The organism is Affinirhizobium lemnae, from assembly GCF_022968395.1.
In the GTDB taxonomy this organism is placed as follows: Bacteria; Pseudomonadota; Alphaproteobacteria; order Rhizobiales; family Rhizobiaceae; genus Neorhizobium; species Neorhizobium lemnae.
This window is the reverse complement of record NZ_JALJQZ010000005.1, coordinates 57,672-114,412: the sequence shown is the minus strand read 5'-3', so window position 1 is coordinate 114,412 and position 56,741 is coordinate 57,672. Positions and strand designations below refer to the sequence as shown.

The window sequence follows — 56,741 nt, the reverse complement described above, 5'->3', positions numbered from 1 at the left end:
ATGCTTGCCGCCCTCGACAGTCGAGCGCTTGTCGCCGAGCTTCGGATCAGGGTTTGTCCAATTCAGGTTGATACGCTCGACCTGCGTTCCGAACGCCGTCACCAGTGTGCCCTTGCCAGCCTTCAGCATGGTCGCCAGGACTTCCGGCTCAACCTGCATGTTCCAGGCGTAGTCATATTCGCCGGTTTCCAGAACCGCGCGGGCCGCAGATGCCGCATCGCCGCCGCCCTTCAGGGTGACAGACGCAAAGGCAGGCTTGGCTGCATCGCGATAGTTGGCGTTGGCGGTGAAGGTGATGACGTCGTTCGGCTTGAATTCCTTGACGACGAAGGGGCCGGTGCCGATGGGGCCGAAGTTGGCGGATGTGCAGCCCGGAGCCTTTGCGCCGACGCAATCCTTGAACTGAGCCTTCTGGATAATCGGCTGCTGCGCGCCAACAAAAGCACCATAGGGATAGTATTTCGGTTCTGCAAAAGACACCTTGACCGTCAGAGGATCCACCGCCTCGACGTTGGTAATGCCTTCGAACTGTGCTTTCTGTGCGCAACCGCCATCAGGGGCCGTGCAGTACTGCCAGGTGAAGACCACATCCTCTGCCGTGAAGGCGGAGCCATCCGACCACTTCACGCCTGGCTTCAGCTTCCAGGTGATGCTCTTCATATCCTTGGCGACGCCGCCATTGTCGACTGTCGGAATTTCGGTGACCAGCCACGGCGTCAGCTTGCCGGTTTCATCGTAGCGCGCCAGAGGCTCAATCGTGAGCGAGGCGCTGTAAATTTCCTTCGTGCCACCGGAAAGATATGGATTGAGGGTGGAAACAGCCTGCCAGAACAGGATCTTCAAGTCCCCGTCCGTCCCGCGCTGGGCATGTGCGACATTGGCAAAGGCCAATGCGGCCACCGTACCTGCCAACAGGATCTTTGTTCTCTTCATTGTTTTCCCCTTGAAGATTAAAATGATTTTGGCTGAAATAGCCTCGGCGCGAGCCTCATCGGCTGCGCGCATTCCCATCCTGCTGTTTCCTCCCAGCCGAATGATGAATCCTCGTGTTTCTCCCGTCGCCTTGACCTTTATCCGGTCGACGTTTTCGTCATCCCGAATATCTATATGACCAAAATTTGAGCCATCTAAACATAGGCACATTTTTCGTTCAAGATAGAATTTTCGAACATACAGGACATGCGTTGAAAACTTACCGAAGCTGCATTCGGCTTCGGTAAGTTACTGATAAAGATAATTTTATATGTCTTGAGCCTGCACGTCTACCGGCCACGTTTCCAGTTCTCGACGTTCCACAGCTGCGTATCCCAAGGGTTTATTTTCGCGTCGACTAAGGTGTTGGCAATGGTCGAAGGTTCACCGCGGTTGACGATTGGCAAGACGTAGCCGCTATTAACAAGCATGTCGTTGAGTTTCTTGATGATCACTGCGCGCTCGGCGCGACCAGATGCATTATTCAGATCGCCGATCAATGTATCGTACGCGGGATCGCAGAAACGAGCGACGTTTCCGCCTTGCCAGCCGTCATTTGGCGATGGAATTTTGTCGCAGCGGAAATCGGCCAGGAATTTGGCCGGATCGGTTGTCTCGAAGCCCGATGCATACATCTCGATGTCTGCATAGAACTTCTTGTAGGTGTCGGGGCTAGCGGGGTCACTTCCGAAATAAACTGTTGCGGGTACATTCCGCAGCTCAGTCTCTACACCTATTTCCTTCCACCAATCCTTCACCAATTGCTGTGTGCCCTGACGGACAGAGTTCGTGGATGTCTGGAAAAGATAGGCAAGTCGGACGCCATTTTTGGCGCGAATGCCATCACCACCCATTTCCCAGCCTGCCTCGTCCAGTAGCTTGTTTGCTCCCGGGATATCCTGCTTAAGGCACCAGTCGACGCCGTTTGATGCAAAATCATCTGGTGAGGGGATCACGTTGCAGGTCGCCTTGCCGCCGGCGCCATATCCGGCCTCGACCAGGATATCGCGATCAATTGCCAACGATAGGGCACGCCGCACAGCAGGGTCGGAAAGCGAAGGATGCGGGCCTGCTTCCCTCGTTGAGCGCTTTGCGCCCAGTGACGGATCAACTGCGAATGGATTGAGGTGAATGCGCTCGACTGTCGTACTGAAAGCGCTGGCGACGCGTCCCTTTCCGGCCTTGAGCATTAAATCCATGACTTCCGGCTCGATAACCGTATTCCAGGCAAAATCAAATTCGCCGGTTTCCAGCACGGCACGCGCTGCGGCTGCCGCATCGCCTCCGCCCTTCAACGTCAGCGTTGCGAAGGCAGGTTTCGCAGGATCGCGATAATGCTGGTTCGCTATAAAGCTAACCACGTCGTTAGCTTTAAAATCTTTCACCACGAATGGCCCGGTACCAATGGGCGCAAAGTTGGCTGCCGTGCACTGTTGTGCCTTCTCGCCAATGCAATCCTTGAATTGTGCCATCTGAATGATCGGCGAGAGTGCGCCGACGAAAGGACCGTATACATAGGACGTTGGCTTATCGAACGTGATCTTGACTGTTAGCCGGTCGACTGCCTCGACCTTTGCCACCCCGTCGAATTTTGCCCTCTGGGCGCAGCCGCCGCCGGGGGCCGTGCAATAGCGCCAGGTGAAAGCAACATCCTCTGCGGTTACATCGCTTCCATCCGACCACTTCAAGCCATCTTTGACCTTCCATGTCACCGACAGCCTGTCCGCCGACACCCCGCCATTTTCGAGCGTCGGAATGTCTGCCGCTAGGCGAGGAAACATCTTCCCGTTCTCATCGAAACCGGCCAAAGGCTCGATGACGATTGAGGCCGCATAAACCTCCTTGCTGCCGCCAGACAGGTAGGGATTCATGCTGGAAACGGCCTGCCAGAAGAGAATTTTGGCCTCACCGTCAGTCGCGCGGGCAGCCCATGCAGGGGCTGTCGAAAGGCTCAAAATGGTCAGGGCCGTTGCTAGAACTGATCTCATTGACATACTCTTTATGTGAGGGAGGGCTTACATTTGTAAGGGCCGGGCAAGTCTTTGAGTCCGGATAAATGCTCAATGCCCAAGATGGCGAATGGACTGATGCGTTGATGTCGTTTCCTTAGCCCGTGATGGATGAAGCTGGAACTTTGTCTATATATTCACACGATAAAATGCAGTTCAAGAATGAAATTTGAAGCTTGCATTTATTATCAGTTACATCGCAATATCCCCGGCAACAATAAGGGAAACAGCTGAAATTATATAAGGTTGCACTTATGCCAGTTCTCAATCGCGCCGCTGAAATGCAGGAAGAAGTCGCCGGCTGGCGTCGTCATCTTCATGAAAATCCGGAGCTTTTATATGATGTTTTCAAGACGTCCGCCTTCGTTGCGGAGAAGCTGAAGGCCTTCGGTTGCGACCTTGTGGAAACCGGTATCGGCAAGACCGGGGTCGTGGGCATCATCAAGGGAACGCTCGGCGACGGGCCGACCATCGGCATGCGTGCGGACATGGATGCACTGCCCATTCTGGAAAGTTCCGGCAAGCCATGGGCCTCCAAGGTCCCCGGCAAGGCGCATTCCTGCGGACATGACGGTCATACGGCAATGCTTCTCGGAGCGGCGCAGTATCTGTGCGAGACACGCCGATTTGCCGGTTCCGTCGCTGTGATCTTCCAGCCGGCGGAAGAAGGTGGCGGCGGCGGTCTTGCTATGGTGCAGGATGGTATGATGGAGAAATTCGGCATCAAGGAAGTCTATGGCCTGCACAATACGCCGGGTATTCCGCTGGGTGATTTCGCCATTCGCAAGGGCGGCGTGATGGCGGCCGCCGATACCTTCGAGATCACCATCAAGGGCAAGGGAAGCCACGCGGCACAGCCGCATTTCTCCATCGATCCAGTGCTGACCTCGGCCTATGTCATCGTTGCACTTCAATCGATCGCATCGCGCGAAACGGATCCGCTGAAGTCCGTTGTCGTGTCCGTCACGACCGTCCACGGCGGAGACGCCTATAACGTGATCCCGATGGATGTGAAGCTGACGGGAACCGTGCGTACGCTTGATCCAGAGGTTCGCGAACTTGCGGCCAAGCGCGTGGTCGAGGTGGCGCAGGGAACCGCACTCGCCCATGGCGCGGTTGCAGAGGTCAACTATGTGCGGGGCTATCCGGTCACCGTCAATCATGCGGAAGAAACGGATTTTGCCGCATCTGTCGCGGCCAATGTTTCGGGCGAAAAGAGCGTCGAAACAGAAATGGCGCCAAAGATGGGCGCCGAGGATTTTTCCTACATGCTGGAGGCCCGACCGGGCGCCTTCATTTTCCTTGGAATAGGCGAGGGAGCCAATCTTCATCACCCGGCCTACGACTTCAATGACGAGGCCATTCCCTATGGCATAAGCTATTGGGTGACGCTGGCCGAAACCAAGCTCGCTGCCTGATCTGCGGTAGACCACAAGGAAAACTCCATGGCTTATTCTACCGAAAGTTCCCAGCAGAACGGCGTGGCAAAGCCGGTCCTGACTGTCGAAAACCTGACCACATCCTTTCGCGTCAATGGCGAATGGAAGTCGGTTGTGCGCAATATGAGCTTTTCGATTGCGCCGCGCGAAACGGTCGCGATCGTTGGTGAGTCCGGCTCCGGCAAGAGCGTGACGTCTCTTTCCATCATGCGCCTGCTGCCCAAGGTTTCCAGCAAGATCGAGGGCCGCGTCGTGCTCGGTGGCAAGGAATTGCTGTCGCTGCCGGAAGAGGAGATACGTCAGGTTCGCGGCAATGACATCTCGATGATCTTTCAGGAGCCGATGACGAGCCTCAATCCGATCTTTCCAATCGGAAAGCAGATCGCCGAAGCCCTGACGGTGCATCAGGATATCTCGGCGGCGGATGCAAAGGCGGAGGTCATCCGGCTTCTGGAAAAGGTCCGAATTCCGAATGCGAAAGGCCGCTTCGACGAATATCCGCATCAGTTTTCCGGCGGCATGCGCCAACGCGTGATGATTGCCATGGCGCTCGCCTCGAAGCCGAAGCTTCTGATCGCCGACGAACCGACGACCGCACTCGACGTGACGATCCAGGGTCAGATTCTGGATCTGATCAAGGAATTGCAGGATGAGGAGGGCATGTCCGTTCTCTTCATCACGCATGACATGGGGGTCGTTGCAGAAATCGCTGACCGCACCATTGTCATGTTCCGCGGCGAACAAGTGGAAACCGGCGCCACGGACGACATCTTCCATCGTGGCCAGCATCCCTACACCCGCGCGCTTCTGGCAGCTGTTCCACGTCTCGGCTCGATGAAGGATCGGCAGTTGCCGCTGCGTTTCCCCATCATCGACGTGAAGTCCGGCGAGGCCCAGCCACTGGCCGAAGTGACGGATACTGTCGCCAAGACGAAGACCCCGATCCTCGAAGTTCGGGATCTGACCACCCGCTTTGCCATCCGCTCCGGGATCTTCGGCCGTCAGACCGGTGCGGTCCACGCGGTTGAGAAGGTTTCGTTCCAGTTGTTCGAGGGCGAGACACTCTCGCTAGTGGGCGAATCGGGCTGCGGCAAGTCCACAACAGGTCGGTCGGTCACCCGTCTCGTCGAGCCGACAGCCGGACAGGTGATGGTCGATGGCTACAATGTCATGGGCCTCGACCGCACGACGCTTCGCACCATGCGCCGCTCGATCCAGATGGTTTTCCAGGATCCGTTCGCCAGCCTCAATCCGCGCATGAGCATTGGTTCGGCGGTCATGGAGCCGTATATCGAGCATAGCCTTGGCACAACCGCGCAGGCACGCGACAAGGCTGCTGATCTTCTTGCCAAGGTCGGGCTTTCACCGGACATGATGCGGCGTTATCCGCACGAGTTTTCCGGTGGCCAGCGGCAGCGCATCGCGATTGCTCGTGCGCTGATGCTCGATCCGAAGGTCATCGTTGCCGATGAAGCGGTGTCGGCGCTCGATGTCTCGATCAAGGCGCAGGTCTGCAACCTGTTGCTTGATCTTCAGCAAAGCCTCAATCTGGCCTATCTGTTCATCAGCCACGACATGGCAGTCGTGGAGCGGGTCAGCCACCGGGTGGCGGTGATGTATCTGGGTGAAATCGTCGAGATCGGGCCGCGCGCGGCAGTCTTTGAAAATCCCCAGCACCCCTACACGAAAAAGCTCATGGCGGCGGTTCCGGTTCCGGATCCGTCCCGCAGAAGAATCAAGCGCAACCTGTCCACGGATGAGATCAAGAGCCCCGTGCGTCCGGCCGGATATGTTCCGCCCGTGCGCCAGTATCGCGAGATTTCCGAGGGGCATCTGGTTCAAGTCGACTGATCCGTCTCGTTCAGAATGATGCAAGGCCGCGCCGTTATGGTGCGGCCTTGTTGCAATTCGATGCATGGCATTTGACATTCCATTGTCAAACATGCCAGCAGTGCCTGAGATCAGGGCGAGACCTCACACATGGCCAGGAAATCCGATACGCAAGGGCGGCTCGATGATGCAGCAAGAGCAGGTTGGCTCTACTACGTCGCGGGCAGAACGCAGGACGAGATTGCCGCCACCATGGGAATTTCCCGGCAATCGGCTCAGCGCCTTGTGTCTCTGGCGGTCGCTGAACGTCTCATCAAGGTTCGTGTCGACCATCCGATCGGTATATGCCTCGAATATGGCGCTGCCCTTCAAAAGCGATATGGTCTGCAGCACATCGAAGTCGTTCCAAGCGATCCGGCCGCTACGTCCACGACGGTCGGCATAGCCGAAGCTGCGGCAGCGGAAATCGAGCGATGGCTGAAGAAGGCAGATCCGATTGTTCTTGCGATCGGCACAGGACGGACCCTCAAAGCTGCCGTTGATCAACTCGAGCCGATGGAATGCCCGCAGCATCGCGTGGTCTCGCTGACCGGTAATATCGGACCTGATGGGTCTGCGGCCTATTACAACGTCATCTTCTCCATGGCGGATGCGATCAAGGCGCGTCATTTTCCAATGCCCTTGCCCGTTCTCTGCTCTTCCCCCGAGGAGCGTGATGCGCTCCATCAGCAGAGCATTATTCAATCTACAATCAATATCGGTGCGGAAGCCGATGTCACCTTTGTTGGCGTTGGCGAACTGGGTGTCGATGCGCCGCTGTGTGTCGATGGCTTTCTGGCGCCCGACGAAATGACTGCCTTGATGCAGTCCGGTGCTGTTGGCGAAATCTGTGGCTGGGTGTTCGGACACGACGGTTTGCTTCTCGATCATCCGCTCAACGAGCGTGTGGCCAGCGTTCCAATCCCACCAAGGGACCGGTCGATCGTCATTGGTGTCGGTCTCGGAAAGCGCAAGGAGCAGGCTATCGCTGCGGCGCTGAAGGGCGGAATGATCAACGGTCTCATTACAGATGAGCGAACTGCTGAGCATTTGCTCAAGCGTTGATCTAAAATTTTTCATTCGTAAAATCAGAGAGTTGAGGTGTCTTCGCTGCAATGCAGCGACGATAGCTGCTTGACATTTTTGCTCCAAAAGTGAGTAATTGCCCACGAGCAAAGCGAATGCTCGTTTTCGTTCTTCTGGGAGGAAGACATGACATTGAAGACCATTCTGCTTGGCGCGGTCTCTGCGCTGGCATTCTCCGGTGTTGCATCTGCAGAAACGCTGACGATCGCGACCGTCAACAACGGCGACATGATCCGCATGCAGAAGCTGACGGATGAGTTCACCAAGAAAAACCCCGGCATCGACGTCAAATGGGTAACCCTTGAGGAAAATATTCTGCGTCAGAAGGTGACGACGGATGTGGCGACCAAGGGTGGCCAGTATGACGTGATGACCATCGGCATCTATGAGGCCCCGATCTGGGGCAAGCAGGGCTGGCTTGCGCCGCTCGACAAGCTTTCCAAGGATGCCGCCTACGATGCGAACGATCTGCTGCCGCCGATCCGTTCCGGTCTCACCGTCGATGGCAAGCTCTATGCCGCGCCCTTCTACGGCGAAAGCTCGATGGTCATGTACCGCAAGGACCTGTTCGACAAGGCCGGGCTGAAGATGCCGGATGCCCCGACCTGGGACTTCATTGCCGATGCGGCCCGCAAGATCACCGACAAGGGATCCGAGACCTATGGTATCTGCCTTCGCGGCAAAGCCGGTTGGGGCGAGAACATGGCCTTCCTGACCGCCACCTCGAACGCTTTCGGTGCCCGCTGGTTCGACGAGAACTGGAAGCCGCAGTTCGATCAGCCTGAGTGGAAGAAGACACTCGACTTCTACGTCAAGCTCATGAAGGACGCTGGCCCTCCGGGCGCTTCTTCGAACGGCTTCAACGAAAACCTGGCGCTCTTCCAGACCGGCAAGTGCGGCATGTGGATTGATGCAACGGTTGCCGCCTCCTTCGTGACGAACCCGAAGGAAAGCAAGGTCGCCGACAAGGTTGGCTTCGCTTTGGCTCCAGATACGGGTCTTGGCAAGCGTGGCAACTGGTTGTGGTCCTGGAATCTCGCAATCCCTGCCGGCTCCAAGAAGGTTGAAGCGGCAGAGAAGTTCATCGCCTGGGCAACCAGCAAGGACTATCTCAACCTCGTGGCCGAGAAGGAAGGCTGGGCAAACGTTCCTCCGGGCACGCGCACATCGCTCTACCAGAACGCCGAGTACCAGAAGGCGGCTCCTTTCGCGAAGATGACGCTCGACAGCATCAACGCGGCCGACCCGAAGAAGCCGACCGTCAAGCCGGTTCCTTATGAAGGCGTTCAGTATGTGGCGATCCCCGAATTTCAGGCGATCGGAACCGCTGTTGGGCAGCAGTTCTCTGCGGCTCTTGCCGGTCAGGTGACGGTCGATCAGGCCCTAGCCAGCGCACAGCAGTTGACCGAGCGTGAAATGAAGAAGGCCGGTTATCCGAAGAAGTAATTTGCCCTGCAACTTCGGCGCTTGAATAACGATACCCCCTCTGCCCTGCCGGGCGGGGATCTGCAAGATCCTGGTGTTGCATTCAAAACCCCTCCCCAACCCCTCCCCACAAGGGGAGGGGCTTAAGCTGCCGCACCGATCTGCCTTTCTTTTCGAGCAGAACAGTGCCGCGAGGTTTCTCCCCCCTTGTGGGGGAGATGGCGGCAGCCAGAGGGGGCGGGATGCTAATGCGAACTTAAACCCTTTCCCGGAGGCGGCCAAAATGGCGACGACCCATACGCGTTCGGCTGCGCGGTTGATGATGGCTCCGTCCGTCATCCTGCTGTTTGCCTGGATGATCGTGCCCCTTGGCATGACGATCTATTTCTCCCTGCTGCGCTACAACCTGCTGATGCCCGGCACGGAAGAATTCACCGGTCTGCTGAACTACGAGTTCTTCCTGACCGATCCGGCTTTCTTCGATGCGTTGAAGAACACGCTTCTCCTGGTTGGCGGCGTGCTTGCCATATCGGTGATCGGCGGAATTCTGATGGCGCTTCTGCTCGACCAGCCGATGTTCGGCCAGGGCATTGTGCGCATCCTGGTCATTGCGCCCTTCTTCATCATGCCAACGGTTGCGGCGCTGGTGTGGAAGAACATGTTCATGAACCCGGTCAACGGACTGTTTGCATGGCTCTTCCGCCTGCTCGGCGCGGAACCGCTGGACTGGCTGGCTGTGGCACCGCTGACCTCCGTCGTCATCATCGTGGCGTGGCAGTGGCTGCCCTTTGCAACGCTGATCCTGCTGACGGCGCTTCAATCGCTTGACGAAGAGCAGAAAGAAGCCGCCGAAATGGACGGTGCCGGTCCCATTTCCAAATTCATCTACATCACGCTCCCACACATGGCCCGCGCCATTACGGTGGTGGTACTGATCGAGACGATTTTCCTTCTGTCGGTCTTTGCCGAAATCCTCGTCACCACCAATGGCGGGCCGGGCACGCAGAGCACGAATATCACCTATCTCGTCTACACCCAGGCGCTTCTGCAGTTCGATGTGGGCGGAGCCTCTGCCGGTGGCATTGTCGCGGTCGTGCTGGCCAATATCGTTGCGATCTTCCTGATCCGCATGATCGGCAAGAATCTGGAGGCTTGATCCATGGCACGCAAAGTCTCTACTCAACGAAAAGTCGCCTTCACGGTGATGGCCTGGACCATCGGGTTCCTGATGTTCTTTCCGATCCTGTGGACCTTCCTCACCAGCTTCAAGTCGGAAGGCGATGCCATCGCTTCCCCTCCCGTCTTCCTCTTCTTCAACTGGACGATGGAAAACTACCACGAGGTGCAGAGTCGGTCGGACTACTTCAGCCATTTCTGGAATTCGGTGGTTATCTCGTTCGGCTCGACGCTGCTGGGCCTCCTCATTGCCATTCCTGCGGCCTGGGCCATGGCGTTTTCGCCGACCAAGCGCACCAAGGATGTGCTGATGTGGATGCTCTCCACCAAGATGATGCCGCCGGTTGGCGCGCTGATCCCGATCTATCTGATCTTCCGGGATGGCGGTCTCTTGGATAGCCGCATCGGACTCGTGGTGGTGCTGACCTTGATCAACCTGCCGATCATCGTCTGGATGCTCTACACCTACTTCAAGGAAATCCCGGGCGAGATTCTGGAAGCTGCCCGCATGGATGGTGCCTCCCTCATGAAGGAAGTCATCTATGTCCTGACACCGATGGCGGTTCCCGGCATTGCCTCCACCTTGTTGCTCAACATCATTCTGGCCTGGAACGAAGCCTTCTGGACGTTGAACCTGACAACCTCGAACGCGGCTCCGCTCACCACATTCATCGCCTCCTATTCCAGCCCCGAAGGTCTTTTCTACGCAAAGCTCTCTGCTGCCTCGACCATGGCGATCGCACCGATCGTCATCCTCGGATGGTTCAGCCAGAAGCAGCTCGTGCGCGGCCTGACCTTCGGCGCCGTGAAGTAGTCGGCCGTTATTCAAGGAAAACGAAGATGGGTTCCATTACTCTTCGCAGCGTCTCCAAGGTCTTTGGCGAAGCCAAGGTTATTCCGTCCATCGATCTTCAGATCAACGAGGGCGAGTTCGTGGTGTTCGTCGGCCCTTCCGGCTGCGGCAAGTCCACCCTGTTGCGCCTGATTGCCGGTCTGGAAGATGTGTCCGGCGGCGAGATTGTCATCGATGGGCAGAACGCGACGGAACTGCCACCGGCAAAGCGCGGTCTTGCCATGGTATTCCAGTCCTATGCGCTTTACCCGCATATGAGCGTGCGTTCCAACATCGCCTTCCCGCTGAAGATGGCGGGCATGGACAAGGGCGAGATCGACCGCAAGGTGTCCGATGCGGCGCGTGTTCTGAACCTTACCGATTATCTGGAGCGCAAGCCGCGTCAGCTGTCTGGCGGGCAGCGCCAGCGTGTCGCGATCGGTCGCGCCATTGTGCGTCAGCCGAAGGCCTTCCTGTTCGATGAGCCGCTGTCGAACCTCGATGCGGCGCTGCGCGTCAACATGCGTCTCGAGATCAGTGAGCTGCACCAGCAGCTCAAGACCACGATGATCTACGTGACGCACGACCAGGTGGAAGCCATGACCATGGCCGACAAGATCGTCGTGCTCAATCGCGGCAATATCGAACAGGTCGGCTCTCCCCTGGAGCTCTACCGCAAGCCAGCCAATCTGTTCGTCGCAGGCTTCATCGGGTCTCCGCGCATGAACCTCATTGAAGGTAAGTTTGCTGAGGCTAATGGTGCGAAGACGGTTGGCATCCGCCCGGAGCATATAGGTCTCTCCCGTGACAGCGGTCTCTGGGAAGGCACGGTCACGATTGCCGAGCATCTGGGTTCGGACACGTTCATGCATATCGAGGTTCCCGACGTCGGAACCGTTACGGCCCGTGCCGGTGGCGAGTTTGGCGTTCGCCACGGCGACCGAGTCTACCTGACGCCGGATGAAACCAAGCTGCATCGCTTCAACGACAGGGGGCTTGCGCTATGACGGGTCGTCTTCAGGGGAAATCTGCCATCATCACCGGCTCGGCACGGGGCATCGGGCGTGCTTTCGCGGAAGCCTATGTGCGCGAGGGTGCAACGGTTGCGATCGCCGATATCAATCTGGAGCGCGCGACCGAGACGGCCAACGAAATCGGCGCTCAAGCCTATGCGGTGCATCTTGATGTCACGCGTCAGGACAGCATCGACGAAGCCGTAAAGGCGGTCGAGGCGAAAACGGGCGGCGTCGATATTCTCATCAACAATGCGGCGCTGTTTGATCTGGCGCCCATCGTCGAGATCACCCGGCAGAGCTACGAGACGCTGTTTTCGATCAATGTCGCCGGTTCGCTGTTCATGCTGCAGGCAGTTGCCAGAAGCATGGTCGCCCGCGGGCAGGGCGGCAAGATCATAAACATGGCCAGTCAGGCAGGCCGACGGGGCGAAGCGCTGGTCGGTGTCTATTGTGCCACCAAGGCGGCAATCATTTCTCTGACGCAATCGGCAGGGCTCGATCTGATCAAGCATGGCATCAATGTCAACGCGATTGCCCCGGGCGTGGTCGATGGCGAGCATTGGGACGGCGTCGACGCGCATTTCGCCAGATATGAAAACCGGCCCCTCGGCGAAAAGAAGCGGCTTGTGGGAGAGTCGGTGCCCTTCGGTCGCATGGGCCGCGCCGAAGACCTGACCGGCATGGCCATTTTCCTGGCTTCTCCCGAGGCAGATTACATCGTCGCCCAGACATACAATGTCGACGGCGGCAACTGGATGAGTTGAGACGGGGCCGGTCACCATGAGAACGCCCAAGGTTTCAATGCACCCCCCTCTGCCTTGCCAGGCATCTCCCCCTCAAGGGGGGAGATCAGCAAGAAGCACACGCTCGACAGATACTCTCACTGAATCTGCCGAAAGTGGTTGGCTCTCATCGGGGCTGGAGGTGCGCCACGGGTCGATCTCCCCCCTTGAGGGGGAGATGTCCGGCAGGACAGAGGGGGGTAGTGCAACCTGTCGAGATCTTGAGGCGAACGTTTCAATCATTTTTTCCCTTCCCAGGACGTGACGTCATGACCATCAAACTCTCTCTATCCACGCTTGCCGATGCCGGCAAAACCGCCACTGTTCCGGGCTATGATCCGGGTCATCTCTCTGCGGGTATTCTGCATTTCGGTGTCGGAAACTTCCATCGTGCCCATCAGGCGGTCTATCTGGACGATCTGTTCAATCTTGGCCGGGACCATGACTGGGCCATCCTTGGAGCAGGCGTCCTGCCGTCCGACCAAGCCATGCGTGAAAAGCTTGCGGTTCAGGATTTCCTGACCACCGTCGTCGAGCAGGACAATAACAAGACTGGTGCACGGATTACGGCGCCGATGGTCGATATCCTGCCGGTCGGAGATTCTGGCGCCATTGTCGCGGCCCTGGCCGATCCGAAAATCCGGATCGTTTCAATGACCATTACCGAAGGCGGATACTTCATTGATGCCGAGGGCCATTTCAATCCGGCCCATCCAGCCATTGTTGCGGACAGCCAGACCCCCGCTCAGCCGAAGACGGTGTTCGGGCTGATCATCGCCGGTTTGAAGCTGCGGCGGGAGAAGGGCATCGCTCCCTTCACGGTCATGTCTTGTGACAATATTCCCGGCAATGGCCACGTGACGGAAAATACCGTCTGCGGTCTGGCCCGTCTCTCCGATCCGGCCTTTGCTAACTGGATCCATGAGAACGTGGCGTTTCCAAACTCCATGGTAGACCGGATTACGCCTGCGACCGGCAAGCGCGAGATCGACCTGCTCAACCACGAATTCGGCATTGACGACAACTGGCCTGTCTTCTGCGAGGAATTCAAGCAGTGGGTGATGGAAGACAATTTTTCTGCTGGCCGTCCAGCGCTGGAAAAAGTGGGTGTGCAATTTGTGGCCGACGTTGCCCCCTACGAGCTGATGAAGATCCGTATCCTGAATGGTGGGCATGCGGCGATTGCCTATCCGGCAGCGCTTCTCGACATTCATTTCGTGCATGAGGCGATGGAGCATCCGCTGATCCGGGCCTTCCTTGCCAAGCTGGAACGCGAGGAGATCATTCCCATCGTGCCACCAGTGCCGGATACGGATCTCAACGACTATTACCAACTGATCGAGCGGCGTTTTCTCAACCCGAAGATCGGCGACACTATTCCGCGCCTCGCTCAGGATGGCTCCAACCGCCAGCCAAAATTCATCCTGCCCTCGACCGTAGACCGTTTGAGGCAGGGGCAGGATATCGTTGGGCTGTCATTGGTTTCAGCCCTCTGGTGCCGATATTTTGCCGGAACGACGGACAGTGGCAAGCCAATCGTCTTCAACGATGCGAGCGCGGAAAAACTTCAAGCTGCCGCTCTTCAGGCGAAAGACAATCCGGATGCCTTTCTGGTCTTCGCTGAAATATTTGGTGCCGTATCCGGTTCCGAGCATTTCCGCAGCCGTTTTGCGCATGCCTTGAAGACCCTGTGGACGAAGGGGACGTCTGAGACACTTCGGCTCTATCTTGATGATCGTCTGATCGGCTAAGTTTGCTCCATGTTGAACGTACGCGAACCCCTGTTGATCTTTGATTGCGACGGTGTGCTGGTGGATAGCGAACCGCTCTCCATCCGTGTGCTGCTGGATACGGTGGCTGCGCATGGTGGCCATCTGACCGAGGCCGAAGCCTATCAACGATTTCTGGGGCGCAGCATGGCAACGCTTGTCTCGGTACTGGACACGGACTTCGACATCCGTGCTGATGCCGCGTTCCTGGAGCGGATGCGGCGGGCTCTCTACAGCCGGTTCGAGCAGGAGTTACAGCCGATTGCAGGTATGGCGGAGATTCTGGCCCATTTTCCCTGGCGTAAATGCGTTGCATCCTCAAGTCAGCCCGAACGCATTCGTCTCTCGCTTGGCCTGACGGGATTGAGGGACTTTCTAGAGCCGTATATCTTCAGCGCCACGATGGTGAAAAACGGTAAGCCTGCGCCCGATCTTTTTCTTCATGCGGCAAAAGAAATGGGCGTAGACCCCCACTCTTGTATTGTGGTCGAGGATAGTCCGGCAGGTATTCTGGCGGCTCAACGAGCAGGTATGAAAGTCTTTGCCTTCACTGGCGGATCGCATGCGGACCGGGAAGACTATCGTACCGAGATTTCCGCACTTAAGCCGACCGTCACATTTGACGACATGGCTGATTTGATCCACCTTGTCGCAAAAGAGTGTGAGTCTCCAGCCTGAGATCGGCGTTGATGCAAGGGTGGGGGCCCAACGGGATGGAAAGCAGAGCCTAATGCGGGAGTATCTGGTCGCGGTCGATATAGGGACGACCAGTGCGCGCGCAGGCATTTTCAGTCGTGACGGTCGAATGTTGGCAAAGGCCCTTCACCCGATTGAAATGCGGCGGGGACCAGGCGATTTTGCCGAACACGATTCGGAAGACATATGGCGTGCGACTTGCCATGCCGTACGCCAGGCCCTGTCATTATCCGGACTGAAAGCCTCGCAGATCGCTGGCCTGGGGTTCGATGCGACCTGTTCTCTCGTCATCCGCGATAGCCAAGGCGCGCCGCTCTGCGTTTCAGAAACGGGCGATCCGCGTTTCGATACGATTGTCTGGCTCGATCACCGTGCCGTGGCTGAAGCCGAGGAAATGAACGCGACAGGCCATCCGGTTCTCGATCATGTCGGCGGCTCGCTTTCACCCGAGATGCAGATCCCGAAACTCATGTGGTTCAAGCGGTACATGCCGAAGCAGTGGCAAAAGTCTGGCTTCTTCTTCGATCTTGCCGATTTCATGACCTGGCGTGCGACAGGATCTCCCACTCGTTCGCGCAGCACGCTGACCGCCAAATGGAACTATCTTGCTCACGAGCAACAGGGTTGGAATCTCGATTTTCTTGCTCGGGCCGGGCTGGAGGATTTTCGCGAAAGAGGCGGCCTTACGGACCATAGTGCGGGGCCCGGAGCTGCCATCGGAAATCTCAACGCAAAGGCTGCGCAAGAGCTTGGCCTTGATGAAGCATGCGTTGTTTCGGCGGGATTGATCGATGCCTATGCCGGTGGGCTTGGCCTTCTCGCCGGTGTTCTGGACAATGATGAGGCACTTGAAAGGAACGCCGCACTGATTGGCGGAACATCCAGCTGTCTGGTCGCCTTTTCAAGGACGCAACGTCACGGTGCGTCGCTTTGGGGACCATTTTTCGAAGCGGCGCTCGATCACTTCTGGTTGATGGAGGGTAGTCAATCCGCCACAGGAGCGCTTCTCGATCATATTGTGCGAATGCATGCCAGTGGCGGCGAGCCTGACGCGGCGCGCCATCAGTCAATCATTGATCGAATCACCGTTCTGCGGGCCCAAGAAGGTGAGCGTTTTGGAGAAGGCCTGCATATTCTTCCGGACTTCCACGGAAATCGTTCTCCTCTTGCCAATCCGCGTGCAACTGGCGTGCTGAGCGGGCTGACGCTCGATACAAGTTTCGACGGTCTGTGCCGGATCTACTGGCGCACCTGTGTTGCGCTGGTTCTCGGCCTGCGGCATATTCTCGATGCGATGGAAGAGATCGGGTATCGTTTCGACATGCTGCATGCCGGGGGAGGTCACATTAATAACCCACTGCTTGTGGAGCTTTATGCGGATGTGACGGGGCGTGCCATCCGTATCCCCCATGCGCCAGATGCGGTGCTTCTGGGCTCCGCAATGGCGGCATCCGTGGCGGCCGGGATGAATGCAACGATGGCGGATGCCGGCAGAACGATGGATCAGGGTGGAACGATCCGTCGGTGCGATCCGGCGCGCAAGGAGCTTTACGACCGCGACTACAGGCGCTTCCTGGTCATGCATCGTCATCGGGCCGAACTGGAACGAATTTGAATCAGTCGGCCTCACCGCTTGTTTGAAAAATCTCCCCCTCCTACATGGGTGGTAACAAAAGGAGCCGCGACCCATGCTTTTCGATGCCGCGCGACTATCGCTGATCAACCTATTTGCGCAGGAAACACGCTCCGTGTTCTGGAAAGTCCTGGGCTTGACCATCCTGGTGCTGATCGGCCTGTGGTTTGCCCTGCGGGAGGTCTTCGCCCTTTATATCTGGCCGTATTTTGCGCAGTTGATGCCGACCGTGCCGGACTGGGCAGGCTGGCTGACTTTCCTATTCGCCATCCTGGCCGGGATCGGACTGGCACTCGGGCTAGCGCTTCTGATTGCGCCCATCACAGCGCTGATTGCCGGTCTGTTTCTGGATGATGTGGCGGAGGTGGTCGAGAAGCGGGACTATGCCTTAGATGCACCCGGTATGGCCCTACCGCTTGGCCGCGCCATTCTGGAATCCGTGCAATTTCTCGGAGTTGTCATCGTCGGCAATATCATCGCCCTGTTTCTGCTGTTCATTCCAGGCGTCAATCTTCTCGCCTTCTTCCTCGTGAACGGTTACCTGCTGGGGCGTGAATTCTTCGAATTCGCCGCCATGCGCTTTCGCACACCGCCGGAAGCCAAGGCCTTTCGCCAGAAACATAAGGGGACGGTGTTTCTGGCGGGCCTTCTGATCGCGGCATTCCTGGCTATCCCATTCGTCAATCTGCTGACGCCCCTGTTTGCGGCGGGGCTGATGGTGCACCTTCACAAGGCGATCAGCCGCCGCGATCCGTCATTCACTCTCGTCGGCCAGACTGGAAGCGCCAATCATCTGCGCGGGTAATTCCTCAAGGACAGCCGGAATATCGTTCGTCTTGGCGGGATAGCGGCAGAGATCGGCAATGACGCAAGTTTCGCATTCCGGCTTGCGCGCCTTGCAGGTGTAGCGTCCATGCAGGATCAGCCAGTGGTGCGCGTGTAAGAGATAATCCTTCGGGATCACCCGCAGCAGGTTTTCCTCCACTGCATCCGGGGTCGTGCCCGGAGCCAGCTTGATGCGGTTGGCTATACGGAAAACATGGGTATCGACGGCCAATGTTGGAATGCCGAAGGCCATCGACATAACGACGTTGGCCGTCTTGCGACCTACGCCCGGCAAACGCATCAGTTCTTCGCGCGTCTTTGGCACTTCACTGCCGAATTCATCAATCAGCATTCGACAGAGCGCGATGACGTTTTTTGCCTTGTTGCGATAAAGCCCAATGGTCTTGATGTGCTCTATGACTCCGTCTTCGCCGAGCGCCAGCATTTTTTCCGGCGTATCGGCAATCTGGAACAGTTTGCGCGTGGCGCGATTGACCCCGACATCGGTTGCCTGGGCGGATAGAGCCACCGCCACCACGAGTGTAAACGGGTTCACATGTTCCAGTTCGCCCTTCGGTTCCGGTCTCTGGATCGAGAACCTACGGAAGATTTCTTCCAGTTCTGCCTTGTTATAGGCGGTGCGGGCATGTCTGCGGCTTCTCGCCGCGCCATTTGACTTTTGTCTGGTTTGCATGTGGATTAGGTTTCAAGAGTTGCCATATGGCTTGTATCGCAAGGCAGAGGATGGAAGGCAACGTGCAGGCGACAGAAGAACAACCGGTTTTTTCCGCGGAACTCACTCCGTATCGCTCCCTTGGGTCACGCGGTTTCCGCATCATGCTGGCCATCAGCGGCGCCATTTGCATGCTGCATGCGATCTTCTTCCTCGCGACAGGGGCTTGGCCGATCGGGCTTTTCTTCGGCCTGGATTTCCTTTTGCTATGGGGTGCTTTCCTGCTGAACTATCGCTCAGGGCGGGCGCGCGAAGAGGTGACCGTCTCGCGGACCAGTGTTTCCGTCCGCAAATTTTCGCCTGCCGGGCGCGTGGTCGAGCACAGCTTCAACCCCTTCTGGGCGAGATTCAGAGTACGCCGTCACCACGAGTTCGGCATTACCTCCATGCATGTGACGGGAGAGGGGCGGCATACGGATATCGGATCCTTCCTGAACCCTGATGATCGGGAAAGCTTTGCAAAGGCCTTTCGTTCCGCACTGGCGACGGTGAAGCAGCGGATCTGATATTTACCTGTTTCTCGTTAAGCAAGAAACGGGTGGCGTGTCGCGCGCCGGCGTGATGAATTGCGCCGACGAATAGGAACTCTGCTATGAACGCATTCTCGCCCGCGCCCGAAACGGTTAACGACATTACGCCCTCTGGCGAAGACTATGCCATCGTCAAGCAGGTCATCGAGCTGATCACTCTTGATTATCGCGAGCAGCCATCGCTGGGCGCGATCGCAGCAGAACTCGGCCAATCGCCTACGCAATTGCAAAAGGTGTTCACGCGTTGGGCGGGGCTTTCACCGAAGGCCTTTCTGCAGGCGGTGACGCTGGACCACGCCAAACGGTTGCTGCATCAGGAGGAGCTTCCGCTTCTGGAAACCTCGCTGGAGGTTGGCCTGTCCGGCCCCAGCCGGTTGCATGATCTTTTCGTGACGCACGAAGCCATGAGCCCGGGAGAGTGGAAGGCAAAAGGCGGTGGACTGACCATGCGCTATGGTTTCCATCCGTCACCCTTCGGGCTGGCGCTGGTGATGGTTACAGATCGAGGGCTTGCGGGACTGGCCTTTACGGATGACGAGGGTGGACGCGATGCCTGTTTTCACGACATGGCACGGCGCTGGCCGAATGCCCTTTACGTCGAGGAGCCAGAGACGACCGCGCCCTATGTCTCCCGTGTTTTCGACGCTCGAAGGTGGGCCTGCGAAGAGCCGTTGCGCGTGGTTCTCATTGGGTCGGATTTCCAGATCCGGGTCTGGCAAAGTCTGTTGAAAATACCCTTCGGCAAGGCTGTGACCTATTCCGATGTGGCGCGCGATATAGGTCAGCCGACAGCCAGCCGCGCAGTGGGAGCTGCCATCGGGCGCAACCCGATCTCCTTCGTGGTTCCATGCCATCGGGCGCTCGGCAAAAGCGGCGCTCTGACCGGCTATCACTGGGGCCTTACGCGCAAGCGCGCCATTCTCGGCTGGGAAGCGGGGAAGGGGTGAGGGAACTTGATGCAGCGGTTCTCTTGTGAGATCATTCGACGATGAAAAGTAGTATTGAACTTTCTGACGATATCAGCCGCCGCATCGATCTCTTGGCGGAGCGCTCGCGGCTTACCAGAAGTCAAATCATTGAAGACGCTCTCGCCAATGGCCGGTCTCTTGCCTGGCAGGAGCGTTGGATCGCGGGAGTTCAATCTGGCCTTGACGAGGCGGACAGTGGAGAGTTCGCATCCGAGGATGAGATTTCTCGTGTACTGACCAAGTATGATCCGGTTTGAGCGTGAAAATCGTCTGGACGCGGCGTTACCTTCGCGAGCTTGAGGCGATCGGTGATTTTGTGGCTGAGCGCAATCCCCGTGCTGCCGCGCAGCTCGTTCGAGTGATCCACTCGCGGATCGAACAGCTGCTGTCCGACAATCCATTTGCTGGTCGTATCGGATAGATTCCGGGAACGAGGGAACTCGTCATAAGCGGAACGTCTTATATCGTCGCTTACCGTGTTAACGAGGAAGCGGTCGAAATATTGTTTGTTCAACATGGCGCCAAGGCGTGGCCAGATGAGGTTTAGCCTTTAGCGAGCAATGCCCGCGCGGCGCCCTCATCGGTAATCAGCGTATTGCAGCCGATGCGGCGGATGGTGGCGAGAATGGCATGGGCGCGGTGGGCCCCGCCCGAGGATAGCACGATGTGCTTTGCCTTCTTCAGAGTATCCAGATCGACGGACATGACCCGCTCGTTGATGGGATGATCGATCGTGCGGCCTTCGGCGTCCAGGAAATTGAACATGGTGTCGCAGACGCAGCCCGCCTCAATCAGATCCTGAAGCTCAGTCTTCGAGATGAAGCCCTCTGACAGCGAAGTCGAGTGCGGGCCGATATCGCCGCAGGAAACGATGGCAAGATCGAGATTTTCGGCAAGATCGTAGATGGTTTTCAGACCGCATTGTTCGATAAGCGCCCGTTTGGTCTGAACGGAATCCACCAGGAGCGGCGCAAGGAACATATAACACTCCGCCCCCAACTGGCTGGCAAGGCGCCAGGTGTAGTCGATAGGGTTGGTTTGGTGCACGGCAACAATGCCACCGAGCAGGGAAACCACCTTGCAGTTCTCCCGCCGCGGCGGGCGAAAGCCGGAAAGCGAGGCGGTCATGGTTCGGCCCCAGCCGACGCCGATTGTCATATCATCGGCCACCACTTCCGTCAGGAAATGGCCAAGCGCTAGACCGACCGCCTTTGCAATGCCACCCGCATTGGATCGATCCGGTGCCGGTACGACGATGGCCTCATCCAGCCCGTAGGCCTTTTCGAGCTTGACGGCGAGTTCGACGCAATCATCGATCCCCTCGCTAATCCAGATCTGAACCTCGGACCGCTTCAAGGCCTCGTCCAGCATGCGAATGACGGTGGAGCGGCTGATGCCGAGCTTTTCTGCGACATCCTTTTGCGTCAGGCCCTGATTGTAATAGAGCCATGCGGCGCGCAACCGAAGGGATGCGGCTTCCGAATAGGCCTGATGCGTTTCGCGTCTGAGCTTTGCCACTGCGCCTGCTGTTATCCGTTGATATGTTTCGTCGGAACTATCTGTTGAGATGAAACAAATGTCAAATCCATTCAGCAAATGTCTTGACTTCAGCGTGTGAGCGCGCACATAGTAGACTCATGGGAGAGCAGACTCTCCGACCGCAAATGAAAGCGTTAGGAACATCGGATGGCATCCAAACTTGAACAACTCCGCGCCATGACCACGGTGGTCGCCGATACGGGCGATATCGAGGCGGTTGCGCGTCTGAAGCCGGTGGATTGCACCACCAATCCCACGATCGTACTCAAGGCGCTGGGCACCCCGGCTTTCGCCGACAAGGTCAAGGAAGCGATTACCTGGGGAAAGAGCCAGAACGGATCGTCCGATGCTGTGGTGGCTGCCGTTGCCGATCGTCTGGCAATTTCTGTTGGTGCAGCTCTGGCAGAACTGGTGCCCGGTCGCGTTTCCACGGAAGTGGATGCAGACCTCTCCTTCGACACAGAGGCCTCGATTGCAAAGGCGCAGGGCATCATTGCCGCCTACAAGGAGCGCGGCATCGAGCGGGATCGTATCCTGATCAAGCTCGCCTCCACCTGGGAAGGCATCAAGGCGGCCGAAGTTCTGCAGACGGAAGGCATCGACTGCAACCTGACACTTCTGTTCTCCAAGGCTCAGGCCATCGCCTGTGCCGATGCGAAGGTGTTCCTCATTTCGCCGTTCGTCGGTCGTATTCTCGACTGGTACAAGAAATCGACAGGTCAGGATTACACGGCAGAGACCGATCCGGGCGTCGTTTCCGTGCGCCAGATCTACAATTACTACAAGGCCAATGATATTAAGACGATCGTCATGGGTGCGTCTTTCCGCAATGCTGGCGAAATCGAGGCGCTGGCAGGTTGCGACCGCCTGACGATCAGCCCTGCGCTGCTGGACGAGCTGGACAAGGCTGAAGGCACGCTTGAACGGAAGCTTTCGCCGGACAACATCACCGAAGATGCATTCCAGCCGATCGACGAGAAGAAGTTCCGCTGGATGCTGAACGAGGACGCGATGGCGACGGAAAAGCTGTCGGAAGGCATTCGCCTGTTTGCGAAGGATCTCGTGGCCCTGCGCGAGATGGTGAAGAAAGAACTGGCTGCCGCCTGATGCCCTCACGTTGAGACGAATAAAGCGGCCTGTTTCGAACGGGCCGTTTTTTATGCCTTGGAGAGCGTTCGTGCCTGAAAACTGTTGCGAAGGAAGGCCAGGATGAACACTACCGTCATCAATAGAACGATGGTGGGGGCTGGCGCACTATCGATGAAGAAGCTCGCATAGATGCCCACGAACGAGCAGCCGACTGCAACGGCAACGGACGTCAGAAGCATGGCGTGGAAGCGACGGGCCAGCAGATAGGCGATTGCACCCGGCGCCACCAGAAATGCGACCGCGAGAATGATGCCAACCGCTGTCAGCGCGCCCACAACTGTCAGAGACAGGACCGTTAGCAAGCCATAATGCAGTATTGTGACTGGAAGGCCGATCGCTTTGGCATGCTGGGCATCGAAGGCGTGCAGCAGCAGGTCTTTTCGCAAGATCACCAGAAAGAGTGTTGCGGCCAGAGCGATCAATCCAGACTGCAGCAGGTCGGCAGGCCCGATTCCCAGCATGTCGCCAAACAGGATGTGATCGAGATGCACGTCGCTTTTCACGGCAACAAACATCACGAGGCCGAGACCGAACATACCGGAAAAGACGATGCCGAGAACGGTATCTTCCTTGATGCGGCTGTTTTCCTTGATGAAGCCGGTGCCGATGGCGCAGACGAGCCCGGCAACGAAGGCGCCCAATGCCAATGGCAAAGAGAGCATGTAGGCCAGCACTACACCCGGAAGTACGGCGTGAGAGACCGCATCCCCCATCAGTGACCAGCCCTTCAACACCAGAAAGCAGGAGAGCATGGCCATGGGAATGCAGATCATCAGTGTCACCAGAAAGGCGTTCTGCATGAAAGGAAGCTGGAAGGGCAGGATGACCCATTCGAGGAACGCGCTCATGCCGTCTCCTGCAGTGTTAGTCTGCGGCGCCGACGGGCCGCCAGCACGCCATGTTTGGGCGCAAACACGAAGGCTGTGAGGAAGATCAGCGTTTGCAGCACGACGATGATGCCGCCGGTGGCACCGTTGAGGAAATAGCTCGCATAGGCGCCCACGAAGCTTGTGACGGCGCCGATCCCAGCGGCCATGGCGATGAGTTTCTCGAAGCGGTCGGTCAGCAGATAGGCGGTCGCACCGGGCGTTACCACCATGGCAACGACGAGAAAGGCGCCCACTGTTTGAAGCGCCGCAACTGTTGATGCGGCCAGCAGAGTGAAGAACAGAACCTTCAGCAGATCCGGCCTCAAACCGATGGTGCGGGCATGGTTCTCATCGAAGAAGGCCACCATCAGATCCTTCCACTTCAGGCTCAGAATCAAGAGGCTGATGCCGCCGATCAGCAGCAATTGCAGCTTGTCTTCCGGGGTGATGGCCAGAATATTGCCGAGCACGATGGTCTGGATGTTCACCGAGGTGGGCGAGAGCGACACCATGAACAGGCCAAGCCCGAAGAAGGATGTGAAGATCAGGCCGATGATCGCATCTTCCTTTAGGCGCGTGCGTTGGTTGAGAAACAGCATGGCCCCCGCCGCCAGTCCGCCGGACATAAAGGCGCCCAGCGCGAAGGGCAGGCCCAGCATATAGGCCCCTGCAACGCCCGGCACGATGGCATGGGACAGGGCATCGCCGATCAGCGACCAGCCTTTGAGCATGAGGTAGGCGGAGAGAAAGCCGCACACCCCGCCGACCAGCGCACTGACCCAGATGGCATCCAGCATGTAGCCGTAGGAGAAGGGCTCAAGAAGCGTCTGGAGCATCGGCCGCCTCCTGCTCTGCCTGATGATCCGGGCTGGCCTGCGGTTTGGCGACAAGCTTGCCGCCGTCCTTGCCATAGGTCACGTATGGCCGCTCATCGTCGGTAATGACGCGGACATGCCGCGCGTCGTCGTCGTCATGCAGGTCTGCGCCGCCAAGAATGAAATGCCGCAAGACCCCGCCAAACGCCTTTTCCAGATTGGTTTCGTTGAAGGTCTCCTCGGTCCGTCCATAGGCGATGACAGTGCCTTTCACGAAGACCGTGCGGTCGCAAAAATCCGGAACGCTGCCGAGGTTATGAGTAGAGACCAGCATGATGCGGCCTTCATCGCGCAAGGATTTCAGGAGCGATATGATCTGCTCTTCGGTGGTGACATCCACGCCCGTAAAGGGCTCATCCAGCAGAATGACCTGACCTTCCTGAGCCAGTGCGCGGGCAAGGAAAACGCGTTTGCGCTGACCGCCGGACAGTTCGCCGATCTGGCGTTTGCGAAAGGCCTCCATGTTCACCCGCCGCAGCGCCTGCGTCACCATCTCCTTGTCGCGGCGAGAGGGAATGCGCAGAAAATTCATGTGGCCGTAGCGTCCCATCATCACCACGTCTTCCACAAGAACCGGGAAGTTCCAATCCACCTCTTCTGCCTGCGGAACATAGGCAACAAGGTTCTGCTTCAGTGCCTGCCTGGCGGGCATGCCCAGCATGTCCACATGGCCTTCCGCCAGACCGACAAAGCCCATGATCGCCTTGAAAAGAGTGGATTTTCCGGCACCGTTCACGCCGACCAGCGCTGTGATGGTGCCCTTCGGAATGGTAAAGCTTGCATCGCGCAGCGCCACATGGCCGTTCTTGTAGGCGACCGTTACATGGCTGACAGAGAGCCCCGAACTGAAGCGCTTCGATTTACCCATCATCATGGTGCAAGCCCTTTCACGATGGTGCTGGTGGTGACCTTCAAGAGATCGAGATAGGTCGGAACCGGGCCGTTCGCCTCACTGAGCGAATCGACGTAAAGGACGCCGCCATAACGGGCACCCGTTTCGCGGGCGACCTGCTTTGCGGGATCGGGTGAAACCGTACTTTCCGAGAAGACGACGCCGATCTTGTTGGCCCTGACCGCATCGATGACCGCCTTGACCTGCTGCGGCGTGCCCTGGCTGTCGGCATTGACCGGCCAGAGGTAAAGTTCCTTCATGCCGAAATCGCGGGCCAGATAGGAGAATGCGCCTTCGCTTGTGACCAGCCAGCGGTTGGTTTCCGGCAGCTTCGACAAGGCATCGCGCATGGGTTGGACAGCAGCGCGGATCTTATCGCTATAGGTCTTGGCGTTCCTGTTGTAGGTCTCGGTATTCGTAGGGTCGATGCCAACCAGAGCCTTGCGAATATTCTCCACATAGATCAGCGCATTTTCCGGCGACATCCAGGCATGCGGGTTTGGCTTGCCCTGATAGGCTCCGCCAGCAATCGCCATGGGAGTGACCCCGTCCGATACGGTGACACTTGGTACCTTGCCGAGATTAACCAGGAATTTTTCGAACCATTGTTCCAGATTGAGGCCGTTGCGCAGAACCAGGTTTGCATCTCTTGCGCGCAAAATGTCGCGGGGGGTCGGCTGGTAATTATGGATCTCCGCGCCGGGCTTGGTGATGCTTTCGACGTCGGCTGCATCCCCTGCAACGTTGCGGGCCATATCCGCGATGATGGTGAAGGTCGTCACCACTTTTGGCTTTTCGGCAGCGTGGCTGCTGGTCCAAAGCATCGAGAAAACAAGGCAAAGCGGCACGGCAAGGCGGAACAGAGACACGGTATCGGATCCTTATTGCAAATGGTTCGCATTACAATGTAGCGGCAGAAGTTGAACTGTCAATGCTATTGCAAATCACTTGCATTAGATGCGTCAGTCCGCGTGTTCTGTCTCGAATTGATGCATCGTCAGGCTGTGGATTGCGGTGCCGTATTAAAGCTTCTTCAAGAGTAATGATGGAGGATGCCTCGTCTCGAGATTTGTATTGCGTCGATTGGAGTTAAGCATGCCGGAGTGCCGGGCGTGAAAGGCGTAAAAATACGACTGTCACGCACTCTCGTCATGATTCTGGGAGGAGGACTGCTTCTTATCGGTGGAAGCGGAGCAGCGGCCCTGTATGTGGGTGCCGACAAGCTGCTTGGTCCCTCCTGGGAAGAGGTGAACGGCCTCAAATGCACGACGCTTCAGGAAATCAAGCTCAAGCAGGAAGGACATTCCTGGGTCCGCCGGTTTGTCTTTGCCGAAGGCGGGGATGGTCCGCAGCGGTTGAAGACCGCGGTCCGGGTCGCAAAAGCGGTCCAGAAGTCGGAAAAGGCCGATCTGGTTCAGGTGACTGTTCTTGACAAGAACGGACCGACGCAACGGGCAGCCATGCGCGGCCGGGCGATCGGTGCCCAGGTCATTTACATTCCCGACACGACCAAAGCGCCCGATCCGAGTGATCCGGTTCTTTCCGGCTTTTATGTCGAAGGGGCAGCCAATCACGGCGAATTTTTCGGCCTGAAGATCTCTCCACCGCTGGAGGATCTTGAGGTGATGGCTGCCGCCCTCAAGGATTTCGAAGACTGCGTCTCGCCGATCATTCCCGAGGCAGCCGATCCGCATGGTGCAAAGCCCGCCAAGGGCGCGAAGGGTGCGAAGGGCGCAGACCACGGTGCAAAATCGGGTCACGGGGAAGCCTCCGGACACGACAAGCCTGCGGCTGACAAGGGCCATGGTGAGAAGGCCCCGGACGGACATGCTCCTGCGGCTGAAGGTGCGGCTCATGAAGAGGCGCCCAAGAGCGAAGGTCTCGTAAGCTCTCTGACCAACATGATTTTCGGCAACAAATCGCAGGCGGCGGAAGCTGCGGCCCAGCACGGGGCTGAGCCTGCAAATGCCAGCCAGGCAGAACAGAAGACCGAGGTCGCGGGTGATCACACGACGCCGAGCCCCGAACATACGGCTGCGGCAGAACAGCCCGGTTTCCTGGACCGTATCAAGGGCATGATCTTCGGTAGCGATAAACCGACCGTGACCGAAAAGCCTGTCTCGCCTGCGCCAACTGCATCCGCGGATGGCAAGCCGGAGCCTCATGAAGCAGCGGGCAAGGCGAGCGGCAAAGGCGATGGCATCGACCCGATGAAGGTGGCAGCTCCCACGGATGCGCCGAAGGCTGCGCCGGCACCCAAGCCCTCGCACTGAACAGTATCAGAATGCGAAAGGCCCACCATGCGGCGGGCCTTGCTTCATTGCATTTCGAACGGCGTGATCAGTCGGCCTTGTTGCGGCGGGCCGGGAAGAGGATCACGTCGCGGATCGACGGCGCATTCGTCAACAGCATGATCAGGCGGTCCACACCGATGCCGAGACCGCCAGCGGGCGGCATGCCCTGATCGATGGCATCGAGGAACTCGTCGTCCAGTTGCTTGTCCTTTTCGCCGCGGGCATGCGCCTGCTCCAGCTGCTCTTCCATACGGCGACGCTGTTCTTCCGGGTCGTTGAGTTCGGAGAAGGCGTTGCCCACTTCCCAGGCGTTGCAATAGGTCTCAAACCGCTCGACCAGACGCGGCTCGCCTGGAACCTCCTTGGCGAAGGGCGAAATGTCCTTCGGGAAATGCGTGACGTGAGATGGCTGGATCAGCGTGCCTTCCACCTTTTCCTCAAAAATGAAGGCCAGGCATTCACCCCAGGTCCAGTCCTTTTCGACTTCAAAACCGGCGGCCTTGGCGGCGGCGCGTGCTTCTTCATCCGTCTTGATGGAGAGGAAGTCGATACCGGTCGCTTCCTTCACCGCATCCGGCATTGGAACGCGCTTGAACGGCCCCTTGAAGGAGAGCGTCTTGTCACCGAAGACCACATCGGTCGTGCCGTGGACGGAGGTTGCCAGATGCTCGAACAGGCGCTCGACCAGCGCCATCATGTCTTCGTAGTCCGCGTAAGCCCAGTAGCATTCCATCATGGTGAATTCTGGATTGTGCCGGGTGGAAACGCCTTCGTTGCGGAAGTTGCGGTTGATCTCGAACACCTTGTCCGAGAGACCGGAAACCAGCGTGCGCTTGAGGAACAGTTCCGGCGCGATACGCAGATACATGTCCATCTTCAGCGTGTTATGGAAGGTCTTGAACGGATCAGCTGTCGCGCCGCCGTAAACCGTCTGCAGCATGGGGGTTTCGACTTCGAGGAAGCCTTCGCCTTCGAGGAAGTGACGGAAGCCGGAAACGATCTTCGAGCGTTGCTGGAAACGCAGCTTGCTTTCCTCGTTCGATAGGATGTCGAGGTGACGCTTGCGGTAGCGAATTTCGACGTCGGCAATACCGTTCCACTTTTCGGGCATTGGCAGCAGCGACTTCGTCAGCATGGTGATCTCATGCGCGTTGATCGTCAGCTCGCCGCGCTTGGTACGACGCACCACGCCTGTCACGCCAATGATATCGCCGATATCGATCATCGACAGCATGTCGCGCGCGGCTTCAGGCGTCGTATCCTTGTGGCTGAAGATCTGGACCTTGCCCGACGCATCGCGGATGTCCATGAACATGCCGGAATTGCGCGAGGAATAGACGCGGCCTGCGACGGTGACGATATCCTGCGTCTCCACGTCAGGCTCAAGGCTTTCGTATTTCGCTGCGAGTTCCGCATTCGTCATGGTGCGGTGGAAGTGCGCGGGATAGACATCGCCAATCTTGTCGCGCAGCAGCGCCAGTTTCTGGCGCCGCACTGCGGTCGCGTCGGAGGAGAGGGCGGTTTCGGTCTTCTGTTCGGTCATTGGGCTTGCCTCTTGGGGCTGGTTGTTTTGCTCTGCCGGTACGCCTTGCTCGACTAACCCTCCCCCTTGTGGGGAGGGTCGGAGCGGAGCGACGGGGAGGGGAAGCATCTTGCTCTGGGCAAAGACCCCTCCCTAACCCTCCCCACAAGGGGGAGGGAACTCGCCGCGTTGGCTATTACTTCTCTGCACCCACCATGGAGGCGACGACAGTTGCGGCGATCTTCAGGCGCTGGCGCACCACGGAGCGGCCAAGGAGCGCCATCGAGTCAAACAGTGGCAGGGAACGCTGGCTGCCCGACATGGCGATGAAGAGCGGCGGGGTGACCACACGCAGCTTCTTGCCCAGCTTGTCGGCCACAGCGCGCAATTCCTGATCGATGGATTCCGTCGTCCATTCCGGCATCTTTTCGAAATCGGCCTGAACGGTATTGATGATCTCCAGCGTCTCAGCGGGCGAGGTTTTCAGGCCACCGAAGGAGGCAGGTGTCAGGCCCACATCCGATGACAGCAGGAAGCCACCGAGGTTCGGCAGTTCGCCGAGCTTCGAAATGCGGCTCTGGGCGAGCTTCAGACCTTCGGTCAGACGACCATTTTCCGAAGCCCATTCGATGGTGCGGGCAATGAACTCTTCAGGGGTCAGCTTTTCGCGCAGCCAGCGGCCGTTCAGCCAGTCAAGCTTCTGGATGTCGAAAATCGCGCCCGCCTTGGAAAGATTGTCCGGGTCGAACTTGTCCGCCAGTTCTTCCATCGACAGAAGCTCTTCGCCTTCCGCGATCTGGATGAAGAACAGCCCAAGGAAGTTCATCAGCGCTTCCGGAAGATAGCCGAGTGCCGAATAATAGGAGATCGACGTCGGGTTCTTGCGCTTGGAGAGCTTGGACTTGTCGGCATTGCGCATCAGAGACAGATGCATGAACTTCGGCTCGTCCCAGCCGAAATAGCGATACAGAAGGATGTGCTTTGGCACAGATGCCAGCCATTCCTCGCCGCGTGCCACATGCGTGATCTTCATCAGATGGTCGTCGATGACGTTAGCCATATGGTAGGTCGGCATACCATCGGCCTTGATGAGAACCTGCATGTCCACCGAAGACCACGGAATCGACACATCGCCATAGACGCCGTCGTTGAATTCGCAGGCGCCTTCTGTCGGGATCTTCATGCGGATGACCGAGGCTTCGCCCGCGTCCATCTTGGCCGTCACTTCTTCGGCGGAGTAGCGCAGGCACAGACCGTCATAGCCCGGAGGCTTGCCGTTGGCGCGCTGCTCTTCGCGCATCTTCTCCAGACGCTCCGGCGTGCAGAAACAGCGGAAGGCATGGCCCTTGTCCAGCAGTTCCTGCGCGAAGGGCTGATACATGTCCTTGCGGTCGGACTGGCGGTAGGGACCATAGGGGCCGCCGACATCCGGGCCTTCCTTCCACTCAAGACCGCACCAGCGCAGTGCATCCAGCACCTTCTGCTCGAATTCGCGGGTGGAGCGTGTGGCATCGGTGTCCTCGATGCGCAGAATGAATTCGCCGCCATGCTTCTTGGCGAAGAGGTAGTTGAACAGCGCGATATAGGCCGTGCCGACATGCGGCTCGCCGGTTGGAGAAGGTGCGATGCGGACGCGGACGCCGGAAGTGCTCATTTGTGCCTGCTCAAAAAAAGGAAATGGCGCGTCGGAAGGACGCAAGCCTCACTAATCGGATTGGCTGGCCTTAGCGCATATTCCGCCGCAAGCGTCAAGATTTTTGGCAAATCCGACCCTTATTGAACAGGCCAGAACCATAAAAGCGCAGGCACGCTGACCAGAACGATCAGGAACGATAGCGGGAGCCCGAGCCTTGGATAGTCCGAGAAGCGATAGCCACCAGGCCCCATGACAAGCGTGTTGCATTGATGCCCGACGGGCGTCAGAAAGTCGGAGCCCGCGCCAATGGCGACCGCCATCAGGAAGGCTTCCGGCTTGAAACCCAAGGTCGTCGCAAAGCTCACGGCAATCGGTCCCATGACGAGTACGGTTGCCGCATTGTTGAGGAACGGGGTAACCGCCATGGCGGTGATCATGATGAGAGCGATGGCGCTATAGGGTGGCAGGCTGTGTGCCACCTGTCCCAGCCAGCCTGCAATAAGCTCGCTTCCTCCCGTCGTTCGAAGCGAGTCCGATACGGGGATCAAAGCTCCCAGCATGACGAGAATAGGTCCGTCGACGGCCTTGTAGATATCGTTCAAGGGTACCGCCTTGAAGACGGCCATGCCGAGCGCTGCAGCGAAGAAGGCAACTGCAACCGGTGCGAAGCCCAGGGCCGTCGAAATCATGGCCAGGGCCAGGATGATGATAGGAATGAGCGCCTTGCGCTGCGTTCCGAGCATGATCTCCTGCTGCGCCAGCGGCAAGAGCGCCAGATCCTGAAGCACGCCGGGTAGCGTGGTACGCGCGCCTTGCAGCACGATCACATCGCCTTCCTTGAGCACGAGATCGCTCAGACGTTCGCGCAATCTCTCGCCACGGCGGCTGACAGCCAGAAGATTGACGCCCCGCGTGTAGGACAAAGCCAGATTGCGGGCCGAGACGCCTGCCAGAGGCGATTGGTGCGAAATGACCGCCTCTATGGAAATGAGATCCTGCTCCACCTTGCCGGGGCCATTCAGGGCCTTGCCGGACAGGCGCAACTTTGCGCTGGAAACCACGCGTTCCAGCGCCGCCGAGCGACCCTCCAGAAGCACGGAGTCATCCTCACGCAGAATGATATCCGGAAACGGCGACATGCGCGATGGACCACGAAGGACGGCCGTTGCGACCACTTCGCCATCTCCAAGTCTCAAGAGTTCCGCTAAGGGCTTGCCCATCATCGTGGACTGTCCTGTAACGGTCGCCTCCGAAGCATAATTGGAAATCTCGACTGCTTCTTCGATACTGTTCGACTGCTTCTGCCGCTCCGGAACCAGCCAGTAGAAGAACATCAGGAAGGTCACGCCGACGAGCGTCAGAATGCCTCCGACGGGGGTGAAGTCGAACATTGTGAAGGGTGTTCCGGTCATCTCGCCGCGCAGCCGCGAGACGACAATGTTCGGCGAGGTGCCGATCTGCGTCATCAGACCGCCGAGGAGCGCGGAGAACGCCATGGGCATGAGGTAGCGCGATGGAGAAACGCCCGCTCGCCGTGCGAACTGGAATGCCACGGGCATCATGATGGCGAGTGCGCCGATGTTCTTGATGAAGGCAGAAAGAACCGCCACGACAATCATCAGCAGGGCCATCTGCGTTCGAACCGAATTCAGGTTCGGAAAAAACTTCTTGATTGCAACGTCCACGATGCCTGAGCGCGCGACGCCCGCACTGACCACAAGGGCACTGCCGACGATGATGACGATATCATCCGAAAAGCCGGAAAAGGCATGGTCGGGTTTCACGACGCCCAGCGCGACGGCCACGACCAGTGCGCAGCAGGCCACAACGTCGTAGCGAAAGCGATCCCAGATGAAGACCGCCATCATGCCGGCGATCACGGAGAAGGAGAGGATCTGTTCGGTTGTCATGCCGCTCCGGAGGGGAGAGGGCGGCTCGATGAGATGAGGGCCGCCGGGGGTGAAGTTTGATGTGCCTCAATACAATGGGCTGATCAAAGTTCCAACCGTCCGGCGGTCCGTACGCTGTGAACTATCGCTTTAGGGTGAGGACTTGGGTCATCTTGTTGAAATGGTGTGAGGCGATCCGGATGAGATACGAGGCGAAAAAGGCAGGCGATGCTCCCGCATCGGCGAGGCTTTTCAACGACGTAGATCGAGGGACGCGGCCACATCCGAAGGACCCGCGAACGGCTTCAATCTGCTTTGTCGGGGCTCTCGAATAGGTATGAGACCCATCCATCGAACCTCTCCTCGCATATTCTTGCCGTTCATCGTGCCATTTCAATAACATGACCCAAGTCCTCACCCTCGCTTTCTCTGGCGGGCGTTTCGCGCCACCATGTTGAGAACTTCCACCAGGGCCGAGAAGGCCATGGCCGCGTAGATGTAGCCCTTGGGCACGTGGAAGCCCATTCCTTCGGCAATCAGCGTGGTGCCGATCATCAGAAGGAACGCCAGTGCCAGCATGACGATGGTGGGGTTTTTCTCGATGAAGTTGGCGAGCGGATTGGCCGCTACCAGCATGACCGTGACAGCTGCCAGAACAGCGATGACCATGATCGGCAGATGCGGGGTCATGCCGACGGCGGTGATGATGCTGTCCACGGAGAAGACCAGGTCGAGCAGAAGGATCTGGCCGATGGCTGCACTGAAGCTCATGGCAGCGGCGCCGCCGACCATATCTTCCTTGTGATCGATCGGGTCGACATTGTGGTGAATTTCCTTCGTTGCTTTCCAGACCAGGAACAGACCACCGGCAATCAGGATGAGATCCTTCCAGGAGAAGCCATGGCCAAAGAGTTCAAACACTGGATTGGTCAGCTGTACGATCCAGGCGACGGTGCCGAGCAGGCCGAGGCGCATGACAAGGGCCAGGCCAATGCCAATCTTGCGAGCCTTGTCTCGGTTTTCCGGTGGCAGCTTGTTGGTCAGGATCGAGATGAAAATGAGGTTGTCGATACCGAGTACAACCTCCATGACCACGAGCGTGACCAGAGCGACCCATGCAGCCGGGTCCTGTACGAGCATCATTATGTCTTGCATGAATGGATTTTCCCTTGCGCCGTAACGGAGAGCCGGCTGACGAAGTGTAGGAGAGCGATCGGCTTAATCAAGCCGGAAGCACTGTCTACGCAAGGGGTATGACGCTTATTCCAATCTCTATTGAGATTTTCTTCCGTAGGCCGCCATGAAAACTCGAACGGCGGCAGATACGACGGCATCGATTTCCTGCTGATCCGGCGCTTCGCTCAGATCGCCGAAAAGACGTAGCTTGAAGAATGTGCCCGTCGAAAGGTCGATGAACTGGCGGGCCGCCATCGAGACATCGTCTACGGCGAGCTTATCCTCCGCCACCTGTCGGCGAATGAAATCTTCCAGAACAGTGCGTACGTTCAGGCTGTCCGCGTTGAAGAAACGCTTCGAAAGCTTCGGCATGCGGGGAACGACACCGATCATCGTGCGCATGGCGGAAATCGTATCCTCGCGCATGATCCGTGCGGCGAAGGCCGCCGCAAAGCGCTGAAGACCTTCGGCCGCATCGGTCTGGCCGTCCAGAACGTCCTGCATGGAACGGGCTATATTGCCGCGCTCTCTCTCCATAAGGGCGCGAAACAGATCGTCCTTGCCATCGAAGTAGACGTATATCGTGCCCTTGGAAACACCTGCTTCGCGGGTGATATCGTTCATGCTGGCAGCGTCGAAGCCGACAGTCATGAAGACGCGCTTTGCGCCATCCAGGATCTGTTCACGCTTGGCCGGATCTTCTCCCGCGGCAAATCGTCCAGACTGAACCGGCGTTTCATAGGCCACGTAGGGTTTATCAGACATGCATCATCCAAAAACTTAACCTTTTCGAACCGATCGGTTCGATTGCTCTTGATATGTCGGTTGGAACGATTTATGTCAAGCTGCATTAAACCGATCGGTTCGATCTGATCGTTCATCCAGCTACGGTGATAGCAATGACCTCGCCTAATAATAACGGGCCTCTCCGCGTCGTGTCCGCCAACGGTTCCGAAGACCTCGAAACCAACGACAAAATAGAACAGCGTTCTGAGCCGAAGCCGGATGGTCCTGCTGCCGAAAAGCCCACTCCAGATGCAGGGCAGGCAGCGACGAAGTCTGGCGAGGCCAGGAAGAAAAAACGCAGTCCTGTGCTGCCGATTCTCGTTCTTGCCCTTCTGGGCGCTGGCGGATGGTACGGACATAACTGGTGGACCGACGGACGGTTCCTGATCTCCACCGATGATGCCTATGTCGAGGGCGATATTGCCGTGATCTCGCCGAAGGTCTCCGGTTACGTCCAGAAGGTCAACGTCATCGAAAACCAGACGGTGAAGGCTGGCGATCCTCTCGTCACCCTCGACCAGGGCGATTACCTGCTGGCGCTGGAAAAGGCGCAGGCCAACGTCGAAAGCGCTCGCCTCGCGGTCAGCCGCATCGACGCGCAGATCGCAGGCGGCGAAGCAAGTGTGCTGCAGGCGCAGGCGCAACTGGGTGCGCTTCAGGCGACGGTCCGTGGCGCCGAAATCACGCAGAAGCGTGCTGCGGAACTGGCATCCAAAAATGTCGGCACGACGGCTGAGCTCGACAATGCACAGATCGCGCTTGAACAGGCACAGGCCAACCTCAAGGCAGGGCAGGCGGCTGTTACCTCGGCGCAGGCCAATATCGAACTCCTGAAGGCGCAGCGCAACGAAGCCACCAATACGGTGAAGCTTCAGCAACTGGCGGTCGATCAGGCGAAGCGCGATCTGGATTTCACAGTCCTGAAGGCCCCCTATGACGGCACGATCGGCAATCTCGCGGTTCAGACCGGTGATTTCGTAACGGCCGGCAAGCGCCTTGCATCGCTGGTGCCGATGTCGGATCTCTACATAAGCGCCAACTTCAAGGAAACGCAGATCGGCCACATCGTGCCGGGCTCGAAGGTCCGCGTCCATGTCGACGCCTTTGATGACCAGCCGATTGAAGGGACGGTCGTTTCGCTGTCACCGGCATCGGGTTCCGTTTTCTCCCTGCTGCCGCCCGAGAACGCGACCGGCAACTTCACCAAGGTCGTGCAGCGTGTTCCGGTCCGCATCGAGGTTCCGAAGGACGTTCTGGACAGCGGACGTCTGCGGGCAGGCCTCAGCGTCATTGCCGATGTGGATGTCCGCACCGCCCCCGGCGCCGCACCGCAGGCAAGTCGCTAAGCTATCGTTTCCGATGCCCACGATCCGCTCGCGGGCATCGCACCCAGCTAATGTTTGATGCAGTCTCCAGCCCGGCAGGGCCCCGGACTGCGTGAAGGAGCTCCCATGGCCGCCATGACCGCGACTGCCGGCGCCATGCCCGCCGATCCTCCCATGGACCGCAGAAAGCTGATCGCTTTCTTTGCGATGGTTGTCGGCATGTTCATGTCCATTCTCGACATCCAGATCGTTTCCGCCTCACTCTCCGAGATCCAGGCGGGCCTTTCCGCCGGCTCCGATGAGATCGCTTGGGTCCAGACATCCTATCTGATCGCGGAAGTCATCATGATTCCGCTGTCCGGAACCTTGGCGCGAATCCTGTCGACACGGGTTCTGTTTACGGTTTGCGCTGGAGGCTTCACTCTGGCGTCGGCGCTCTGCGCGACGGCGACGAACATCGAGCAGATGATCATCTACCGCGCCCTGCAGGGCTTCATCGGTGGTGGCATGATCCCTTCTGTCTTCGCCGCAGCCTTCACCATCTTCCCGCCGTCCAAGCGCTCCGTGGTGTCGCCGATCATCGGCCTGATTGCGACGCTTGCGCCCACCATCGGACCGACGGTAGGCGGCTATCTCAGCAACGCATTTTCCTGGCACTGGCTGTTTCTGGTCAACATCGTGCCCGGTATCTTTGTGACGCTGCTTGCCTGGACTTTCATCGATTTCGACAAGCCGCAGCATTCACTGATGAAGCGGTTTGACTGGTGGGGGCTGGCCTCCATGGCGCTTTTCCTCGGCTGCCTCGAATATGTGCTGGAAGAGGGCAACAACAAGGATTGGTTCTCGGACGAGCATATCGTGATCGGTGCTGTCGTCATGACGGTGGGCGCTGTCGTCTTTTTCTGGCGTGCCTTTACCGTGGAGTTTCCGGTGGTGGATCTGAAGGCGTTTGCCAACAGGAACTTCGCCTTCGGCTCGCTCTTCTCCTTCATCATGGGTGTGGGACTTTACGGCCTTACCTACATCTACCCGCTCTATCTGGCGCGCATTCGCGGATATGATGCGCTGATGATCGGGGAGACTATGTTCGTGTCCGGCCTCGCCATGTTTCTTACGGCACCAATCGCGGGCAGGCTGTCGGTCAAGATGGATCCGCGGGTGATGATGGGCATCGGCTTCTTCGGCTTTGCCTGCGGCACCTATCTCATGACAGGCCTGACGGCGGACTGGGAGTTCTATGAGCTCCTCCTGCCGCAGGTCCTGCGCGGCTGCTCGCTGATGCTCTGCATGGTGCCGATCAACAACGTGGCGCTTGGAACGCTGCCGCCGCAACGCATCCAGAACGCCTCCGGGCTCTACAACCTCACCCGCAATCTGGGCGGGGCCGTGGGGCTCGCCATCATCAACACCATGCTGACCCAGCGCTCAGACGCCCACTATGCCCGTCTGTCTGAACATGTGAACTTCGGCAATCCGGCGGCGCTGGAGTGGATGAACAATGTGGCTGGTAACTTCAATTCCTATGGCATGGACGGCACGACCGCCGCGCTCAAGAAGCTTTCCGGCATGGTCAGCCAACAGGCAACAATCATGTCCTTCATCGACGTCTTCATGGGGCTGACCATTCTGTTCGGAAGCCTGATCCTGCTCGTATCGATGATCTCCCGTCCCAAGGCCGCACCGCCTCCAGATGCGGCCCACTGACCCTACGGACCCCTGCCGGATGGTCAGCACCGGGGCTGCCGTTTTCCCAGCGGCAGCCCCGCTTCGTTTTTCCCCACGATCGCTCACGCCAAAAAGCAAGAGCTTTTCAAAATTCTGATTTACGTACCTCAAATCCTCCGCTATGCCTTTATGCGGAGGAAACATGAAGCCGACAGTTCACGATATCGCTGCACGCGCGGGGGTCAGCCTTGCGACCGTTGACCGTGTTTTGAACGGTCGGCCGGGTGTTCGTGCGCCCACCCGCGAAAAGGTTGAGGCGGCGGTTGCCGAGCTTGGCTTCGTCCGCGATGTCGCCGCTGCAAACCTTGCCAAGAGCCGGGTTTACACCTTTGCCTTCATCATTCCTGCCAATGACAATTCCTTCATGATCGGCCTGCGTGGCGAACTGGAAGCGGTTCGTCGCTGGGCCGCGCAGGACCGAATTTCTATTCAGCTGATCGATGTCCCTGCCTTTGATGCCGAGGCCCTGGCTTCGGCCCTTGATGCCGTTCGCGCGGAGCAGATGGATGGCGTTGCCTTCGTGGCGATCGATCATCCCCTCGTGCGTGAGGCGCTTGAGAGACTTACCGAGAGCGGACTGGCCGCGGTTACGGTCGTCTCCGACCTCATGAATTCTTCCCGTGCTCATTATGCGGGCATCGACAACCTGGCGGCAGGGCGAACGGCGGCCACACTGCTGGGACGTTTTTTGGGGCGCCGTGACGGCCCTATCCTGCCAGTGGCAGGTTCGTTGCAGGTGCAGGATCACCGTGAGCGCCTGGAAGGCTTCCAGTCCGTGCTCCAGGATCAGTTTCCCGAGCGTGTTCTCCTGCCAGTGGTGGAAGGGGGCGATGACCCGGTTCGTGTCGAAGCGCTTGTTTCACAGGCAGCGGCCGATCATCCGGAGCTGGCAGGCATCTATAGTTTCGGTGCCGGTAATCGAGGTTTGATCCGGGCGCTGGCAGCCTTCCCGCAAGGGCGACACCCCGTCACCATCGCCCATGAACTCACCTCCGTCACACGCGCTGCCCTGCTGGCAGGCCATATCGACGCGGTGCTCAATCAGGATGCCGGACACGAGGTTCGCAGCGCCATTCGAGTGCTGAAGGCGAAAGCGGATGGGGCTGGCGTCGTGGTCGCGCAGGAACGTATCCGCATCGACATTTTCTTGAAGGAAAATCTGCCGTGATGGCAGAAGGGAAGGGCTCACCATGTTTCTTGGTCTAGATCTCGGCACCTCCGGCGTAAAAGCCATGTTGATCGATGCCGACCAGGCAGTGATTGCATCGGCCAATGCATCGCTCGATGTCTCACGTCTTCACCCCGGCTGGTCCGAGCAGGATCCGTCGCACTGGATCAGCGCGACGAAAGAAGCGGTTGCTGCGCTGAAGGCAAGCCATGGCAAGGCTTTGAGCGCGGTCAAAGGTATCGGCCTGTCCGGCCATATGCATGGCGCAACCCTGATCGGCACGGAGGATCAGGTTCTTCGCCCCTGCATCCTCTGGAACGATACCCGTTCTTATGCCGAGGCGGCTAAACTGGATGCGGATCCGCGTTTTCGGGCGCTGACCGGAAACATTGTGTTTCCGGGTTTCACGGCTCCGAAACTCGCTTGGGTGAAGAACAATGAACCGGAGATCTTCGCCAAGGTTGCCAAGGTTCTGCTTCCCAAGGACTATCTGCGTCTGTGGCTGACGGGCGAGCACATTTCCGAAATGTCGGATTCGGCCGGCACGAGCTGGCTCGATACCGGAAAACGGCGTTGGTCCTCCGAGCTTCTGGCTGCGACCGATCTCTCCGAAGAGCAGATGCCTGTCCTCGTGGAAGGCACGCAAGCTGGCGGCACGCTTCGTGGTGAACTTGCTTCCGAGTGGGGCATGGCTTACGGCGTCATCGTGGCTGGTGGGGCAGGAGACAACGCGGCCTCAGCCTGCGGCATGGGAACCGTATCCGAAGGGCAGGCTTTTGTTTCGCTTGGAACGTCGGGCGTGCTGTTTGCCGCCAATGGGAGCTACCTGCCGAAGCCGGAAAGCGCCGTGCATGCCTTCTGCCACGCCTTGCCAAACACGTGGCACCAGATGGGTGTCATTCTGTCGGCGACCGACGCGCTGAACTGGCACTCGCATGTCACCGGCAAGACGCCGGGCGAGCTTTCCGCAGAGCTGGGCGATGCGCTTCAGGCGCCGACGGGCGTGACCTTCCTGCCCTATCTTTCGGGCGAGCGGACACCGCACAACGATGCGAAGATCCGCGGTGCATTCATCGGCCTTGGACATGAAACCTCGCGCGCTGTCTTGACGCAAGCGGTGATGGAAGGTGTTACCTTCGCGATCCGTGACAGTCTCGAGGCACTGAAATCGGCGGGCACCAGCATTCAGCGCGTCACCGCCATCGGTGGCGGTTCGCGTTCGCGCTACTGGCTTGCCTCCATTGCGACGGCGCTGGGCATGCCGGTCGACATTCCGGCGGACGGTGACTTCGGTGCAGCCTTTGGAGCCGCCCGTCTTGGCCTGATTGCCTCGACCGGTGCCGACCCTCTGGAGATCTGTACGGCGCCGCAAACGGCAGAGACGGTCGAGCCGGTGAGCGCGCTGTCTCAAAGTTACGAACAGGCCTATGGCCGCTACCGCGCGCTTTATCCGGCTATCAAATCCACAATGAACTAATACCGATCCAAAGAGGAAACACCCATGAGCACCGGCTTTTTCGGCAATATCCAGAAGATCAAATATGAGGGCGCGGAAAGCACCAATCCGCTTGCCTTCCGCCATTACAACCCGGACGAGGTGGTTCTCGGCAAGCGCATGGAAGATCAGCTGCGTTTTGCCGTTGCCTACTGGCATACATTCGTTTGGCCGGGTACGGACCCGTTCGGTGGCAATACCTTCGAGCGTCCCTGGTTCAAGGATACGATGGACGCTGCCAAGATGAAGGCCGACGTGGCATTCGAGTTCTTCCAGCTTCTCGGTACGCCATATTATTGCTTCCATGACGCCGATGTGCGCCCGGAAGGTAACAGCTTTGCCGAGAACACGAAAAACCTGAACGAGATCGTCGATTACTTTGCCGAAAAGCAGGTAGCGACCGGCGTCAAGCTGCTCTGGGGTACGGCGAACCTCTTCTCGCATCGCCGTTACATGTCCGGTGCTGCCACCAACCCAGATCCCGATGTCTTCGCCTTTGCCGCGGCAACGGTCAAAACCTGCATCGACGCTACGCAGAAGCTCGGCGGCGAGAACTATGTTCTCTGGGGTGGTCGCGAAGGCTATGAGACGCTGCTCAACACGGATCTCAAGAAGGAAATGGACCAGATGGGCCGCTTCCTGAATCTCGTGGTCGAATACAAGCACAAGATTGGCTTCAAGGGCGCGATCCTGATCGAGCCGAAGCCGCAGGAGCCTTCCAAGCACCAGTATGATTACGATGTGGCGACCGTCTACGGTTTCCTGAAGAACTATGGTCTTGAGAAGGAAGTAAAGGTCAACATCGAGCAGGGCCATGCGATCCTCGCCGGCCACTCCTTCGAGCACGAACTGGCGCTTGCCAATGCGCTTGGCATCTTCGGCTCCATCGACATGAACCGCAATGATTACCAGTCCGGCTGGGATACGGACCAGTTCCCGAACAATGTGCCGGAGATGGCGCTGGCCTATTACCAAGTTCTGGCGGGCGGCGGCTTTACCACGGGCGGCACGAACTTCGACGCCAAGCTGCGCCGTCAGTCGCTCGACGCGGAAGACCTGTTGATCGGCCATATCGGTGGCATGGACTGCTGCGCCCGTGGTTTGAAGGCTGCTGCCAAGATGATCGAGGACAAGGCCCTGTCTGGCCCGCTCAGCGCGCGTTATGCCGGCTGGGACAAGCCGGAGAATCAGGCCATGTTGAGGGGTGAGCAAAGCCTTGAGGCGATTGCCGCCCGCGTGGAAAGCCAGAACGTGAACCCGCAGCCCAAGTCCGGCAAGCAGGAACTTCTGGAAAACGTGGTCAACCGTTACGTCTGATCAGGCATCAGGGGGATCATCCGCAAGGGTGATCTCCCGCTTCGTCTCAGCGGGGCATGAAAGCGCGGCTGGAGACGGAGATCGTGTTGCCATTCGGATCGGTGGTGCGAGCATAACGATAACCTTCCGCCTGGACCACCGGCGAGAAGACGAGTCCGCGCTCTGTTGCGCGTTTTACGAAATCATCAACGTCGACGACATCGAAAACCAGTTCTAAAATCGATTGTCCATAAGTGAGACTGGCACCTGCCTTCTGGATTAACAGAACCGCACCGCCTTCGACCGGGGTGAGTTCGGTCATTGCTTCGTCGAAGGCCGTTCGCGCCCGAAAGCCGAAATGGTGCGCATAAAAGGCGACCATGGCGTCCACATCATGCGCATAGAGAATAATCCTTCCAACGCCGGCTGCATTCATCCTGTGATTATCCGCCTTGATGTCTCGTAATCCCAAAAGCGCCAGTGATTCAGTTAGAAAATTCTAATATATAGACGAAGTTTAATCGATTGGAGTGTCATCTACACTTTATGGTTTTGTCAGACAAGCTTCATGTTTCTCGAAAGTAAATATCGTGAAGCATTCAGGACGGGAGTCCGCAAGAATCGAAAGATGTGGCGAAAATATACAGCTTCGGATGCGTGTTTGACTGTATGAGTATGGCAATTCCGCATTTCATGTCAGAAATGCAATTGCGAACATTTCATTGATTACCTATCGCAATTTTTTCCGAGCGACAATAGCATGCTCTGAAAACGGTATGGTGAGCGAGGAACCAGCCCAGCCAAGAAGCAAAACCGGCCAAGATCCAGATCGATCATTCGGGCAACGAGCCCATCAACCCATTCAAATAGTCCCCGGTTGTCATATGCGTCAGACTCGGATAGCGGTGACTGTAACGTTTCAGTATAATCTCAGGGAGGAGATAGCATGAAAACGATCAAGGGACCTGCGATTTTTCTAGGTCAATTCGCCGGAGATAAGGCACCGTTCAATTCGTGGGACGGTATCACCAAATGGGCGGCAGACAAGGGCTATGTGGGCGTTCAGGTTCCAAGCTGGGCAGGTCAGTTGATCGATCTCAGGAAGGCGTCCGAGTCCAAGGACTATTGTGACGAGTTCGCGGGTGTTGCACGGGAGAACGGCATCGAGGTCACGGAGCTTTCCACCCACCTCCAGGGACAACTGGTCGCCGTGCATCCAACCTATGATGAAGCCTTCGACGGATTTGCGGCACCAGAGGTTCGCGGCAACCCCAAGGCGCGCCAGGAATGGGCGGTGGAACAGGTCAAGATGGCCTTGAAAGCCTCGTGCCATCTGGGTCTCAAGGCGCATGCGACCTTTTCCGGAGCACTGGCCTGGCCGTTCATCTATCCTTGGCCGCAGCGTCCGGCAGGTCTTGTCGAGACGGCTTTCGACGAGCTTGCGCGCCGCTGGAAGCCCATTCTGGATTTCGCCGATGAGCAGGGCGTGGATGTCTGCTACGAAATTCATCCCGGCGAAGACCTTCATGACGGGGTGACCTTCGAGATGTTTCTGGAGCGCGTCGGCAATCATGCGCGCGCCAACATGCTCTACGATCCGTCGCACTATGTGTTGCAGTGCCTCGACTACCTTGACAACATCGACATCTACAAAGACCGGATCAAGATGTTCCACGTCAAGGATGCGGAGTTCAATCCGACCGGACGCCAGGGCGTGTATGGCGGTTATCAGGGCTGGGTCGAACGGGCCGGTCGCTTCCGCTCTCTTGGCGACGGACAGGTGGATTTCGGCGCCGTCTTCTCAAAACTCACAGCCAATGACTTCGATGGCTGGGCAGTCGTCGAGTGGGAGTGTGCGCTCAAGAACTCTGAAGATGGAGCGCGCGAAGGCGCCGAATTCGTCAAGGCCCATATCATCAAGGTGACCGACAAAGCATTCGATGACTTTGCCTCGGGCGGAACGGATGATGCGGCAAACCGGCGGATGCTGGGTCTTTAGAGCGCGCCGGGCAAGGAGAAACTTCATGACTATCGAAGCGAGTAAATCCGACGCAGTGTCTGCCAAAATCCGTCTCGGCATGGTGGGCGGCGGGCAGGGCGCGTTCATCGGCGCAGTGCATCGCATGGCTGCACGACTGGACGACCACTATGACCTTGTGGCGGGAGCATTGTCTTCCACCCCGGACAAATCGAAAGTATCGGGCGCTGCTCTGGGGCTTGATCCCGATCGCTGCTACGGATCGTTTGCGGAGATGGCCGAAAAGGAAGCAGCCAGACCGGACGGGATCGAAGCGGTCTCCATCGTCACGCCGAACCATGTGCATTTCGCCGCAGCCAAGGCTTTTCTGGAGCGGGGCATCCATGTCATTTGCGACAAGCCGCTCACATCCAATCTGGATGATGCCCACAGACTGAAAGAGGTCGCGGATAACTCGAAGTCCCTGTTCATCCTGACGCACAACTACACCGGCTATCCCATGGTGCGCCATGCGCGCGAACTGGTGCAAACGGGTGCACTTGGTGATCTCAGGCTCGTCCAGATGGAATATCCGCAGGACTGGCTGGCAGAGCCGGTGGAGCAGACTGGTGCGAAACAGGCGGTCTGGCGCACGGATCCGGCGCAATCCGGCGTCGGCGGCTCGACAGGCGATATCGGCACGCATGCGTACAATCTCGGCTCGTTCATTTCAGGCCTCGAACTGGAGGAACTGGCCGCCGATGTGCACACCTTCGTGGAAGGACGGCGGCTGGATGACAATGCGCATGTGATGATGCGCTTCAAGGGTGGCGTAAAAGGGCTTCTGTGGTGCAGCCAGGTCGCGATAGGCAATGAGAACGGCCTGAAGGTCCGCATCTACGGCACGAAGGCTGGTATCGAATGGACGCAAGCCGACCCAAACTATCTGTGGTTCACAAAACTCGGCGAGCCGAAGCAGTTGATCACGCGTGGTGGTGCGGGGGCGGGTTCCGCAGCTTCGCGGGTGACCCGTATTCCCGGAGGCCACCCGGAAGGCTATCTGGAAGCCTTCGCCACAATCTACTCGGAAGCGGCGGCTGCAATTCAGGCGGCGCGATCTGGCGTAACAGTTGATCCCGCCGTGGTTTATCCAACCGTCGATGATGGGGTGAAGGGTGTGGCCTTTGTCACGGCCTGTATTGAAAGCTCCCGAAAGAACGGTGCTTGGGTAAAATTATAGAACAGCGCCGGATCATCCGGTTTACATCCCTTTGAAGCTGTTGCGCTTGCGGTACGAGCTCTTCACGCCTTTCTGCCAATGGTCTAAACAGACAAAGACAATGATTGCACAGGCGCCATCCGCACGAAACCGAGGACAATGTCATGATCGATCCGAAAACCCTTGCCGACCGTTTTCCGGGCGATTTCCTGTTTGGCGTCGCAACGGCTGCATTTCAGATCGAGGGTGCGACAAAGGCGGATGGTCGCAATGCGTCAATCTGGGATGCGTTTTCCAACATGCCGGGCCGCGTCTATCAAGGGCACAATGGCGATGTCGCCTGCGATCACTACAACCGGCTTGAGGAAGATCTCGATCTTATCAAGGAAATGGGCGTCTCGGGCTACCGGTTCTCCATTGCCTGGCCGCGGATCATTCCCGATGGTGTTGGCCGCATTAACGAGAAGGGTCTCGATTTCTACGACCGCCTTGTCGATGGCTGCAAGGCCCGCGGCATCAAAACCTTTGCGACGCTTTATCATTGGGATCTGCCGCTGGCCCTGATGGGTGACGGAGGCTGGACGGCACGCTCCACCGCTTATGCCTTCCAACGTTACGCCAAGGTTGCCATGGCGCGGCTGGGTGACCGGCTCGATGCGGTGGCGACATTCAACGAACCCTGGTGCTCGGTCTGGCTCAGCCATCTTTATGGCGTTCACGCGCCCGGCGAACGTAGCATGGATGCAGCCCTCCACGCGCTGCACTATACGAACCTGGCGCATGGGCTGGCGGTTGAATCGATCCGCCATGTGTCTCCGGATGTACCGCTGGGGCTGGTCCTGAACGCCCATGCTGTTGTTGCGGGCTCCGAGAGCCAAGCAGACAGCCAGGCAGCGGAGCGCGCCTTCCAGTTTCACAACGGCGTCTTCTTCGATCCCGTCTTCAAGGGCGAGTATCCTACTGACTTTATGCAGGCGCTGGGTCATCGTATGCCGGTGATCGAAGAGGGAGATCTTGCGATCATCAGCCAGAAGCTAGACTGGTGGGGCCTGAACTACTACACGCCCATGCGTGTGTCGGACGATCCGGCGGAAGGTGCAGAGTTTCCAGCAGCAAAGCCCGCTCCTTTCGTCAACCAGGCCAAAACGGATATCGGTTGGGAGATCTATCCGTCAGCCATGGCAGACATGGTCACCCAGCTTTACCACCGTTACGAACTGCCGGAGATGTACATCACCGAAAACGGTGCCTGCGACAATACGGATGTGGTCGATGGCGCGATAGATGACCAGATGCGCCTGGACTATTATGGCGACCATCTCGCTGTGGCCGCCGACCTTGTTCAAGACGGCATTCCGCTTCGCGGTTACTTCGCGTGGAGTCTAATGGACAATTTCGAATGGGCGGAGGGCTATCGCATGCGCTTCGGTCTGGTGCATGTCGATTACGACACCCAAGTTCGCACGATCAAGAAGAGTGGAGAATGGTATCAAGCACTTGCGGCTCATTTTCCGAAAGGAAATCACATTAGGTCTGATGTATAATTATTTTTGATTTACTTAATAAAATTATGAAATGATCGTGAAAACGGGAGTTTCATCATGTCGGCTCAATGTGCAGGCTGCCGCGACGGCCAAGGACTGGACTTCGATATTTCCATGGCTTTCCAGCCGATCGTCAACACACGCACCTGGCAGCCCTTTGCCTTTGAAGCGCTGGTTCGCGGTGTGGACGGTGCCGGAGCAGGTAGCGTTCTTTCGCGCGTCGACGAAAAGACACGCTACGCCTTTGATCAGAAATGCAGGGTCACCGCCATTCAACTGGCTGCAAAGCTCTATGATCCACGGTCCTCAGAAATGCTGTCGATCAACTTCATGCCCAACGCTGTCTACGAGCCGCGAGCATGCATCCGTATGACGCTGGCAACTGCGGAGCAGTACAACTTTCCGCTCGAACGTATCATATTCGAATTCTGCGAGAACGAGCGGGTCGATCCCGAACATCTTTTGAAGATCCTGAAGGCCTATCGCAGCATGGGTTTCAAGACTGCGATCGACGACTTCGGTGCCGGCTATTCGGGTCTCAATCTCCTGGCGCGCTTTCAGCCGGATCTCGTGAAGCTTGATATGGAACTGATCCGCGATATTGACCTTGATGAGGCCAAACGCAAGGTCGTGCGACATATCCTGGCCATGCTTGCCGATCTAGGCATCGAACCCATCTGTGAAGGAGTTGAGACCGCAGGAGAATTGCAGGTTCTGCAGGATTTCGGAGTGTCCTTGATACAGGGCTACGTGCTTGCCAAGCCGGCATTCGAACGGTTTGAGCGAGGTTTCAATCTCGCTGCATGATGCACGCTTTGATTGTAGTGGGGGCGCCTTGGCTCATATTTCAAGTGCTGACGGAACGGGAGTCGGCGAACCGTTTCGAGCTATTGCATTATGATGCTTGGTTCAGTTTGCATTTCCACCGAATCACGCGATGAAATTTAACCAAAATCGAACGGTTAGCGTTCAAAGTCGCCTGATGTATCGGGGCGTATAAATGCGGTTTGTCTCATCCCAGTTCAAGCAATCCGCAGCGAAGGTCGATCGGCGATCGGCGGTTCGCTCGATGCTGCTCATTTTTGGCGCTGTGATGATCTGCGTTTCATCGATGGTCTTTACGGCTCTGGACCGCGTTGCCCATTACGCGAACCAGCTGGACGAGGACCGGTCACGCGAGGCAGTGACCGGCGCAGTTCGCACCTTCCAGGACCAGCTTGCCGCGACCCTCCACGACTATGCAGCCTGGGATGATGCCGTGCAGTCCGCTTACATCGAGCCGGATCTGGATTGGCTCAAGCGCAACTTCGGCGACATGAGCTTCAATAGCGAGCTTTTCGATGCGGCAATCATTCTCGATCACCAAGGTAACGCATTGACGGCTCATGCCAATGGCGAAGATATCAAGCAGAAGCTCGATGATTATTTGACGGTGGATGTGCGCACACTGTTTGAGCGGGTAAGGGCAACGCGTCATACTGACTATCCGGAAGCGACCGGCTTTGCCCGGACAAAATCCGGCATTGCAGCGATTGCTGTTGGCCTGATCCGCAAGAAATCCGGTGAGCGCGTCGGCCTGCTGGAAGACAGCCGCTATGTCGTCTTCCTGCGTCATTTGACAGATACGACGGTCACGCGCCTTTCACAGGCCTACGTGCTTCCTGGTCTGACCCTGGAACTTGGACACGAGCGGAGTTCCCACCGCGTCGAACTTTTCAATCCGCAGGGAGAGCAGTTGGCAGCATTATCCTGGGTGCCACGATATCCCGGTGATGCCAGTCTTGCGCTGGTTCGGCCACTTGTATGGTGCGCCGTACTTATGATCGCTATCTATATGGCACTTCTGTTCGTGAGTGGCAGCCAGGCGTTGAAGCGGATGAGTGCGGATGAGGCGGCTGCCGTGCGTCTCTCGCTGACCGATCGTCTCAGCGGACTCGCCAATCGAGGCGGCCTGTTTAGCGGTTTGCAGCAATTGGTGGCGTATGCCCAGCAGGAAAACCATGATGTCGCACTTCTCTACCTCGATCTCGACGGGTTCAAGGAAGTAAACGACGCTTATGGTCATGCGACCGGTGATCTTCTGATCAGGTGCGTTTCTGCCGGCCTCAAAGTGCTTTGCCACGAAGGAACGGTTCTCGCCCGCGTGGGCGGCGATGAATTTGCCATAGCATTTTCTGGCTTTGATGTTCACAAGAAGGCATCAGAGCTTTCTGAGCGTATTCTCGAATTTCTGAGCGAGCCGCTGGTGATTGGTGAGCGCGTCGCCGTCATTGGTTGCAGCATTGGGCTTTCCGTATCGCGCAAGGGACTCGTCGTCACCGAGGAACTCATTCGGCGGGCCGACATGGCCATGTATCGCTCGAAGGAAGACGGTCGCGGGCGCTGGACGCTCTACGACCCCTCGATGGATGATGAGCGCGAAATGCGCAACCAGCTGGAACTGGATCTGCGCGCGGCGATTGAGCGGCAGGAGATTGGCGTTGCCTATCAGCCTTTCGTGCGTTCCAATAATGGCCGCATTGCCGGTGTGGAGGCGTTGGCCCGCTGGACGCGCGAAGGGTATGGACCCGTTTCGCCGGATGTCTTCATCCCGGTCGCGGAAAGCACGGGACTGATCGATCTCCTTGGCATGTGCGTCCTGAGATCGGCCTGTTTCGAACTGCGCCAGTGGCCTGAACTCACCCTCTCGGTTAACGTATCACCCGGCCAGTTCCGGGATCCTGCCTTCGTCGGTCGGGTGGAAGAAATCCTGCAAGCGGCGGATATTGAACCAAGGCGGCTCACTCTTGAATTGACCGAAACCTATTTTATCCAGAACCCGGCACGTGCCCGTCAGACGCTTGAAATGCTGCGCGGCATGGGCATTCGCGTAGCTCTGGATGATTTTGGCGCGGGCTTTTCGAGCGTGGGTTATCTTCGCCAGTTCGGGTTCGACCGGGTCAAGATCGACAAGACGCTCGTTCAGGATATTACCGAAAACCAGCGCTCTGCTGAACTCCTCCATGCAACAGTTGCGCTCGCGCGCGCGCTGGATATGCCCGTGACGGCAGAGGGTGTGGAGACTGGAGCACAGGCGGATGCGCTCAGGCTTGCGGGGTGCGAACTGCTGCAGGGCTATCTGTTTGGACGACCAAGCCCAGCGGAAGAGATTACGCGCATCGTCCGCCAGAGCTACGATTCTCTACCAAAAATGCGAGCGGCCGAATAGGCTTTGACTCCTTCCTGTCCGTTCAGCTTCCCAGATGCTTTTCGCCGCGCTTTTTGGCAAGCGCGATTTGCTTTTGCCGTTGACGATAGCGGTCACGATCAGCTTCCGTGCGCATGTCATAGCAGTTTGGGCAGCAGACGCCTTCCTCGAACAGAGGTGAGGCGCGGTGCTCGGGCGTCAGTGGCTCACGGCAGGCATGGCAGAGCTTGTGATTACCTTCCTTCAGGCCGTGCGTCACGGAGACACGTTCATCGAAGACAAAGCAGGCGCCTTCCCAGAGGCTTTCTTCTTCCGGTACTTCTTCCAGATATTTCAGGATGCCGCCCTTGAGGTGATAGACCTCGTCGAAGCCTTGCTCTTTCATGAAGGCCGTTGCTTTTTCGCAGCGAATGCCGCCTGTGCAATACATGGCAATCTTTGGCTTGTTGTGCAGGCCGGAATTGTTGCGGACCCAATCAGGAAACTCGCGGAAGGTCTTTGTCTGCGGATCGACCGCACCCTTGAAGATGCCGATCGCCGTTTCATAGTCGTTGCGTGTATCGATCAGGATCGTCTCCGGATCGGAGATCAGCGCATTCCAGTCTTTCGGATCGACATAGGTTCCAACGATCCGGTTGGGGTCGATATTCTCGACGCCCATCGTCACGATTTCCTTCTTTAGCCTGACCTTCATGCGCAGGAACGGCATCTTGGATGCGCGGCTTTCCTTGTGCTCGAGATTTGCGAATTCCGGTCGGGTGCGAATGAACGAAAGCACGCTGGCAATAGCCGTATCGGTTCCGGCTATGGTGCCGTTGATGCCTTCGTGCGCCAGCAGCAGAGTGCCTTTCACGCCGGTTTCATCACACAGGGTTTGCAGCGGCTCGCGGAAATCCACGAAGCCTTCGAAGCGGGCAAAATGATATAGCGCTGCAACGAGGAACGAGCCCGGTTCCGCGCCTGCGGAGGAGTTGGTGATGTCGGTCATGACTGGCGAAATAATCCCTTGGAGCCCGCAAATCAACGGAATTCCGAGATTCAGCCTTAAACTGGTACAATCAGGCGCTTTTTCAGTCCGATGCTTCGCTCCAGAGCGTTGCGATAATGCTGGCTTCGCGGGCAGGATCCTCGGCAAAGACATGGCTTGCACGGTCCAACGCCTGTTCCCGCAGAGATTGCTGGCTGCGGATAATGGCGGCATAAAGATGCGCGAGACTGTCACTATCCGGCACCAGCGCCGGGTCTTCATTGATCACCTGCAACAACACGCTGAGATCATGCTCATGACCGAGCAGCGCGACGAGCGCGCGGGCCTCGCTTTCCTTTGCCTTCATGGCGGTCGGCCAAAGATCTCTCAGGATTGCCAGATGCATCCAGTAGATCTGGCCGCATTTGCGCAGTTCGTGAAAGGCATCCTCGGCGCGTGTTTCGTGACAGTTAGCAATTGCACGCTGAGCCTTTCGCAGCTGCTTCGCCCACACCCGTTCCAGCCGCCGGGCGGTTCTTGCCCTGCTTACGGAAATCTCCAGCTCGTCAAGCGCTGCTACTGCATCGGTACAGGTCACAACCGCGTCGCTCAACTTGTGCTCCAGATCGTGCTCTTCCTCGCTTGCGATCCGGTCGCGGCGATCGCGCAAGCATGATTGAACCTCTGCCAGCGATCGAAGTTCGTCCGGTTGATCCGTCACCGACTGGAGATAATCGAGTGTCTCGACCAGTGCAGTCGCATCCCGCACCGTGGAAAGGCTCCTCGCCATGTCTCGGATGCTTGCATTCTCCCGATGGCGGAACTCTTTTGCGTCAGGTTCGACCAGCCGGTAGAGCGCACGCACACGCTTGAAGCGCTTGCGTGCGGCGTGAATAGCCTCATGAACGCCATGCTCGCGCTTTTGCAGCTTTTCGATTGCCGCGTTCAACTGAGAGCGCGTGACGCGGCGAAACTCCTGCGGGAAGGATCTAGAGGGCTTGATGCGAAACGCCATGGATCAACTCCGATGCCAGATCATTCGTGGCCAACATCATGTTCGAATAGCGGCGGTCGCCGGTTACTTCCTCACCGAGCCAGGATGGACGCTCGAAATGGTCCTGTTCGCTTTCCAGTTCAACCTCCGCAACGATAAGGCCGGAATAGAAGCCCTCATAGACATCGATTTCGAAGGTCTTGCCTGCGACCGGAACCCTGTGGCGAACCTTCTCGATGACGATTCCAATGGCGGATGAGGTCAGCTCTTCCGCATCCCTGACGGGGATTTCATACTCGAATTCATCGCGCACCATCGCGCTTTTGCCGACCTTGATGGTCAGGCGTGCTGACGTCCCCTCGATCAACCGGACACGGACATTGCGGTCCTCGTTCACGGTGATGTAGGCCTGCATCAGTTTGGCCCTCGATACCGATTTGGTGCGCCAATCATCGGACCGAACCAGAAACTTGCGCTCGATTTCCTTGGCCATAAGCTTCCCTATCGCGTCTCTTGCGACAACCTATTGTAAACTTCGCGCGCAAACCAGAGCGAGAACGGAAAGCAGGCGGTTTTTCCGCTCGACACCTCGCCGCAGGAGCACTAAGGGTTTTTCAATCGTTTCAAAATCACCCTCCGGGAGGTCCATGATGAGCAGCAAAACCGAAAGCCTTCTGTCCATTCTCAAGCTCCAGCCGGTCGTGCCGGTTCTGATCGTGGAAGATGTTGCCTCGGCTGTTCCTCTTGCGCGGGCGCTCGTTGCCGGTGGCCTGCGTGCAATCGAGATCACGATGCGCACGCCCGCCGCTCTTGATGCGGTGAAGGCAGTTGCGGCAGAAGTCGAAGGCGCCAATGTCGGTGCCGGAACCATTCTGAACGGTCGTGATTTCGATGCTGCCGTGAAGGCGGGATCAACCTTCATCGTCAGCCCTGGCGTCGCGCCGGGTGTCCTGTCTGCGGCAAAGGACAGTTCCGTGCCGCTCCTGCCGGGTGCTGCGACGGCCAGCGAAGTGATGAAGCTTCGCGAGGCCGGTTATGATGTCCTGAAATTCTTCCCGGCCGAGCAGGCTGGTGGTTCCGCTTACCTGAAGGCTTTGTCCTCGCCCTTGGCCGGGACGCTCTTCTGCCCGACGGGTGGCATCTCGCTGAAGAATGCTCGGGACTATCTCAGCCTGCCGAATGTGGTTTGCGTAGGTGGATCCTGGGTCGCTCCGAAGGAACTTGTTTCGGCTGGCGATTGGGCCGGGATCACGAAACTGGCATCAGAGGCGGCGGCATTGAAGGGCTGAACGCCTTTGTATTTCGCGTCGGGCTTCCTATCTCTTGCCTAAAGACCAACAGGGAGAAGATGAATGTTCGACGCGAAGAAGCTTTTGGATCAGTTCCTTGGCTCGCAGATCCCGGGCCTTTCCGGTTCAGTCAAGGGGCGTGCCGATCAGGTGGGCGGCTTTGCTCGCAACAATCCAATGAAGGCAGGCGCGCTTGCCGCTGCCCTTCTGGGAACGAAGACAGGACGAAAGCTCGCCGGTAATGTTGCAACGCTTGGTGGCGTCGCTGCGGTCGCTGGCCTCGGTTATCTTGCCTACCGCAATTACCAATCCGGAAAGGCGCCGCAGTTCGGCCCGGTGGATCCGTCCGCGCTTCAGCCTCCAGCCGATTCTCCCTTCAATTTCGAATCACCTTCACTCAGCAATGATTTTGCGCTGACGCTTCTGCGCGCAATGATCGCTGCCGCCAAGGCGGATGGCCATATCGATGCCTTCGAACGGCAGAAGATCATGGAGAAGGTCCACGAGGTCGATCTTGGTGCGGAAGCCGAGGCATTTTTGTCCAAGGAGCTTGCGGACCCGATCGACCTGGATGCGCTTGTGGCCGCCGGTCGAACCGAGGAGCAACGCGTCGAGATCTACACCGCGTCCCGCCTGGCAATAGACCCGGATACCAGGGCGGAGCGCGGCTATCTCGATCTTCTGGCAGGTCGACTAAGACTGCCAGATCCGCTGGTCGATCATATCGAGGCGACGGTGTCTTCTGCCAAGGTCAGTCTGTAAACGACGTCTCCCGCTCGGGATAAACTAGTGGTTCGATTCCGACATTTGCTTTGAGAGCGTGCGTTGAGCGGAAACCAAATGTCAAATTCATTCTACTAGCGGTGCGGCATGCGGCGCAGTTGTTTTTGCCGCCTGCCTCGCTTAATCCTTCAGCCCAAGAGTGAGGGGATTAAACACAATGCGCGATCTTGCGAATTTCAAGGGCTGCCCGGCGCCGGCACCTGTGCGCCTGGAAGGGCGCTATGTCATTGCCGAGCCGTATGAGCGGGCAGTTCACCGCATCACCCTATGGAATGCGCTTGGTGGCGAGGAGGGGATCAACGATCTCATCCGCTATTTTCCCAACAAGACCTATCGGACGCCGGATGAGTTTGCAGACTGGATCGACGATATCAACACGCGACTCGGTTACCTGACCTTCGTCTTCCGGGACAAGGAAGATGGCGAAGTAGTCGGCATGGGCACGCTGATGCGTCCCGATCCCGCAAACGGTGTCATCGAGGTTGGTTCCATCGCGCATGGTGCCGGCATGACGCGCTCGCCGCTGTCGACGGAAGCGCACTATCTGCTGGCGCGGCATGTGTTCGAAGATCTCGGTTATCGGCGCTACGAATGGAAATGCCATAATGAGAACGAGCCGAGCAAGCGCACGGCTCTGCGCTATGGCTTCACGTTCGAAGGCGTTTTCCGCCAGCACATGATTTCGCGCGGAGCCAACCGTGATACGGCCTGGTTCTCGATGATCGATGGCGAATGGCCGGTTTTGGCCAAAGCCTTCGAGGCATGGCTCGATCCATCAAATTTTGACGACCATGGTCACCAGAAGCGGCGCCTGGAAGAGATTCGCGCTGAACTTCAGGAGCAAGCAGCATGAGCGGGCAGGGCCAGAAATCGCCCGCCATTGCGGCCGCCGTCATTTTCTTTGGCTTTCTGCTGCTATTCTTCGCGATGCCCGCCATCATGCTCTGGCTGGCGGATTTCTCACCGTGGCTTGCAGCGGCCTTCGGCACGGTGGCAGTCCTCTCGTTTTTCGCCATCTTCTGGCTGAGGGCACGGCATCAGCGCAAGCGCGACTGATACCGCTTCGGTTCAGCCACCCTGCACCATGCTGCCCTGAAGCGATGCCGCCAGCAGGGTGGCGCCCACCAGTACGATGAACAGTGCGCCGAAGACCTCGATACCGTTGGAAACGAGGCGCGCGCCGCGTGACCGTGGGCCTGCAAGACGAACGGCAAGATCCTTCGCGCCAACGGCGATGATCGCCAGGATCGAGACGGTGATGGCAGTGCCCAGCGACATGGCGAGCACGGAAAGCGCACCTCCCAGATAGAGCCCGTTCAAAAGCGAAAAGCTCATGACGAGGATGGCGCCGGAGCAGGGACGAAGTCCGACCGCGATTATGGCCGACCAGGCTTCATGCAGGCTGAAATCCTTGGATTTCAGCGCCGCCGGATCGGGAATATGCAGTTCGCCGCAATCAGCACAATAGGTGCCGGGTGCTAGGTCCGCGTGGTCATGGCCCACTTCGATGGCCTGAAAGTTCAGCCCGGTTGCGCCTGTGCCGGGAGTGGCGTTGGCAAAAATCGGCAGCGAGGAATAGCGCGGGCGCAGTTCATAGAGTTTTCGCCCCAGCAGCCAGAGGCCAAACAGCGTGACCATGCCGAAGCTTGCCAGTTCCATAGCCCAGGTGGCCTTGGTCATGGTAATGCCGGAGCCGCGCAGAAGCAGATAGGCCACCAAGACGAGGCCGATTGCCGCCACGCCCTGGAGCAGGGCCGAGATCAGCGAGATCATGATGCCGCGCTTCAGCGCCGTCTCATTCGCGATCATGTAGGAGGAGATCACAGCCTTGCCGTGGCCGGGGCCTGCGGCATGAAACACGCCATAGGCGAAAGAGAGGCCGATCAACGTTTTCAGCGCCCATGGGTCTTCCCGCATGGCCCTCAGCGAACCGGTCAAGGCGCGATAGAAGCTTTGTTGCCAGGCATTGATCCAGCCGAGGAAGGGACCGAGGAAACCACCCGTGTTGAAAGATGGCTCTGCCGTTCCAACTCCCAGCGGCGATTGCGCATGGGCGGCGATGGCCACGCCGAGGATCAGGCAGCCCGCGATGACGATGGATCGCTTCCTCAGCATGTCACCTCCAGACGTGTTGCAAACAGTTTGGTCATGTCCGTGCCTGACGGATCGTTGAAGAAGGCATCAGTCAGCGAGGCCTGGTTCTGGGAGATCACCTCATCCGGATTGGGGCGCACGACCTGCCTCTTGCAGGCTGCAAAGCTTTTTCCTTCCTGGACAAGATCTGCGTCATTGGGGAAATCGATCGAGGTATACAGCGACGGATCGTAGATGCCGAAGGCCAGTCGGCCCTTGAGGTGAACCGGCTGCGACGGTTTGACGGCGAAGAAGGCGAGAACCTGCTGGTCCTGCACGCTGACATGGATGACATCCGGCTTAAGGACCGGGATGTTCTTTCCGTCCTGCGTGATCGTCGTGAAGTAATGGAAGTCCGCAAGCGAGGTGCGCATCGTCTCGCCAAGTTCGGCGAGTTCCGAATCATCCAGCTTACCGTTGGTGTTCTTGTCGAAATCCAGAAGGACGCTGGAGGAAAACAACTCGTCGAAACGCCAGACATTGCGTACTTCGGTCAGTTCGCCCTTGTCGTTGGCCAGCACTTCCATGCGTGCCTCCACGAAGATGTGTGGATGCGCTTCGGCAGAGACCGGAGTTAAGCCCAACAGGGCGGCTGCAAGCCACCGTTTCTTGATCATTTCCGAATCCACGTTGCTGATGCCGCAAAGCTCTCTTCCGCAAATGGGACGGAATTTCGGCTGTCGTCAATCCACCTTCAGTATCAGCTCTTCCTCATGCCGATTTGCGGAACCAGTTGTGAAGGAAATCGACGAAACTTCTGACCTTGGCGGGTAGATAGCGGCGATGGGGATAGACGGCGTAGATGCCGCGGTCGCGGAAGATGAAATCGTCAAGGACAGCAACAAGCTCACCTGATTCGATGGCATTCTTGGCAATGAAATCAGGAATGAGCGCAATGCCTATTCCTGCCTTCGCGGCGCGAAGCGTCGCCTGTGGACTGTTGACTTCGATTTGGCCGGAGACAGACACCGAGATCGTTCCCCCCTGCGGATCGCGGAAACGCAGGTGATTGTGCGTGCGGGCATTGGTGTCGATGATCACCGGCTTGCCGGAAAGATCCTGCGGATGATTGATCGGTCCATGACGGACGAGATACTCGGCCGTCGCACAGGCGTAGATGCGGAAATCAGCCAGCTTGCGGGCGATCATGCCTGAATCTTCCAGCCGGGTCACGCGAATCGCAAGGTCAAAACCTTCCTCGATCAGATCCACGAATCGGTCTTCTGCCACGATCTCGAGAGACACATCCGGGTGATGCTTAGCGAAGTCGAT

52 protein-coding genes (2 of these 52 cut by a window edge) are annotated in these 56,741 nt (G+C 57.9%); 32 read left to right on the top strand and 20 right to left on the bottom strand.

Annotated features, from left to right (window positions below; translation table 11 throughout):
* Both MUU53_RS04995 and MUU53_RS04990 read right to left on the bottom strand, forming a co-directional pair.
* A protein-coding gene (locus MUU53_RS04995) for a peptide ABC transporter substrate-binding protein (RefSeq protein WP_247259901.1) crosses the window boundary here: on the bottom strand, positions 1-933 show its 5' portion. The gene continues 771 nt to the left of window position 1, outside the view; 933 of the gene's 1,704 nt are visible here — the first part of the coding sequence; its start codon is at positions 931-933; the stop codon falls past the left edge of the window.
* A 329-nt stretch (positions 934-1,262) separates the two neighbouring features.
* On the bottom strand, positions 1,263-2,966 hold the full coding sequence (locus MUU53_RS04990; RefSeq protein WP_247259900.1) for a peptide ABC transporter substrate-binding protein: 1,704 nt from the start codon (positions 2,964-2,966) through the stop codon (positions 1,263-1,265).
* A gap of 269 nt (positions 2,967-3,235) precedes the next feature.
* Here MUU53_RS04990 and MUU53_RS04985 point away from each other — a divergent pair, with 269 nt between their 5' ends.
* From MUU53_RS04985 to MUU53_RS04930, 12 genes are all read left to right on the top strand, one after another.
* The gene (locus MUU53_RS04985) at positions 3,236-4,399 is read left to right on the top strand and encodes a M20 aminoacylase family protein (RefSeq protein ID WP_247259899.1); all 1,164 of its coding nucleotides are present in this window, start codon (positions 3,236-3,238) and stop codon (positions 4,397-4,399) included.
* Positions 4,400-4,426: 27 nt separating this feature from the next.
* On the top strand, positions 4,427-6,271 hold the full coding sequence (locus MUU53_RS04980; protein ID WP_247259898.1) for an ABC transporter ATP-binding protein: 1,845 nt from the start codon (positions 4,427-4,429) through the stop codon (positions 6,269-6,271).
* 129 nt (positions 6,272-6,400) lie between these two features.
* Positions 6,401-7,354: a sugar-binding transcriptional regulator gene (locus MUU53_RS04975; RefSeq protein WP_247259897.1), complete on the top strand. Its 954-nt coding sequence runs from the start codon at positions 6,401-6,403 to the stop codon at positions 7,352-7,354.
* Between the two features lie 147 nt (positions 7,355-7,501).
* Positions 7,502-8,821 carry an ABC transporter substrate-binding protein gene (locus tag MUU53_RS04970; RefSeq protein ID WP_247259896.1) on the top strand — a complete coding sequence of 440 codons (1,320 nt, stop codon included), beginning with the start codon at positions 7,502-7,504 and terminating at the stop codon, positions 8,819-8,821.
* A 262-nt stretch (positions 8,822-9,083) separates the two neighbouring features.
* The gene (locus tag MUU53_RS04965) at positions 9,084-9,956 is read left to right on the top strand and encodes a carbohydrate ABC transporter permease (RefSeq protein WP_247259895.1); all 873 of its coding nucleotides are present in this window, start codon (positions 9,084-9,086) and stop codon (positions 9,954-9,956) included.
* A gap of 3 nt (positions 9,957-9,959) precedes the next feature.
* Complete coding sequence (locus MUU53_RS04960; RefSeq protein WP_062555815.1) at positions 9,960-10,790, top strand: carbohydrate ABC transporter permease; 831 nt, start codon at positions 9,960-9,962, stop codon at positions 10,788-10,790.
* 26 nt (positions 10,791-10,816) lie between these two features.
* Positions 10,817-11,815, top strand: a complete 999-nt coding sequence (locus tag MUU53_RS04955; protein ID WP_247259894.1) for an ABC transporter ATP-binding protein — start codon at positions 10,817-10,819, stop codon at positions 11,813-11,815.
* Entirely contained in the window at positions 11,812-12,588 is a 777-nt protein-coding gene (locus MUU53_RS04950; protein WP_247259893.1) for an L-iditol 2-dehydrogenase, read from the top strand. The genes MUU53_RS04955 and MUU53_RS04950 overlap by 4 nt, the downstream gene beginning before the upstream one ends.
* Positions 12,589-12,875: 287 nt before the next feature.
* Entirely contained in the window at positions 12,876-14,357 is a 1,482-nt protein-coding gene (locus tag MUU53_RS04945; RefSeq protein ID WP_247259892.1) for a mannitol dehydrogenase family protein, read from the top strand.
* Positions 14,358-14,366: 9 nt separating this feature from the next.
* A complete protein-coding gene (locus MUU53_RS04940) occupies positions 14,367-15,053 on the top strand; it encodes an HAD family hydrolase (protein WP_247259891.1) in 687 nt (228 codons plus the stop codon).
* Positions 15,054-15,105: 52 nt separating this feature from the next.
* Positions 15,106-16,686, top strand: a complete 1,581-nt coding sequence (locus MUU53_RS04935; protein ID WP_247259890.1) for an FGGY-family carbohydrate kinase — start codon at positions 15,106-15,108, stop codon at positions 16,684-16,686.
* A gap of 73 nt (positions 16,687-16,759) precedes the next feature.
* The gene (locus MUU53_RS04930; protein ID WP_247259889.1) at positions 16,760-17,509 is read left to right on the top strand and encodes a sulfate transporter family protein; all 750 of its coding nucleotides are present in this window, start codon (positions 16,760-16,762) and stop codon (positions 17,507-17,509) included.
* On the opposite strand, the gene nth is transcribed toward MUU53_RS04930, so the two are convergent.
* Positions 17,459-18,223: an endonuclease III gene (gene nth / locus MUU53_RS04925; protein WP_247259888.1), complete on the bottom strand. Its 765-nt coding sequence runs from the start codon at positions 18,221-18,223 to the stop codon at positions 17,459-17,461. The two genes, MUU53_RS04930 and nth, sit on opposite strands and share 51 nt — an antisense overlap.
* 50 nt (positions 18,224-18,273) lie before the next feature.
* Between nth and MUU53_RS04920 the strand changes: the two genes are divergently transcribed.
* From MUU53_RS04920 to MUU53_RS23285, 4 genes are all read left to right on the top strand, one after another.
* A complete protein-coding gene (locus tag MUU53_RS04920) occupies positions 18,274-18,768 on the top strand; it encodes a DUF2244 domain-containing protein (RefSeq protein WP_247259958.1) in 495 nt (164 codons plus the stop codon).
* Between the two features lie 86 nt (positions 18,769-18,854).
* Positions 18,855-19,739, top strand: a complete 885-nt coding sequence (locus MUU53_RS04915; RefSeq protein ID WP_247259887.1) for a methylated-DNA--[protein]-cysteine S-methyltransferase — start codon at positions 18,855-18,857, stop codon at positions 19,737-19,739.
* A 41-nt stretch (positions 19,740-19,780) separates the two neighbouring features.
* Positions 19,781-20,017, top strand: a complete 237-nt coding sequence (locus tag MUU53_RS04910; RefSeq protein ID WP_062555806.1) for a CopG family ribbon-helix-helix protein — start codon at positions 19,781-19,783, stop codon at positions 20,015-20,017.
* A gap of 2 nt (positions 20,018-20,019) precedes the next feature.
* Positions 20,020-20,181, top strand: a complete 162-nt coding sequence (locus MUU53_RS23285) for a type II toxin-antitoxin system RelE/ParE family toxin (protein ID WP_343229099.1) — start codon at positions 20,020-20,022, stop codon at positions 20,179-20,181.
* A 122-nt stretch (positions 20,182-20,303) separates the two neighbouring features.
* Here MUU53_RS23285 and MUU53_RS04900 read toward each other — a convergent pair whose 3' ends face one another.
* A complete protein-coding gene (locus MUU53_RS04900; RefSeq protein WP_247259886.1) occupies positions 20,304-21,278 on the bottom strand; it encodes a sugar-binding transcriptional regulator in 975 nt (324 codons plus the stop codon).
* Between the two features lie 168 nt (positions 21,279-21,446).
* Here MUU53_RS04900 and tal point away from each other — a divergent pair, with 168 nt between their 5' ends.
* Positions 21,447-22,406, top strand: a complete 960-nt coding sequence (gene tal / locus MUU53_RS04895; protein ID WP_247259885.1) for a transaldolase — start codon at positions 21,447-21,449, stop codon at positions 22,404-22,406.
* A 50-nt stretch (positions 22,407-22,456) separates the two neighbouring features.
* On the opposite strand, the gene MUU53_RS04890 is transcribed toward tal, so the two are convergent.
* The 4 genes from MUU53_RS04890 to MUU53_RS04875 are packed head-to-tail and all read right to left on the bottom strand — an operon-like array spanning position 22,457 to position 25,908.
* Complete coding sequence (locus MUU53_RS04890) at positions 22,457-23,296, bottom strand: metal ABC transporter permease (RefSeq protein WP_247259884.1); 840 nt, start codon at positions 23,294-23,296, stop codon at positions 22,457-22,459.
* Complete coding sequence (locus MUU53_RS04885; RefSeq protein ID WP_247259883.1) at positions 23,293-24,153, bottom strand: metal ABC transporter permease; 861 nt, start codon at positions 24,151-24,153, stop codon at positions 23,293-23,295. Before MUU53_RS04885 ends, MUU53_RS04890 begins: the two co-directional genes overlap by 4 nt.
* On the bottom strand, positions 24,134-25,066 hold the full coding sequence (locus tag MUU53_RS04880) for a manganese/iron ABC transporter ATP-binding protein (RefSeq protein WP_281434991.1): 933 nt from the start codon (positions 25,064-25,066) through the stop codon (positions 24,134-24,136). Before MUU53_RS04880 ends, MUU53_RS04885 begins: the two co-directional genes overlap by 20 nt.
* Positions 25,063-25,908, bottom strand: a complete 846-nt coding sequence (locus MUU53_RS04875) for a metal ABC transporter substrate-binding protein (protein ID WP_247259956.1) — start codon at positions 25,906-25,908, stop codon at positions 25,063-25,065. The genes MUU53_RS04880 and MUU53_RS04875 overlap by 4 nt, the downstream gene beginning before the upstream one ends.
* Before the next feature lie 288 nt (positions 25,909-26,196).
* Here MUU53_RS04875 and MUU53_RS04870 point away from each other — a divergent pair, with 288 nt between their 5' ends.
* Entirely contained in the window at positions 26,197-27,357 is a 1,161-nt protein-coding gene (locus tag MUU53_RS04870; RefSeq protein ID WP_247259882.1) for a hypothetical protein, read from the top strand.
* A gap of 67 nt (positions 27,358-27,424) precedes the next feature.
* On the opposite strand, the gene lysS is transcribed toward MUU53_RS04870, so the two are convergent.
* The 5 genes from lysS to MUU53_RS04845 all read right to left on the bottom strand — a co-directional run bounded on the left by lysS (position 27,425) and on the right by MUU53_RS04845 (position 34,366).
* Positions 27,425-28,921, bottom strand: coding sequence for a lysine--tRNA ligase (gene lysS / locus MUU53_RS04865; RefSeq protein WP_247259881.1), 1,497 nt, complete (start codon positions 28,919-28,921; stop codon positions 27,425-27,427).
* Between the two features lie 175 nt (positions 28,922-29,096).
* The gene (gltX, locus tag MUU53_RS04860; RefSeq protein ID WP_247259880.1) at positions 29,097-30,554 is read right to left on the bottom strand and encodes a glutamate--tRNA ligase; all 1,458 of its coding nucleotides are present in this window, start codon (positions 30,552-30,554) and stop codon (positions 29,097-29,099) included.
* Between the two features lie 119 nt (positions 30,555-30,673).
* Positions 30,674-32,446 (bottom strand): SLC13 family permease, encoded by a 1,773-nt coding sequence (locus tag MUU53_RS04855; protein ID WP_247259879.1) that lies wholly within the window; start codon positions 32,444-32,446, stop codon positions 30,674-30,676.
* 393 nt (positions 32,447-32,839) lie between these two features.
* Entirely contained in the window at positions 32,840-33,580 is a 741-nt protein-coding gene (locus tag MUU53_RS04850; RefSeq protein WP_247259878.1) for a TerC family protein, read from the bottom strand.
* 117 nt (positions 33,581-33,697) lie between these two features.
* Complete coding sequence (locus MUU53_RS04845) at positions 33,698-34,366, bottom strand: TetR/AcrR family transcriptional regulator (protein WP_247259877.1); 669 nt, start codon at positions 34,364-34,366, stop codon at positions 33,698-33,700.
* Between the two features lie 134 nt (positions 34,367-34,500).
* Between MUU53_RS04845 and MUU53_RS04840 the strand changes: the two genes are divergently transcribed.
* From MUU53_RS04840 to xylA, 5 genes are all read left to right on the top strand, one after another.
* A complete protein-coding gene (locus MUU53_RS04840; RefSeq protein ID WP_247259876.1) occupies positions 34,501-35,733 on the top strand; it encodes an HlyD family secretion protein in 1,233 nt (410 codons plus the stop codon).
* A 105-nt stretch (positions 35,734-35,838) separates the two neighbouring features.
* Positions 35,839-37,416 (top strand): DHA2 family efflux MFS transporter permease subunit, encoded by a 1,578-nt coding sequence (locus MUU53_RS04835; RefSeq protein ID WP_247259875.1) that lies wholly within the window; start codon positions 35,839-35,841, stop codon positions 37,414-37,416.
* Positions 37,417-37,579: 163 nt separating this feature from the next.
* Positions 37,580-38,605, top strand: a complete 1,026-nt coding sequence (locus MUU53_RS04830) for a LacI family DNA-binding transcriptional regulator (protein WP_247259874.1) — start codon at positions 37,580-37,582, stop codon at positions 38,603-38,605.
* Positions 38,606-38,627: 22 nt separating this feature from the next.
* Positions 38,628-40,082, top strand: a complete 1,455-nt coding sequence (gene xylB / locus MUU53_RS04825; protein WP_247259873.1) for a xylulokinase — start codon at positions 38,628-38,630, stop codon at positions 40,080-40,082.
* A gap of 24 nt (positions 40,083-40,106) precedes the next feature.
* Positions 40,107-41,417: a xylose isomerase gene (gene xylA / locus MUU53_RS04820; protein ID WP_247259872.1), complete on the top strand. Its 1,311-nt coding sequence runs from the start codon at positions 40,107-40,109 to the stop codon at positions 41,415-41,417.
* 46 nt (positions 41,418-41,463) lie between these two features.
* Here xylA and MUU53_RS04815 read toward each other — a convergent pair whose 3' ends face one another.
* Positions 41,464-41,832 carry a VOC family protein gene (locus tag MUU53_RS04815; protein WP_247259871.1) on the bottom strand — a complete coding sequence of 123 codons (369 nt, stop codon included), beginning with the start codon at positions 41,830-41,832 and terminating at the stop codon, positions 41,464-41,466.
* 510 nt (positions 41,833-42,342) lie between these two features.
* Between MUU53_RS04815 and MUU53_RS04810 the strand changes: the two genes are divergently transcribed.
* From MUU53_RS04810 to MUU53_RS04790, 5 genes are all read left to right on the top strand, one after another.
* A complete protein-coding gene (locus tag MUU53_RS04810; RefSeq protein WP_247259870.1) occupies positions 42,343-43,395 on the top strand; it encodes a sugar phosphate isomerase/epimerase family protein in 1,053 nt (350 codons plus the stop codon).
* Positions 43,396-43,420: 25 nt separating this feature from the next.
* Positions 43,421-44,593: a Gfo/Idh/MocA family protein gene (locus tag MUU53_RS04805; RefSeq protein WP_247259869.1), complete on the top strand. Its 1,173-nt coding sequence runs from the start codon at positions 43,421-43,423 to the stop codon at positions 44,591-44,593.
* Positions 44,594-44,736: 143 nt separating this feature from the next.
* Positions 44,737-46,116, top strand: a complete 1,380-nt coding sequence (locus MUU53_RS04800) for a GH1 family beta-glucosidase (protein WP_247259868.1) — start codon at positions 44,737-44,739, stop codon at positions 46,114-46,116.
* Between the two features lie 57 nt (positions 46,117-46,173).
* Entirely contained in the window at positions 46,174-46,923 is a 750-nt protein-coding gene (locus MUU53_RS04795) for an EAL domain-containing protein (RefSeq protein ID WP_247259867.1), read from the top strand.
* A 262-nt stretch (positions 46,924-47,185) separates the two neighbouring features.
* Positions 47,186-49,324 (top strand): putative bifunctional diguanylate cyclase/phosphodiesterase, encoded by a 2,139-nt coding sequence (locus MUU53_RS04790; RefSeq protein WP_247259866.1) that lies wholly within the window; start codon positions 47,186-47,188, stop codon positions 49,322-49,324.
* A gap of 22 nt (positions 49,325-49,346) precedes the next feature.
* Here the strand turns inward: MUU53_RS04790 and trhO are convergent, their stop codons facing one another.
* From trhO to MUU53_RS04775, 3 genes are all read right to left on the bottom strand, one after another.
* Positions 49,347-50,291: an oxygen-dependent tRNA uridine(34) hydroxylase TrhO gene (gene trhO, locus MUU53_RS04785; RefSeq protein ID WP_247259865.1), complete on the bottom strand. Its 945-nt coding sequence runs from the start codon at positions 50,289-50,291 to the stop codon at positions 49,347-49,349.
* An 82-nt stretch (positions 50,292-50,373) separates the two neighbouring features.
* Entirely contained in the window at positions 50,374-51,285 is a 912-nt protein-coding gene (locus tag MUU53_RS04780; protein WP_247259864.1) for a CHAD domain-containing protein, read from the bottom strand.
* A complete protein-coding gene (locus tag MUU53_RS04775; protein WP_247259863.1) occupies positions 51,260-51,757 on the bottom strand; it encodes a CYTH domain-containing protein in 498 nt (165 codons plus the stop codon). Before MUU53_RS04775 ends, MUU53_RS04780 begins: the two co-directional genes overlap by 26 nt.
* 157 nt (positions 51,758-51,914) lie before the next feature.
* On the opposite strand from MUU53_RS04775, the gene MUU53_RS04770 reads away from it, so the two are divergent.
* From MUU53_RS04770 to MUU53_RS04755, 4 genes are all read left to right on the top strand, one after another.
* Complete coding sequence (locus MUU53_RS04770) at positions 51,915-52,553, top strand: 2-dehydro-3-deoxy-phosphogluconate aldolase (RefSeq protein WP_247259862.1); 639 nt, start codon at positions 51,915-51,917, stop codon at positions 52,551-52,553.
* 63 nt (positions 52,554-52,616) lie between these two features.
* A complete protein-coding gene (locus MUU53_RS04765) occupies positions 52,617-53,315 on the top strand; it encodes a tellurite resistance TerB family protein (protein ID WP_247259861.1) in 699 nt (232 codons plus the stop codon).
* Between the two features lie 178 nt (positions 53,316-53,493).
* A complete protein-coding gene (locus tag MUU53_RS04760; RefSeq protein ID WP_247259860.1) occupies positions 53,494-54,189 on the top strand; it encodes a GNAT family N-acetyltransferase in 696 nt (231 codons plus the stop codon).
* Positions 54,186-54,392, top strand: a complete 207-nt coding sequence (locus MUU53_RS04755) for a hypothetical protein (RefSeq protein ID WP_062555776.1) — start codon at positions 54,186-54,188, stop codon at positions 54,390-54,392. The genes MUU53_RS04760 and MUU53_RS04755 overlap by 4 nt, the downstream gene beginning before the upstream one ends.
* 12 nt (positions 54,393-54,404) lie before the next feature.
* On the opposite strand, the gene MUU53_RS04750 is transcribed toward MUU53_RS04755, so the two are convergent.
* The 3 genes from MUU53_RS04750 to MUU53_RS04740 all read right to left on the bottom strand — a co-directional run.
* Positions 54,405-55,451, bottom strand: coding sequence for a nickel/cobalt transporter (locus tag MUU53_RS04750; protein ID WP_247259859.1), 1,047 nt, complete (start codon positions 55,449-55,451; stop codon positions 54,405-54,407).
* The gene (locus MUU53_RS04745) at positions 55,445-56,086 is read right to left on the bottom strand and encodes a DUF1007 family protein (RefSeq protein WP_247259858.1); all 642 of its coding nucleotides are present in this window, start codon (positions 56,084-56,086) and stop codon (positions 55,445-55,447) included. Before MUU53_RS04745 ends, MUU53_RS04750 begins: the two co-directional genes overlap by 7 nt.
* 94 nt (positions 56,087-56,180) lie before the next feature.
* On the bottom strand, positions 56,181-56,741 hold the 3' portion of the coding sequence (locus MUU53_RS04740; protein WP_062555773.1) for a LysR family transcriptional regulator. Its footprint extends 333 nt past the window's final position; only the last 561 of its 894 coding nucleotides appear in the window; its start codon lies off the right edge, out of view; it ends in the stop codon at positions 56,181-56,183.

What these genes read in the sequence shown, in the direction of transcription:
- tal (WP_247259885.1), top strand. Translation starts at nt 21,447, where the DNA reads ATGGCATCCAAACTTGAACAACTCCGCGCCATGACCACGGTGGTCGCC.
- MUU53_RS04985 (WP_247259899.1), top strand. Translation starts at nt 3,236, where the DNA reads ATGCCAGTTCTCAATCGCGCCGCTGAAATGCAGGAAGAAGTCGCCGGC.
- MUU53_RS04980 (WP_247259898.1), top strand. Translation starts at nt 4,427, where the DNA reads ATGGCTTATTCTACCGAAAGTTCCCAGCAGAACGGCGTGGCAAAGCCG.
- MUU53_RS04910 (WP_062555806.1), top strand. Translation starts at nt 19,781, where the DNA reads ATGAAAAGTAGTATTGAACTTTCTGACGATATCAGCCGCCGCATCGAT.
- gltX (WP_247259880.1), bottom strand. Translation starts at nt 30,554, where the DNA reads ATGAGCACTTCCGGCGTCCGCGTCCGCATCGCACCTTCTCCAACCGGC.
- MUU53_RS04775 (WP_247259863.1), bottom strand. Translation starts at nt 51,757, where the DNA reads ATGGCCAAGGAAATCGAGCGCAAGTTTCTGGTTCGGTCCGATGATTGG.
- MUU53_RS04755 (WP_062555776.1), top strand. Translation starts at nt 54,186, where the DNA reads ATGAGCGGGCAGGGCCAGAAATCGCCCGCCATTGCGGCCGCCGTCATT.
- trhO (WP_247259865.1), bottom strand. Translation starts at nt 50,291, where the DNA reads ATGACCGACATCACCAACTCCTCCGCAGGCGCGGAACCGGGCTCGTTC.
- MUU53_RS04840 (WP_247259876.1), top strand. Translation starts at nt 34,501, where the DNA reads ATGACCTCGCCTAATAATAACGGGCCTCTCCGCGTCGTGTCCGCCAAC.
- MUU53_RS04790 (WP_247259866.1), top strand. Translation starts at nt 47,186, where the DNA reads ATGCTGCTCATTTTTGGCGCTGTGATGATCTGCGTTTCATCGATGGTC.
- nth (WP_247259888.1), bottom strand. Translation starts at nt 18,223, where the DNA reads ATGCAAACCAGACAAAAGTCAAATGGCGCGGCGAGAAGCCGCAGACAT.
- MUU53_RS04815 (WP_247259871.1), bottom strand. Translation starts at nt 41,832, where the DNA reads ATGAATGCAGCCGGCGTTGGAAGGATTATTCTCTATGCGCATGATGTG.
- MUU53_RS04945 (WP_247259892.1), top strand. Translation starts at nt 12,876, where the DNA reads ATGACCATCAAACTCTCTCTATCCACGCTTGCCGATGCCGGCAAAACC.
- MUU53_RS04940 (WP_247259891.1), top strand. Translation starts at nt 14,367, where the DNA reads ATGTTGAACGTACGCGAACCCCTGTTGATCTTTGATTGCGACGGTGTG.
- MUU53_RS04845 (WP_247259877.1), bottom strand. Translation starts at nt 34,366, where the DNA reads ATGTCTGATAAACCCTACGTGGCCTATGAAACGCCGGTTCAGTCTGGA.
- MUU53_RS04975 (WP_247259897.1), top strand. Translation starts at nt 6,401, where the DNA reads ATGGCCAGGAAATCCGATACGCAAGGGCGGCTCGATGATGCAGCAAGA.
- MUU53_RS04745 (WP_247259858.1), bottom strand. Translation starts at nt 56,086, where the DNA reads ATGATCAAGAAACGGTGGCTTGCAGCCGCCCTGTTGGGCTTAACTCCG.
- MUU53_RS04935 (WP_247259890.1), top strand. Translation starts at nt 15,106, where the DNA reads ATGCGGGAGTATCTGGTCGCGGTCGATATAGGGACGACCAGTGCGCGC.
- lysS (WP_247259881.1), bottom strand. Translation starts at nt 28,921, where the DNA reads ATGACCGAACAGAAGACCGAAACCGCCCTCTCCTCCGACGCGACCGCA.
- MUU53_RS04810 (WP_247259870.1), top strand. Translation starts at nt 42,343, where the DNA reads ATGAAAACGATCAAGGGACCTGCGATTTTTCTAGGTCAATTCGCCGGA.
- MUU53_RS04885 (WP_247259883.1), bottom strand. Translation starts at nt 24,153, where the DNA reads ATGCTCCAGACGCTTCTTGAGCCCTTCTCCTACGGCTACATGCTGGAT.
- MUU53_RS04800 (WP_247259868.1), top strand. Translation starts at nt 44,737, where the DNA reads ATGATCGATCCGAAAACCCTTGCCGACCGTTTTCCGGGCGATTTCCTG.
- MUU53_RS04855 (WP_247259879.1), bottom strand. Translation starts at nt 32,446, where the DNA reads ATGACAACCGAACAGATCCTCTCCTTCTCCGTGATCGCCGGCATGATG.
- MUU53_RS04850 (WP_247259878.1), bottom strand. Translation starts at nt 33,580, where the DNA reads ATGCAAGACATAATGATGCTCGTACAGGACCCGGCTGCATGGGTCGCT.
- MUU53_RS04880 (WP_281434991.1), bottom strand. Translation starts at nt 25,066, where the DNA reads ATGATGATGGGTAAATCGAAGCGCTTCAGTTCGGGGCTCTCTGTCAGC.
- MUU53_RS04960 (WP_062555815.1), top strand. Translation starts at nt 9,960, where the DNA reads ATGGCACGCAAAGTCTCTACTCAACGAAAAGTCGCCTTCACGGTGATG.
- MUU53_RS04835 (WP_247259875.1), top strand. Translation starts at nt 35,839, where the DNA reads ATGGCCGCCATGACCGCGACTGCCGGCGCCATGCCCGCCGATCCTCCC.
- MUU53_RS04770 (WP_247259862.1), top strand. Translation starts at nt 51,915, where the DNA reads ATGAGCAGCAAAACCGAAAGCCTTCTGTCCATTCTCAAGCTCCAGCCG.
- MUU53_RS04780 (WP_247259864.1), bottom strand. Translation starts at nt 51,285, where the DNA reads ATGGCGTTTCGCATCAAGCCCTCTAGATCCTTCCCGCAGGAGTTTCGC.
- MUU53_RS04890 (WP_247259884.1), bottom strand. Translation starts at nt 23,296, where the DNA reads ATGAGCGCGTTCCTCGAATGGGTCATCCTGCCCTTCCAGCTTCCTTTC.
- xylB (WP_247259873.1), top strand. Translation starts at nt 38,628, where the DNA reads ATGTTTCTTGGTCTAGATCTCGGCACCTCCGGCGTAAAAGCCATGTTG.
- MUU53_RS04955 (WP_247259894.1), top strand. Translation starts at nt 10,817, where the DNA reads ATGGGTTCCATTACTCTTCGCAGCGTCTCCAAGGTCTTTGGCGAAGCC.
- MUU53_RS04875 (WP_247259956.1), bottom strand. Translation starts at nt 25,908, where the DNA reads ATGCTTTGGACCAGCAGCCACGCTGCCGAAAAGCCAAAAGTGGTGACG.
- MUU53_RS04950 (WP_247259893.1), top strand. Translation starts at nt 11,812, where the DNA reads ATGACGGGTCGTCTTCAGGGGAAATCTGCCATCATCACCGGCTCGGCA.
- MUU53_RS04830 (WP_247259874.1), top strand. Translation starts at nt 37,580, where the DNA reads ATGAAGCCGACAGTTCACGATATCGCTGCACGCGCGGGGGTCAGCCTT.
- xylA (WP_247259872.1), top strand. Translation starts at nt 40,107, where the DNA reads ATGAGCACCGGCTTTTTCGGCAATATCCAGAAGATCAAATATGAGGGC.
- MUU53_RS04970 (WP_247259896.1), top strand. Translation starts at nt 7,502, where the DNA reads ATGACATTGAAGACCATTCTGCTTGGCGCGGTCTCTGCGCTGGCATTC.
- MUU53_RS04805 (WP_247259869.1), top strand. Translation starts at nt 43,421, where the DNA reads ATGACTATCGAAGCGAGTAAATCCGACGCAGTGTCTGCCAAAATCCGT.
- MUU53_RS04990 (WP_247259900.1), bottom strand. Translation starts at nt 2,966, where the DNA reads ATGTCAATGAGATCAGTTCTAGCAACGGCCCTGACCATTTTGAGCCTT.
- MUU53_RS04750 (WP_247259859.1), bottom strand. Translation starts at nt 55,451, where the DNA reads ATGCTGAGGAAGCGATCCATCGTCATCGCGGGCTGCCTGATCCTCGGC.
- MUU53_RS04930 (WP_247259889.1), top strand. Translation starts at nt 16,760, where the DNA reads ATGCTTTTCGATGCCGCGCGACTATCGCTGATCAACCTATTTGCGCAG.
- MUU53_RS04965 (WP_247259895.1), top strand. Translation starts at nt 9,084, where the DNA reads ATGGCGACGACCCATACGCGTTCGGCTGCGCGGTTGATGATGGCTCCG.
- MUU53_RS04915 (WP_247259887.1), top strand. Translation starts at nt 18,855, where the DNA reads ATGAACGCATTCTCGCCCGCGCCCGAAACGGTTAACGACATTACGCCC.
- MUU53_RS04765 (WP_247259861.1), top strand. Translation starts at nt 52,617, where the DNA reads ATGTTCGACGCGAAGAAGCTTTTGGATCAGTTCCTTGGCTCGCAGATC.
- MUU53_RS04760 (WP_247259860.1), top strand. Translation starts at nt 53,494, where the DNA reads ATGCGCGATCTTGCGAATTTCAAGGGCTGCCCGGCGCCGGCACCTGTG.
- MUU53_RS04795 (WP_247259867.1), top strand. Translation starts at nt 46,174, where the DNA reads ATGTCGGCTCAATGTGCAGGCTGCCGCGACGGCCAAGGACTGGACTTC.
- MUU53_RS04920 (WP_247259958.1), top strand. Translation starts at nt 18,274, where the DNA reads ATGGAAGGCAACGTGCAGGCGACAGAAGAACAACCGGTTTTTTCCGCG.